This is a genomic window from Methylobacterium sp. 285MFTsu5.1, assembly GCF_000383455.1.
GTDB lineage: Bacteria > Pseudomonadota > Alphaproteobacteria > Rhizobiales > Beijerinckiaceae > Methylobacterium.
This window is the reverse complement of sequence record NZ_KB911276.1, coordinates 1-57,096: the sequence shown is the minus strand read 5'-3', so window position 1 is coordinate 57,096 and position 57,096 is coordinate 1. Positions and strand designations below refer to the sequence as shown.

The 57,096-nt window shown below is 71.7% G+C and carries 53 protein-coding genes (1 of these 53 only partly in view); 23 read left to right on the top strand and 30 right to left on the bottom strand.

What is annotated here, in order from left to right:
• Positions 1-479, top strand: partial view of a TonB-dependent siderophore receptor gene (locus H288_RS0113015; RefSeq protein WP_245274499.1) — the final stretch only. The gene continues 1,702 nt to the left of window position 1, outside the view; only the last 479 of its 2,181 coding nucleotides appear in the window; the start codon falls outside the window, past its left edge; it ends in the stop codon at positions 477-479.
• A 10-nt stretch (positions 480-489) separates the two neighbouring features.
• On the opposite strand, the gene H288_RS0113010 is transcribed toward H288_RS0113015, so the two are convergent.
• The 3 genes from H288_RS0113010 to H288_RS0113000 form a co-directional block, all read right to left on the bottom strand.
• On the bottom strand, positions 490-1,287 hold the full coding sequence (locus H288_RS0113010) for a TIM barrel protein (protein ID WP_020093016.1): 798 nt from the start codon (positions 1,285-1,287) through the stop codon (positions 490-492).
• Positions 1,288-1,290: 3 nt separating this feature from the next.
• Complete coding sequence (locus tag H288_RS0113005; protein ID WP_020093015.1) at positions 1,291-1,962, bottom strand: aspartate/glutamate racemase family protein; 672 nt, start codon at positions 1,960-1,962, stop codon at positions 1,291-1,293.
• Between the two features lie 85 nt (positions 1,963-2,047).
• Entirely contained in the window at positions 2,048-3,097 is a 1,050-nt protein-coding gene (locus tag H288_RS0113000) for a LacI family DNA-binding transcriptional regulator (protein ID WP_020093014.1), read from the bottom strand.
• Positions 3,098-3,281: 184 nt separating this feature from the next.
• Here H288_RS0113000 and H288_RS0112995 point away from each other — a divergent pair, with 184 nt between their 5' ends.
• The 7 genes from H288_RS0112995 to H288_RS0112965 all read left to right on the top strand — a co-directional run bounded on the left by H288_RS0112995 (position 3,282) and on the right by H288_RS0112965 (position 12,209).
• On the top strand, positions 3,282-4,589 hold the full coding sequence (locus tag H288_RS0112995; RefSeq protein ID WP_020093013.1) for an alpha-hydroxy acid oxidase: 1,308 nt from the start codon (positions 3,282-3,284) through the stop codon (positions 4,587-4,589).
• A gap of 177 nt (positions 4,590-4,766) precedes the next feature.
• Positions 4,767-5,822, top strand: a complete 1,056-nt coding sequence (locus H288_RS0112990) for a lactonase family protein (RefSeq protein WP_234081191.1) — start codon at positions 4,767-4,769, stop codon at positions 5,820-5,822.
• Between the two features lie 161 nt (positions 5,823-5,983).
• The gene (locus H288_RS0112985) at positions 5,984-7,279 is read left to right on the top strand and encodes an MFS transporter (RefSeq protein WP_020093011.1); all 1,296 of its coding nucleotides are present in this window, start codon (positions 5,984-5,986) and stop codon (positions 7,277-7,279) included.
• Positions 7,280-7,324: 45 nt separating this feature from the next.
• Positions 7,325-8,155, top strand: a complete 831-nt coding sequence (locus H288_RS0112980; RefSeq protein ID WP_020093010.1) for an NAD(P)-dependent oxidoreductase — start codon at positions 7,325-7,327, stop codon at positions 8,153-8,155.
• A 64-nt stretch (positions 8,156-8,219) separates the two neighbouring features.
• Positions 8,220-8,921, top strand: coding sequence for a substrate-binding domain-containing protein (locus H288_RS0112975; RefSeq protein WP_020093009.1), 702 nt, complete (start codon positions 8,220-8,222; stop codon positions 8,919-8,921).
• A gap of 154 nt (positions 8,922-9,075) precedes the next feature.
• Positions 9,076-10,707: an AarF/UbiB family protein gene (locus tag H288_RS0112970; RefSeq protein ID WP_020093008.1), complete on the top strand. Its 1,632-nt coding sequence runs from the start codon at positions 9,076-9,078 to the stop codon at positions 10,705-10,707.
• A gap of 260 nt (positions 10,708-10,967) precedes the next feature.
• Positions 10,968-12,209 (top strand): HWE histidine kinase domain-containing protein, encoded by a 1,242-nt coding sequence (locus H288_RS0112965; RefSeq protein ID WP_020093007.1) that lies wholly within the window; start codon positions 10,968-10,970, stop codon positions 12,207-12,209.
• Positions 12,210-12,230: 21 nt separating this feature from the next.
• Here the strand turns inward: H288_RS0112965 and H288_RS0112960 are convergent, their stop codons facing one another.
• Positions 12,231-12,572, bottom strand: coding sequence for an Hpt domain-containing protein (locus tag H288_RS0112960; RefSeq protein ID WP_020093006.1), 342 nt, complete (start codon positions 12,570-12,572; stop codon positions 12,231-12,233).
• Between the two features lie 467 nt (positions 12,573-13,039).
• Between H288_RS0112960 and H288_RS0112955 the strand changes: the two genes are divergently transcribed.
• From H288_RS0112955 to H288_RS0112920, 8 genes are all read left to right on the top strand, one after another.
• Positions 13,040-14,827, top strand: a complete 1,788-nt coding sequence (locus tag H288_RS0112955) for an ABC transporter ATP-binding protein (RefSeq protein WP_020093005.1) — start codon at positions 13,040-13,042, stop codon at positions 14,825-14,827.
• The gene (locus tag H288_RS0112950) at positions 14,824-15,147 is read left to right on the top strand and encodes a low molecular weight phosphotyrosine protein phosphatase (RefSeq protein WP_020093004.1); all 324 of its coding nucleotides are present in this window, start codon (positions 14,824-14,826) and stop codon (positions 15,145-15,147) included. Before H288_RS0112955 ends, H288_RS0112950 begins: the two co-directional genes overlap by 4 nt.
• A gap of 178 nt (positions 15,148-15,325) precedes the next feature.
• Complete coding sequence (locus H288_RS0112945) at positions 15,326-16,105, top strand: YfdX family protein (RefSeq protein WP_020093003.1); 780 nt, start codon at positions 15,326-15,328, stop codon at positions 16,103-16,105.
• Between the two features lie 72 nt (positions 16,106-16,177).
• Positions 16,178-16,531: a hypothetical protein gene (locus tag H288_RS0112940; RefSeq protein ID WP_020093002.1), complete on the top strand. Its 354-nt coding sequence runs from the start codon at positions 16,178-16,180 to the stop codon at positions 16,529-16,531.
• 104 nt (positions 16,532-16,635) lie between these two features.
• Complete coding sequence (locus H288_RS0112935; RefSeq protein WP_020093001.1) at positions 16,636-16,839, top strand: hypothetical protein; 204 nt, start codon at positions 16,636-16,638, stop codon at positions 16,837-16,839.
• 228 nt (positions 16,840-17,067) lie between these two features.
• A complete protein-coding gene (locus H288_RS0112930) occupies positions 17,068-18,531 on the top strand; it encodes a HAMP domain-containing sensor histidine kinase (protein WP_020093000.1) in 1,464 nt (487 codons plus the stop codon).
• A complete protein-coding gene (locus tag H288_RS0112925) occupies positions 18,516-19,916 on the top strand; it encodes a sigma-54 dependent transcriptional regulator (protein ID WP_020092999.1) in 1,401 nt (466 codons plus the stop codon). Before H288_RS0112930 ends, H288_RS0112925 begins: the two co-directional genes overlap by 16 nt.
• A 148-nt stretch (positions 19,917-20,064) precedes the next feature.
• Positions 20,065-21,384, top strand: a complete 1,320-nt coding sequence (locus H288_RS0112920; protein WP_020092998.1) for an MFS transporter — start codon at positions 20,065-20,067, stop codon at positions 21,382-21,384.
• 28 nt (positions 21,385-21,412) lie between these two features.
• On the opposite strand, the gene H288_RS0112915 is transcribed toward H288_RS0112920, so the two are convergent.
• On the bottom strand, positions 21,413-21,655 hold the full coding sequence (locus H288_RS0112915; RefSeq protein ID WP_020092997.1) for a hypothetical protein: 243 nt from the start codon (positions 21,653-21,655) through the stop codon (positions 21,413-21,415).
• Between the two features lie 170 nt (positions 21,656-21,825).
• Between H288_RS0112915 and H288_RS0112910 the strand changes: the two genes are divergently transcribed.
• The 3 genes from H288_RS0112910 to eda all read left to right on the top strand — a co-directional run bounded on the left by H288_RS0112910 (position 21,826) and on the right by eda (position 25,820).
• Positions 21,826-22,947 carry an asparaginase gene (locus H288_RS0112910; RefSeq protein ID WP_020092996.1) on the top strand — a complete coding sequence of 374 codons (1,122 nt, stop codon included), beginning with the start codon at positions 21,826-21,828 and terminating at the stop codon, positions 22,945-22,947.
• A gap of 397 nt (positions 22,948-23,344) precedes the next feature.
• On the top strand, positions 23,345-25,171 hold the full coding sequence (gene edd / locus H288_RS0112905) for a phosphogluconate dehydratase (RefSeq protein ID WP_020092995.1): 1,827 nt from the start codon (positions 23,345-23,347) through the stop codon (positions 25,169-25,171).
• A 31-nt stretch (positions 25,172-25,202) separates the two neighbouring features.
• Complete coding sequence (eda, locus tag H288_RS0112900) at positions 25,203-25,820, top strand: bifunctional 4-hydroxy-2-oxoglutarate aldolase/2-dehydro-3-deoxy-phosphogluconate aldolase (RefSeq protein ID WP_026604904.1); 618 nt, start codon at positions 25,203-25,205, stop codon at positions 25,818-25,820.
• 154 nt (positions 25,821-25,974) lie between these two features.
• Here eda and H288_RS0112895 read toward each other — a convergent pair whose 3' ends face one another.
• Both H288_RS0112895 and H288_RS0112890 read right to left on the bottom strand, forming a co-directional pair.
• Positions 25,975-28,086, bottom strand: a complete 2,112-nt coding sequence (locus H288_RS0112895) for an ABC transporter ATP-binding protein/permease (protein WP_026604903.1) — start codon at positions 28,084-28,086, stop codon at positions 25,975-25,977.
• Between the two features lie 148 nt (positions 28,087-28,234).
• On the bottom strand, positions 28,235-28,552 hold the full coding sequence (locus tag H288_RS0112890) for a hypothetical protein (protein WP_026604902.1): 318 nt from the start codon (positions 28,550-28,552) through the stop codon (positions 28,235-28,237).
• 291 nt (positions 28,553-28,843) lie between these two features.
• Between H288_RS0112890 and H288_RS0112885 the strand changes: the two genes are divergently transcribed.
• Together H288_RS0112885 and H288_RS0112880 are read left to right on the top strand one after the other, a co-directional pair.
• Positions 28,844-29,476, top strand: coding sequence for a 2OG-Fe(II) oxygenase (locus tag H288_RS0112885; protein ID WP_020092991.1), 633 nt, complete (start codon positions 28,844-28,846; stop codon positions 29,474-29,476).
• Between the two features lie 22 nt (positions 29,477-29,498).
• Positions 29,499-30,176: a hypothetical protein gene (locus H288_RS0112880; protein ID WP_026604901.1), complete on the top strand. Its 678-nt coding sequence runs from the start codon at positions 29,499-29,501 to the stop codon at positions 30,174-30,176.
• 9 nt (positions 30,177-30,185) lie between these two features.
• On the opposite strand, the gene lpxB is transcribed toward H288_RS0112880, so the two are convergent.
• From lpxB to H288_RS0112835, 9 genes are all read right to left on the bottom strand, one after another.
• Positions 30,186-31,364, bottom strand: a complete 1,179-nt coding sequence (gene lpxB / locus H288_RS0112875; protein ID WP_026604900.1) for a lipid-A-disaccharide synthase — start codon at positions 31,362-31,364, stop codon at positions 30,186-30,188.
• Positions 31,361-32,224 (bottom strand): UDP-2,3-diacylglucosamine diphosphatase LpxI, encoded by an 864-nt coding sequence (lpxI, locus tag H288_RS0112870; protein ID WP_020092989.1) that lies wholly within the window; start codon positions 32,222-32,224, stop codon positions 31,361-31,363. Before lpxI ends, lpxB begins: the two co-directional genes overlap by 4 nt.
• Before the next feature lie 11 nt (positions 32,225-32,235).
• Complete coding sequence (gene lpxA, locus H288_RS0112865; RefSeq protein WP_020092988.1) at positions 32,236-33,054, bottom strand: acyl-ACP--UDP-N-acetylglucosamine O-acyltransferase; 819 nt, start codon at positions 33,052-33,054, stop codon at positions 32,236-32,238.
• Positions 33,051-33,527: a 3-hydroxyacyl-ACP dehydratase FabZ gene (fabZ, locus tag H288_RS0112860; protein WP_020092987.1), complete on the bottom strand. Its 477-nt coding sequence runs from the start codon at positions 33,525-33,527 to the stop codon at positions 33,051-33,053. The genes lpxA and fabZ overlap by 4 nt, the downstream gene beginning before the upstream one ends.
• A 109-nt stretch (positions 33,528-33,636) precedes the next feature.
• A complete protein-coding gene (gene lpxD, locus H288_RS0112855; protein ID WP_020092986.1) occupies positions 33,637-34,695 on the bottom strand; it encodes a UDP-3-O-(3-hydroxymyristoyl)glucosamine N-acyltransferase in 1,059 nt (352 codons plus the stop codon).
• A 50-nt stretch (positions 34,696-34,745) separates the two neighbouring features.
• Positions 34,746-37,316, bottom strand: coding sequence for an outer membrane protein assembly factor BamA (bamA, locus tag H288_RS0112850; RefSeq protein WP_026604899.1), 2,571 nt, complete (start codon positions 37,314-37,316; stop codon positions 34,746-34,748).
• Positions 37,317-37,738: 422 nt separating this feature from the next.
• A complete protein-coding gene (locus tag H288_RS0112845) occupies positions 37,739-38,893 on the bottom strand; it encodes an RIP metalloprotease (RefSeq protein ID WP_020092984.1) in 1,155 nt (384 codons plus the stop codon).
• Positions 38,894-39,073: 180 nt separating this feature from the next.
• Positions 39,074-40,660, bottom strand: coding sequence for a DHA2 family efflux MFS transporter permease subunit (locus H288_RS0112840; protein ID WP_020092983.1), 1,587 nt, complete (start codon positions 40,658-40,660; stop codon positions 39,074-39,076).
• 8 nt (positions 40,661-40,668) lie between these two features.
• Positions 40,669-41,931 (bottom strand): HlyD family secretion protein, encoded by a 1,263-nt coding sequence (locus H288_RS0112835; RefSeq protein ID WP_020092982.1) that lies wholly within the window; start codon positions 41,929-41,931, stop codon positions 40,669-40,671.
• Positions 41,932-42,068: 137 nt separating this feature from the next.
• Between H288_RS0112835 and H288_RS0112830 the strand changes: the two genes are divergently transcribed.
• Positions 42,069-42,707 carry a TetR/AcrR family transcriptional regulator gene (locus H288_RS0112830; RefSeq protein WP_026604898.1) on the top strand — a complete coding sequence of 213 codons (639 nt, stop codon included), beginning with the start codon at positions 42,069-42,071 and terminating at the stop codon, positions 42,705-42,707.
• Positions 42,708-42,820: 113 nt separating this feature from the next.
• On the opposite strand, the gene dxr is transcribed toward H288_RS0112830, so the two are convergent.
• The 6 genes from dxr to H288_RS0112795 form a co-directional block, all read right to left on the bottom strand.
• The gene (dxr, locus tag H288_RS0112825) at positions 42,821-43,999 is read right to left on the bottom strand and encodes a 1-deoxy-D-xylulose-5-phosphate reductoisomerase (protein ID WP_020092980.1); all 1,179 of its coding nucleotides are present in this window, start codon (positions 43,997-43,999) and stop codon (positions 42,821-42,823) included.
• A 19-nt stretch (positions 44,000-44,018) separates the two neighbouring features.
• Complete coding sequence (locus H288_RS0112820) at positions 44,019-44,876, bottom strand: phosphatidate cytidylyltransferase (RefSeq protein WP_020092979.1); 858 nt, start codon at positions 44,874-44,876, stop codon at positions 44,019-44,021.
• 19 nt (positions 44,877-44,895) lie between these two features.
• Entirely contained in the window at positions 44,896-45,459 is a 564-nt protein-coding gene (frr, locus tag H288_RS0112815; protein WP_020092978.1) for a ribosome recycling factor, read from the bottom strand.
• A gap of 113 nt (positions 45,460-45,572) precedes the next feature.
• Positions 45,573-46,295: a UMP kinase gene (gene pyrH, locus H288_RS0112810; RefSeq protein ID WP_026604897.1), complete on the bottom strand. Its 723-nt coding sequence runs from the start codon at positions 46,293-46,295 to the stop codon at positions 45,573-45,575.
• Between the two features lie 502 nt (positions 46,296-46,797).
• On the bottom strand, positions 46,798-47,724 hold the full coding sequence (gene tsf / locus H288_RS0112800) for a translation elongation factor Ts (RefSeq protein WP_020092975.1): 927 nt from the start codon (positions 47,722-47,724) through the stop codon (positions 46,798-46,800).
• A 118-nt stretch (positions 47,725-47,842) separates the two neighbouring features.
• On the bottom strand, positions 47,843-48,910 hold the full coding sequence (locus H288_RS0112795; RefSeq protein WP_020092974.1) for a 30S ribosomal protein S2: 1,068 nt from the start codon (positions 48,908-48,910) through the stop codon (positions 47,843-47,845).
• 324 nt (positions 48,911-49,234) lie between these two features.
• Here H288_RS0112795 and H288_RS33965 point away from each other — a divergent pair, with 324 nt between their 5' ends.
• A complete protein-coding gene (locus H288_RS33965; protein ID WP_020092973.1) occupies positions 49,235-49,408 on the top strand; it encodes a hypothetical protein in 174 nt (57 codons plus the stop codon).
• A 17-nt stretch (positions 49,409-49,425) separates the two neighbouring features.
• Here H288_RS33965 and H288_RS0112785 read toward each other — a convergent pair whose 3' ends face one another.
• The 8 genes from H288_RS0112785 to dxs all read right to left on the bottom strand — a co-directional run.
• On the bottom strand, positions 49,426-50,166 hold the full coding sequence (locus tag H288_RS0112785; protein WP_020092972.1) for a 16S rRNA pseudouridine(516) synthase: 741 nt from the start codon (positions 50,164-50,166) through the stop codon (positions 49,426-49,428).
• 13 nt (positions 50,167-50,179) lie between these two features.
• On the bottom strand, positions 50,180-51,085 hold the full coding sequence (locus H288_RS0112780; protein WP_020092971.1) for a class I SAM-dependent methyltransferase: 906 nt from the start codon (positions 51,083-51,085) through the stop codon (positions 50,180-50,182).
• Positions 51,086-51,233: 148 nt separating this feature from the next.
• Complete coding sequence (era, locus tag H288_RS0112775) at positions 51,234-52,232, bottom strand: GTPase Era (RefSeq protein WP_020092970.1); 999 nt, start codon at positions 52,230-52,232, stop codon at positions 51,234-51,236.
• Positions 52,229-53,008, bottom strand: a complete 780-nt coding sequence (rnc, locus tag H288_RS0112770; protein ID WP_081636475.1) for a ribonuclease III — start codon at positions 53,006-53,008, stop codon at positions 52,229-52,231. Before rnc ends, era begins: the two co-directional genes overlap by 4 nt.
• The gene (gene lepB / locus H288_RS0112765) at positions 53,005-53,790 is read right to left on the bottom strand and encodes a signal peptidase I (RefSeq protein ID WP_020092968.1); all 786 of its coding nucleotides are present in this window, start codon (positions 53,788-53,790) and stop codon (positions 53,005-53,007) included. The genes rnc and lepB overlap by 4 nt, the downstream gene beginning before the upstream one ends.
• Before the next feature lie 188 nt (positions 53,791-53,978).
• The gene (acpS, locus tag H288_RS0112760) at positions 53,979-54,389 is read right to left on the bottom strand and encodes a holo-ACP synthase (RefSeq protein WP_020092967.1); all 411 of its coding nucleotides are present in this window, start codon (positions 54,387-54,389) and stop codon (positions 53,979-53,981) included.
• Positions 54,386-55,135 (bottom strand): pyridoxine 5'-phosphate synthase, encoded by a 750-nt coding sequence (locus H288_RS0112755; RefSeq protein ID WP_026604896.1) that lies wholly within the window; start codon positions 55,133-55,135, stop codon positions 54,386-54,388. The genes acpS and H288_RS0112755 overlap by 4 nt, the downstream gene beginning before the upstream one ends.
• A gap of 158 nt (positions 55,136-55,293) precedes the next feature.
• Positions 55,294-57,096: 1-deoxy-D-xylulose-5-phosphate synthase (gene dxs, locus H288_RS32335; RefSeq protein ID WP_020092965.1), on the bottom strand; the 1,803-nt coding region annotated here is incomplete at its 5' end.

Genomic DNA, 57,096 nt, shown 5'->3' with positions numbered 1-57,096 from the left:
TCGACCCGAACTTCAGCGTGGCCACCGGCACGGTGCGCAGCCGCGGCTTCGACCTGACCGCCGCCGGCTACCTGGCCCCGGGCTGGCGCGTGATCGGGACCTACACGCGCGTCGACGCGGCCGTCGCCCGCGACAACACCCTGCCGGTCGGCACGCGCATCGCCAACGTGCCCGCCAACAGCCTCGCGTTCCAGACCGTCTACGAGTTCCAGAGCGGCGACCTGAAGGGGCTCGGCCTGGGCGGCGGCCTCGACTTCGTCGGCCGGCGCGCCGCGGGGACGGCGCTCGCGACCTTCAACCTGCCGCAATACACGCTGGTCAACCTGATCTCGTACTACCAGATCGCGCCGGGCGTGCGGATCTACCTCAACGTCGACAACGTGTTCGACGCGACGTTCTACGACCGCGCGTTCCAGAACCGCTACGCGACGCCGGGGCAGCCCCGCACGATCATCGGCGGCGTCGCCGCCCGGTTCTGAGGCCCCGGCGCTACGCCGCTGCCGCCCGCATCCAGCCGAGCCCTGCCTCGGTGCCGGCCGCGGGATGGTACTCGCAGCCGACGAAGCCGGAATAGCCGACCTCCTCCAGGGCGGCGAAGATCGGGTCGAAGGCGATCGTGCCGGTCCCCGGCTCGTGCCGCCCGGGATCGTCGGCGATCTGGACATGGGCGATGAGCGGCGCGTGCGCGCGGATCAGCGCCGCCGGGTCATGGCCGAGGCACACGCAGTGATAGGCGTCGAACAGCAGCTTGACGTTGTCGCGGCCGATCGCCCGGATCGCCTCGACCGCCAGCAGCGGGTCGTCGATCGCGTAGTCGGTGATCGAACCGGGACCGATCGGCTCGACGATCACCGTCATGCCGCGCGCGCCGGCGGCGTCGGCTGCGAAGGCGAGGTTGTCGAGATAGGTGTCCCAGAGCCGCGCCCGCTCGACTCCCGCGGGCCGGACGCCCGCCATCGGGTGGACCATCCGGCAGCCGAGCTGCGCGACGTAGTCCAGGGTCGGCTCGATCGTGGAGCGGAAGTAATCGATCCGGTCGGGCAGCGCCGCGAAGCCCTTCTCGCCCTTGGCGGCGTCCCCCGCCGGGAAGCCGGTCTGGACCAGCGGCACGCCCGCCCGCTCCAGCCAGCCCGCGACCTCCCGGGCCGGCGTCGCGAACAGGTTGGGATGCTCGACCGCGCGGAACCCGGCACGGGCCGCGGCCGCGAAGCGCTCGGCCAGCGGCAGCTCCGTGAACAGGAAGCCGCAATGGCCGCTGAGACGATCCTTGTAGGCACCGAGCTTCATGGGTCAGGCGCTCCCGCCGGTCTCGATCATCGCCCGCATCCGGTCCACCGCCGCGTGGGGCGCGGTCAGAACCGGGACGTCGACGGCCTTCCGCACGGCCTCGGCCGCGCGCGAGGTGGAGAAATGCGCGAGCATGATCGCGTCGCAGTCGCGCAGGTCCGGCGCCCGCTCGGCGATCAGCCGGTTGTGGGTCTCGGCGTCGCCGGCGCGCAGCCGCGCCATCGCGTCGTCCACCAGGACCGTCCGCAGACTCGCCGGGCGCCCGGACTCGGCGACGAACTCCTCGAACTCGTCCGTCATCGTGCCGACCGAGGGCCCGAAGGTCGCCAGCATGCCGATGCGCGCGCCCTGCGCGATCGCCGCGCGGAACATCGCCTCGTTGGGCTTGAGCACCGGGACCGGTACGGTCTCGATCAGCCGGTCGATGGCCGGACCGAAGGCCGAGCAGGTGATCAGGATGCCGTCGGCGCCCATGTCGTGGCCGTAGCGGCCGAACCGCACGAAGCGCTCGATCATCGTCTCCGAGATCGCGCCCGGCTCCCTCGCCCGATCGAGGGACAGGCCGTCGTCGAGCAGGTTGACGGTCTCGGCCTCCGGCCAGCGCTCGGCGAAGGCGGCCTGGATCGGCGCCATGGCGACCGGCGTCGCGTGCAGGAGGACGATGCGGGGAGCCATGCTGTGTTCCGGAGAGTCTACGGAGCCGGACGGGGCCGGTCCGCATGTTGTAAGCGATTTCAACTGGGTGGCAAGATAGCGCAGGTCAGGCGTCGGCACGCCGCGGCGGAGCCGTGCTGGCGCGCAGGATCAGCTCGGCGTCGATCTCGGTGAGACGGACCATCGGCCGCCCCTGGATCCGGGCGATCAGGTGGTCGCCGGCGGCGTGGCCGATCTCGGCGGAGTGGATGCGGATCGTCGTCAGCGCCGGGTCGAGGAAGGGCGCGAAGTCGGAATCGTTGTGGCCGATCACCGACAGGTCGCCGGGAATGGAGAGCCCCCTTGCCCGCGCCTCGATCATCGCCCCGAAGGCGATCTGGTCGGTGCCGCAGATGATCGCGGTCGGGGGCGGGCCGCCGGCCAGCATCTGGCGGAACCCGTCGCGGCCGCCGCCGATCCCGTAGGAGATCTCGATGTCGTGCTCCGGGGCGAGCCGCAGGCCGCGGGCCGCGAGCGCCGCCGCGATGCCCGTCACCCGGGCGCCGCCGCGGTCGTTGTCCTTGCGCAGGCCCGAGATCACCCCGATCCGGCGATGGCCGAGATCCATCAGGTAGTTGGCCGCCCGGGCCGCCGAGGCAGCGTTGTCGAAGCCCACGCAGGGGCGCTCGCGGGACAGACTGAAGGTCTGCACCATCGGGATGCCGGCGCGGGCGATCCGGGCGTGGAGGTCCGGGTGGTGGATGTCGCCGACCAGCATCAGTCCGTCGACGCCGCGCTCCAGCAGGAAGGTCGCCTCGCGGAGCTCGTCCTCCAGGTCGTAGCCGGCATTGGCCGCCACCAGGGTGTAGCCCGCCTGCCGCAGCCGGTCCTGGAAGCTCGACAGGACGCGCACGAAGGCCTCGTTCTCGATGTTCGGCACGACGGCGCCGACGGCCATGAAGCGGCGCGTCGAGAGCGCCCGGGCCGCCCCGTTGGCGACGAAGCCGAGATCCTGCGCGGCCCGCATCACCGCCGCGCGCTTGTCGGCCCGGACGCCGGCGGAGCCGTTCAGCACCCGGGACACCGTCGCAGTCGAGACGCCGGCGCGGCGGGCGACGTCCCGGGCAACCGGGCTGCGCGTCGGCGGCTCGAGGATCTCCTCCGGCAGGTCCAGCACTGAGATCGATCCTCCTCCCGAACGGCCCCGCGGGGCAGCGCGTCGGCCCCGGATACGCGACGCGGCGATGCCCGGCCAGCAGAAGCGGGCCGAACCGGCAGTATATTGACACCCCACCCGACCGCTGGCTATCTGAAAGCGCTTTCAAGAGGCTGCTCGATCGGGCGGCCCACAGGAGGATCCGATGGCGACGCTCGACCGGCCGGCCTCCGGACTGGGAGCCCCAGAGCGCGCCGCGCCGACCGTCGGCGGCGCGGACGCCGCGGCGCCGGGCATCGCGGCCCCGCAGGCCATCATCACCAGCCTGAAGCGCAGCGACGCGGTCACGCCCTACCGGTTCCGCGACCTGCTGGCCCTCGACGATTTCGAGCGGCACGCCCGCAAGCTCCTGCCGCCGATGATCTTCCAGTACGTGGCCGGCGGGGTCGAGACCGGCTCGGCCCTGGCGCAGAGCCGCGGCGCCTACGCCGACTACGCCCTGGTCCCCCGCCTGATGCGGGACACCTCGGCGCGGGACACCGCCACCACGCTGTTCGGCCAGACCTACGCGGCGCCGTTCGGGATCGGGCCGCTGGGCGGGGCCGCCTTCATCGCCTACCGGGGCGACCTCGTGCTCGCCGAGGCGGCCCGGCGGATGAACCTGCCGATGTGCCTGAGCGCGTCCTCGCTGATCAGGCTGGAGGACGTCCACGCCCAGAACCCGCAGGCCTGGTTTCAGGGCTACCTGCCGGGCGACCAGAACCGGATCGACCGCCTCCTCGACCGGGTCGAAGCCACCGGCTACCGGACCTTCGTGGTGACCGCCGACACGCCGACCCTCGGCAACCGCGAGCACAACATTCGCAGCGGCTTCTCCATGCCGATCAAGGTCACGCCGAAGGTGGCGTGGCAGAGCGCCACCCACCCGCGCTGGCTGCTCGGAACCGTCGCCCGGACCTTCCTCAAGCACGGGGCCCCGCACTTCGAGAACACCGAGGCCGAGCGCGGGCCGCCGATGATGTCCCAGGGCGCGGTGCGCAACACCATCGCCCGCGACCAGCTCTCGTGGAAGAACCTGGAGGCGATCCGCAAGCGGTGGTCCGGCAACCTGCTGGTGAAGGGCCTGCTGGCGCCCGAGGACGTCGACATCGCGCGGGAGTGCGGCGCCGACGGCGTGATCCTGTCGACCCACGGCGGCCGCCAGCTCGACTACGCCGTCGCCCCCCTCGACGTGCTGCCGGAGATCGCCGCCCGGAAGGGCGGGCTGAAGATCATCGTCGACAGCGGCATCCGCCGGGGCACCGACGTGATGAAGGCGCTGGCGCTGGGCGCCGACTTCGTCCTGCTCGGCCGGCCCTTCATGTTCGCCGCGGCGCTCGGGGGCGCCGCGGGGGTCGAGCACGCGATGCGGATCCTCAAGGAGGAACTCAACCGCGACATGGCGCTGATCGGGGTGAATCGCCTGTCCGAACTCAATCCCGACTTCCTGCGCCGCACCCCGCGGCGGGCCTGAGCCGATGGCGGGAGGATCGACCGTGATCGGCTTCCCGGACACGCGCGGCGCGCCGGCGAGCGGCAGCGGGACAGCCGCCCGGGGCGCCGGGGCCGCCGCGCCCGGGCGCCCGGCATCCCTGCACCGTCGATCCCGCCGGCTGTCCCCGCAGCCCCGTCCCCGATCCGGATGCTCCGCATGACCGACCCCGCCCCCCGCGGCCTCGCCTTCGTGGGCTGCTTCACCACCGAGCGGCGCCGGGCGCGCGGCCGGGGCATCGACATCTACCGGACCGGTCGCGACCTCGGCGACTGGACGCATCTCGGCCGGGTCGAGAACCTGACGAACCCGTCCTTCCTGGTGACCGACCCGGCGCGCGCGATCCTCTACACGGTCCAGGGCGACGGCGAGGCAGCGAGCGCCTTCGCGCTGGAGCCCGACGGCACCCTGCGTGGCCTCGGCAGCGCCGCCACCGGCGGCACCAACAGCGTGCACCAGGCCCTCGACCCCGGGGGTCGGTTCCTGATCGTGGCCAACTACGCCAGCGGATCGGTCGCCCTCATGCCGGTGCGCGCCGATGGCGGCCTGGAGCCCGCGTGCCAAGTGCTGCCGCTCCCGGGCGAGCCGGGCCCGCACCGAACCGAGCAGGCCTGCGCCCACCCGCACCACGTGGTCCTGTCACCCGACGGTCGCCACGTCATCGTCCCCGACAAGGGCCTCGACCGCGTCTTCGTCCTGAAGCTCGCGGGTGAGCGGCTCGCCATCGTCTCGGAAACCGCCATGCGTCCCGGCGCCGGCCCGCGCCACATCGCGTTCCACCCGCATGAGCCGCTCGCCTTCCTGGTCAACGAGCTCGACTCGAGCGTCGCCACCTGCCGGTGGGACGCGGACGCCGGAGCGCTGACGCCCCTGCACCTCGTCTCGACCCTGCCGCCGGACTTCTTCGGCGCGAGCACCGCCGCGGCCATCGCGGTCACGCCCGACGGACGATTCGTCTACGCGTCGAACCGCGGACAGGACGGGATCGCGCGGTTCCGGGCGGACCCGGCCGGGCGCCTCGAACCCGCGGGCTGGACGTCCTCCGGCGGCCGCGACCCGCGCTTCATGGTCCTGGCACCGGACGGAGGCCACCTGCTCGTCGCCAACGAGCAGGGCGACTGCCTCGTCGCCTTCGCCATCGATCCCGAGAGCGGAGACCTCACTCGGACCGGTTCGCGCCCGAGCCTCAGTCCCTGCACGATCGCGTTCCTGTAGGAGGCGCCGACGCGTTCAGGCCCGCGCCGCGCGCGGGCCCGACCATGCCCCTCGAAGGGGCAAGAGAGGCGGAACCGGCGGCGGTCGAGCCGTGACCTCTGACCGCCGGGCCGCACCAAGCAAACAAGAAAAGAAAATCATAAATATTCTGGAGGATGCCCATGTTCGCCAAGCGTTACAGGTTCCTGATCGCGTTCCTGCTGTTCATCGCCGGTATCATCAACTACATGGACCGAGCCGCGCTCGGCGTCGCCGCGCCCTTCGTCAAGCAGGACCTGAACCTGTCGCCCTCGGAGCTGGGGGTGATCTTCAGCACGTTCTTCTTCGGCTACGCGCTGTTCGCCTTCGTGGGCGGGCAGCTCGCCGACCGCTACGGGCCGCGCAGCGTCTACAGCTGGGCGGCGGCCTCCTGGTCGGTCCTGTGCATGCTCACAGGGGCGGTGACCGGCTTCGCCCAGATGTTCATCGTCCGCGCCCTGTTCGGCTTCGCCGAGGGGCCGATGAACTCCACCACGAACCGCACCATCACCACGTGGTTCCCCCGCGAGGAGACCGCTCGGACCATCGGCTTCACCTTCTCGGGCCAGACGGTGGGCAGCGCCATCGCGGCGCCGGTCGTCGGCCTGCTGGCGATCCAGTACGGCTGGCGCGTGGCGTTCGTGGCCATCGGCGCCGTCGGCCTGCTGTGGGTCGTGGCGTGGCGGATGCTGATGACCGACCGGCCGCAGGACAACCCGCGGGTCCATCCGGAGGAGATCGCCCTCGTGGAGCGCAGCCGGGCGGTCACGCACCTCGCGCCCTCCGACCATGCCCGCTCGCTGAAGGAGTACCTGTTCCTGCCGAGCACCCTGTCGCTCGGGCTCGGCATGTTCGCGGTGAATTACACCCTCTACATCTTCCTCTCGTGGCTCCCGAGCTATCTCACCGACGCGCTGCACATGCCGGTGAAGGAGATGGCGCTCGTGGCGTCGATCCCCTGGGCCTGCGGCTTCGTCGGCTATGTCGGCGGGGGCGTGGTGGCGGACTTCGTCTACACGCGCATGGGCGACAAGCTCGCCGCGCGGAAGATCACCACGATCGTGCCGCTCGCCATCGCGGGGGTGGCCCTGATCATGGTCAACGCCGCGACCAGCACCGCCATGGCGGTCTCGCTGATCGCGCTCGCCGTGCTGATGCTGACCAGCTCGGTGCAATCCTGCTGGGCGACGATCCACGAGCTGGTGCCCGAGGCCCGGGTCGGCGGCGTCAGCGGCTTCATCCACCTCCTGAGCAACATCTCGGGCATCATCGGGCCGACTGCCACGGGACTGGCCGTGCAGTATCTCGGGGGCTACGCCAGCGCCTTCGTGATCGCCGCCCTGATCGCGGCGGCCGGCGTCGTCGCGATGGCGATCTTCGTGCGGCGGCCGCGCAACCCGGCGGAAGCCGGCCCCCTCACCGCGGCCAAGGCCGTCTGACCGAGGCTGTCCGATCAAGTCCGCCGGAATCTGGAGCAGCGTCCCATGAGCCCCGAGACCGTCCCGCCCAAACCCGTCCTCCTGACCGGAGCCTCCGGCGCCCTCGGGCGCGTCCTGACCCGCGCGCTCGGCGCGCAGGGCTGGACGCTCCGGCTCACGGACCGCGTCCCCTTCCCCGACCCGTTGCCGGAGGGGGCGCGGTTCCAGGTCGCCGACCTGGAGGACGGGCCGGCGATCCTCCGGCTGGCGGAGGGCTGCGGCACGATCCTCCATTTCGGGGGGATCTCGGTGGAGCACCCGTTCGAGACCGTGATCGGCCCGAACATTCGCGGCCTCTACCACGCCTACGAGGCGGCCCGGCGCGAGGGCGCCCGGATGATCTTCGCCTCGTCGAACCACGCGATCGGCTTCCACCCGCGGTCCGAGGTGCTGGACGACGATTGCGGCCTCGCGCCCGACGGCTATTACGGCCTGTCCAAGGCCTACGGCGAGCTGATGGGCGGCCTCTACCGCGACAAGCACGGGGTCGAGAGCGTCTTCCTGCGGATCGGCTCGTGCTTCCCGGAGCCGACCGACGCGCGGATGCTGGCCACGTGGCTGTCCTACGCCGACCTGACCCGGCTGATCACCCGCGCCACCCTGGCCCCGGACCTCGGCCCGACGGGCTCGGTGGTGATCTGGGGCGCCTCGAACAACAGCCGCATGACCTGGTGGCGGAAGGACGGGCGCGCCGTCATCGGCTGGACGCCGCAGGACAGCGCCGATTCCCACGCGGCGGCGCTGGAGGGGAAGACCAGCGGCAACCCGGTGGTGGAGCGCTACCAGGGCGGCGGCTTCACGGCGATCGACTATTCCCGCGCCGCGCCGCCGCGGTGACGGACCGCTTCTTCGGCGCGCGGCCGCCCGACCGCTCCTCCCGAGACGAGAGACTGGACACACGATGCCGAACGAGCGACCCGAGACACGCCTCAAATGCGCCCTGGTGGTGCGCGGCGCCTTCGACGCCCACGTCGTCCCGGCCTTCGAGGCCGCGGGGGGCCGGACGGCGATCCACTGGGCGCCGACCACGGTCATCATGAAGACCCTCGCCGAGGGCGAGACCGCCGACGCGGTGCTCGTCCTGTCGGATGCCATGGATCGGCTCGTCGCCGAGGACCGCGTCGAGCCCGAGAGCCGGGTCGACGTGGTGCGCTCGCGCTACGGCATCGCCGTCAAGGCCGGGGCTCCGCATCCGGACATCGCGACCGTCGAGGCGCTGAAGCGCACCCTGGTGGAGGCGCGGTCGGTGGCCTACTCGCGGACCGGCGCCAGCGGGATCTACTTCGCCGGCCTGCTGCCGCGGCTCGGCCTTGCCGACGCGGTGAACGCCCGGGCGACGATCATCCCGCAGGGCTTCACGGCCGAGAAGCTGGTCTCCGGGGAGGCCGACATCGCCGTCCAGCAGATCAGCGAGCTGATGGTCGTGCCCGGCATCGAGGTGGTCGGCCCCCTCCCCGACCCGGTGCAGGAGATGACGACCTTCGCGGCGGCGATCCTGCGCGGCGCGACGGACCGGGACGGCGCGGCCCGATTCCTCGCCGGGCTGACGACGCCGCAGGCGGCCGAGGCCTATCGGACCAGCGGGCTGGAGCCGGCCTACTGACGGCGGCCGACGCCCCCGACCGCGCGCATTCCGGCCCCGCTCTGCGCCGCTTAAGTTGAAGCGGCGGGGTGGGACCGGGGTTCGCGACCGCAAAAAAGTCCTTATGCTCGTGCTGTCCGGACGCCCAATCCCGTCCGACCGGATCGCTCCATTCATGCTGAAGACAGCCTTCGTTGCCGCCCGCGACCGCCAGCGGCTGTCGGAGATCGCGACGATCCTCATCGGCTTCGGCGTCACCCGCGTCGTGGACCGGCTCGGCCTGCGCTACCTGCCGCTCCTGCCGCGCCGGCAGCCCCGGGTCGACGTCACGCGCCTGTCCGAGCCGGAGCGGCTGCGCCGGGCGATCGAGGCGCTCGGGCCGACCTTCATCAAGTTCGGGCAGGTGCTGGCGAGCCGGCCGGACCTCCTGTCGCCGGCCTGGACCGAGGAGCTGCAGAAGCTCCACAGCCAGGTCGTGCCGGTGACGTGGGAGCAGATCGGCCCGCAGCTCGAGCTCGATCTCGGCGCCTCGCCCATGGAGGTGTTCGCCGAGTTCGACACCAACCCGATCGCCTCGGCGTCGATCGCACAGGTCTACCGGGCGCGACTGCACTCGGGCGAGGACGTCATCGTCAAGGTGCTGCGGCCGAATCTGCGCAAGATCATCGAGGCGGATCTGCGCCTCATGGCGCACGGTGCCCGCATCGTCGAGAACGAGTGGCCCGACATGGCCCGCTACCAGCCGCGGGAGCAGATGCGCCACCTCGCGGAGGGTCTCAACGGCGAGCTCGACCTGCTCAACGAGGCGCGCAACTGCGAGCTGCTGGCCCAGATCTTCGAGGACCGCGACGACATCGTCTTCCCGAAGATCCACTGGGAGTACTGCTCCGAGCGGGTGCTGGTGCAGGACTTCATCCACGGCATCCCGCCCAACGACGAGGCGGCCCTCCGCGCGGCGGGTATCGACAAGAAGCTGCTCGCCCAGAAGGGAACCGACGCGTTCCTGCAGATGGCGCTGATCGAGGGCGTGTTCCACGCCGACCCGCATCCCGGCAACATGCTGGCCCTGCCCGGCAACAAGATCGGCTTCATCGATTTCGGGATCATCGGGCGGCTGTCGCAGCGGCGGCGCTCGCAGCTGCTCGTGCTGATTGGCGCCATGCTCAAGCAGGACGCCGACGGCCTCATGGCCGTGCTCCTCGACTGGACCGGCACCAGCAACCCGGACCTCACCCGCCTCCAGGTCTCGGCCCAGTCCTTCGTGGAGAGCCACTCGTCGATCCCGCTGAACCTCGGGCTGGTGCTGACCGACTTCATGAACATGGCCCGCGAGAACGACCTCGCGATGCCGACCGACCTGGCCATCCTGTTCAAGGGGCTGGTCACCGCCGACGGCGTCATGCGCCACCTCGACCCGAATTTCGACCTGTTCGCCGCCGCGGGCCCCACGGTCCGGGCGAGCATGCAGACGCAGTTCTCGCTCTCCGCCCTCAAGCAGAAGGCCGAGGCCCTGGGCGTCGGCCTCTACGGCGCCGCCTCGGAGCTGCCGACCCTGATCCACCTGATGCTGGTGCGGCTGAAGCAGGGCCGCGTCACTGTCGAGATCGAGGTGAAGGGCCTCGACAAGGTCACCCGCGGCATCGAGCGCGCGGCCGCGCGGGTCGCCGTGGCCCTGGTGGTGGCGGCCTTCGCCACGCAGCTCGCACCCCGCCTCATCGATCTCGGCACGCCCGTCTTCGTCTCGATCGGATTGATAATTTTTATCCTCGGGATCGGCTGGCTCGTGCTGCTGATGCGAAACAAGTAACCGTCTTCGCATCCGCACAGGGCTCCAACATAAGTTTTCACCCGCAGGCGAATACCGAGCTGATTTGATAATCCTGCGCGCCATGCTAGCGTGAGACATCCAACGATTCGCTCGGCTGCGGGCGGGGAACCGGCACCAGAAGCGGTCTGAACCGCCGGTGCGGCCCTGCCATCGACATCCGTTGCCGCGCCGCGCGGTCGGGGAGCTCCGACGGCGCGCCGCGCACGGGCGCCCCGTCGGGATGACGAGGGGGGCGGGCGATGGAAGTGGACATCGTACGGCCGCGGATCGACGGGGCGGAGCGCCGCGTCGAGACGCTCGAGGCGGAGAACATCCGCCTGCGCAGCCTGCTCAGCCAGGCGACCGCCCAGGCCGACTGGGAGCGGCAGCGGAGCCGGCGGCTCGGCCGAATCATCGAGACGGCGAGCCGCGTCGAGGCCGGTCGCATGGCGGCCGAGCGGGTCGAGGCGCCCCGCGGGCCGTCGCCCCGCGAACCGGCCGGACTCGGGCTCGAGGCGAGGCCGCGCCCCTCCGGCCGCGCGCGCGCGATCGGCCTGCCGCAGGCCCCGAACGATTACCTGGAACTGCTGGACCGCGACGGGCGCCTGATCACCGCCAGCGAGGACGGTCCGGCCCTGTCCGCCGCCGGGGACGAGGCGGACGCCATCGGCCGGCCCTGGATCGACGCCTGGACGCGCCCCGAGGACCGGGAGGCGGTGGCCGAGGCGCTCGATCGGGCCCGGATCGGCCGCCCGAGCCGGTTCCAGGCCCAGTCGGAATCCGGCGGCGCGCTCCGCTGGTGGGACGTGGCCGTCACGCCGATCGGCGCGGCGCCGGACCGGCCCGAGCGGATCCTGGCGGTGTCGCGCGACATCACCGACCAGAAGCTGTCCGAGGCGCGCCAGACGCTGTTGATGCAGGAACTCGCCCACCGGATGAAGAACACCATGGCCATGGTTCAGGCCGTCGCGACGCAGACCATGCGCAACGCGCCGTCGCTGGAGGCAGCCGGCGAGGCCCTGGCCGCGCGGCTCCTGGCGCTCGCGAAGGCGCACGACGTGCTGCTCCAGGGCTCCTTCACCCGGGCCTCCCTGAGTGGCCTGGTCGAGGGCGCCGTGTCGCTCCACGGGGACGGCGTCGCGGGCCGGTTCCGCATCGCCGGTCCCGAGCTGACGCTCGGACCGCGCCACGGCATGACCCTGGCGCTGATGCTGCACGAGCTCGGAACCAACGCGGCCAAGTACGGCGCGCTGTCGGTGGCCGCCGGCTGGGTCTGCATCACGTGGAACGTGGCCGAGGCAGAGGGCGGCCAGACCCTCCGGTTCCGCTGGGAGGAGAGCGGCGGACCGCCGGTCACGCCACCGACCCGCACGGGGTTCGGCACACGGCTCATCGCCCGCAGCCTCGCCCACAGCTTCGGCGGGACCGCCCGCATGAGCTACCCGCGCGAGGGGGCGGTGCTGACCTTCGAGGCGCCCCTCGACGCGGTGATGGTCGCCTGATCCCGACGCGGCCGCGCGGCCCTAGGCGCTCAGCCGGGTCTCCGCCTGCAGGTCCCGCAGGGCCGCGACGGTCCGGTCGCGCAGGGTCCTCAGGTCGACCAGCGAACGGGTCAGATCGTCGCCCGACAGGGCCGATTCCTCGAGGCCGCGGCAGGCCCGGGACAGCTCGGCGCAGCCCAGCATGCCGGACATCGAGACCAGTGTGTGCGCCTCGCGGCCGTAATCGTCGTTCGCGCGATCCGGTCCCTCGAAGGCGGTGGTCAGGCTGACGACGAACCGATCGAGGATGCGGACGAGCTTTTCCGTGCCGATCACGGCCGTCAGTTCCTCGAGCGCGTCCCGGTTCACCAGGGAGTGCGACACCGTCGGTCTCCAAGTACGGATCCGCGACAGCGATCCGAGAGAGGCGCGCAACCGAGGCGCCGCCCAACGGCCCAGTTTGCAGCGAAGTGTTTACACCGCGTTGCGTCAGCTTTTCAACGAAGCGTGACCGTTCCCCAGGCTCCGCAGGGTTGACCCGGGTGCATGGATCGGCCGTCGCGACTGGCCGAAGCTTCGCGATGGTCGTTGCGAATCAGTTCGGGCTCTCCTAGCCTCGTGCTCCTGTCGCGCTCGTACCAGGGAGGGAGCTGCATGATCGCTGTGTTTGCCACCCTCCGAGCAGGATTCGTCGGCGCCCCCGCGCGGGTCGGCTAGCCGCTTCCCGCTCTCGCCCGGCCCTGCCGCCCGGCGCCTCTGAACCCGATCCTGCCTGATCTCGCCGGCGCGCATCGTTCGCGATGGGACGCGGCGTCACCCGGAGCCGACGCTCGCCCGCGTCGGGCACTCGCATGTCTCTGTCGTCTCCCCGGAAGGCGGACGCGGTCCGTCGCGTCCTGGCCTTCGTCGTCCGCAGCTGGCGCAGGCGCTGGCCCCTCGTCGCCGGTCTCACCGGCGCGATCACGCTCGCCACCCTGGCGGAGGTGCTGCTGCCGCTCTTCGCGGGCCGCTTGGTCGACGCGCTCTCCGGGAGCGACCGACGCGCGGCGCTGGACGCGGCCTGGCCGGCCTTCCTGGCGATGACCGGGCTCGGCCTCGCCACCGCGCTGCTGCGGCACGTCGCCTGGAGCCTCGTGGTGCCGCTCTCCCTGCGCACCATGAGCGACATCGTCGGCAACGGCTTCGCCCGGGTCCAGCGCTTCTCGACGGAGTGGCACGCCAACACCTTCTCGGGCTCGACCGTCCGGAAGATCTCCCGCGGCATGTGGGCGATCGACGGGCTCAACGACACGCTGCTGCTGTCGCTCCTGCCCGCGCTCGTCGTCCTCGTGGGCACGGCCCTGGTCCTCGGCCTGCACTGGCCGGCCCTCGGCGCGACGGTCGCGATCGGCGCGGGCGCCTATGTCGGCGCGACCGCGCTGCTCGCGACCCGCGTCATCGCGCCCGCGGCCGCGCTCTCGAACGCCCTCGACACCCGCCTCGGCGGCGCGCTGAGCGACGCGATCGGCAACAACGCCGTCGTCAAGGCCTTCGGCGCGGAGGCGCGGGAGGAGGCGCGGCTCGGCCGGCTGCTGGCGAAGTGGCAGCGGCGGACCCGGCGCACGTGGATGATCGTCACCTGGGGCGGCACCGGCCAGCTCGGGCTGCTGCTCGTCCTGCGCACCGCCATCGTCGCCATCGCCCTGTGGCTGTGGTGGCGGGAGCGGGCGAGCCCGGGCGACGTCGCCTACGTCCTGACCGCGACCTTCGTGGTGCACGGCTACCTCCGCGACATCGGCGGCCACATCAACCACCTGCAGCGGGCCATCAACGAGATGGAGGAGCTGGTCGCCCTGGAGGCCGAACCCGTCGGCGTCGCCGACCGGCCCGGCGCGGTCCCGCTCGCGGTCACGGGCGGGGCGATCCGGTTCGAGACCGTGCGCTTCCACTACGGCGACCACACGCGGCCCCTCTACGACGGGCTGACCGTGACGATTCCGGCCGGCCAGCGCGTCGGGCTGGTCGGGCGCTCGGGCTCCGGCAAGACGACCTTCGTCAAGCTGATCCAGCGGCTCTACGACGTGTCGGGCGGGCGCGTGACGATCGACGGGCAGGACGTGGCGTCGGCGAGCCAGGCGAGCCTGCGCGCGCAGGTCGCCATCGTGCCCCAGGAGCCGGTGCTGTTCCACCGCTCCCTGGCCGAGAACATCGCCTACGCCCGGCCCGGCGCCTCGGCGCAGGAGATCGAGCGGGCGGCGCGCCTCGCCAACGCGCACGACTTCATCGCGCGGCTGCCGAAGGGCTACGCGACGCTGGTGGGCGAGCGCGGGGTCAAGCTGTCGGGCGGCGAGCGCCAGCGGGTGGCGCTCGCCCGCGCCTTCCTGGCGGACGCGCCGATCCTGATCCTCGACGAGGCGACCTCGAGCCTGGATTCCGAGTCGGAAGCTCTGGTGCAGGAGGCCATGGCGCGGCTGATGCGCGGGCGAACCGCCATCGTCATCGCCCACCGCCTGTCCACGGTGCGGGCCCTCGACCGGATCCTCGTCTTCGACCGCGGTCGCATCGTCGAGGACGGGCCTCACGCCGCCCTGCTGCGCCGCCCGAACGGGGCGTACCGCGCCCTGTTCGAGCGGCAAGCCGACCTCGCGGAGAGCGCGTGAGGATCCTGTTCGTCTGCGGCCGGGCGCGTGCCCGCAGCCCGACCGCGGAACAGATCTTCGCGCGGCTGCCCGGCATCGAGACCGCCAGCGCGGGGGTGTCACCCGACGCCGACGAGCCGGTGGACGCCGATCATCTCGCCTGGGCGGAGATCGTCGTCGTCATGGAGCGCGCGCACCGGCGCAAGCTGATGCGCCGCTTCGGGGCCGCCCTGCGCGGGACCCGCCTCGTCTGCCTCGACATCCCCGACGTGCACGACTTCATGGCGCCGGCGCTGGTGGCGCTGCTCGACGCGCGCGCCGGCCGCTTCCTGCCGCGCTGAGACCCGCCGCGCCGACACCCGCCACGCCCGGCGGCGCATTGCCGTTCTTTAATCTTCCGGTCATGCGACCAAATGGCGGCCGATCTATTATCTGAACACGGAATGAATGAGGCCAATGCAGATGAAGGCCTTATCTCCGGCACTAGAGGGAGATATTACTATGTCCTATCGCAAATCTATGGCTGCGGCTCTCGTGCTCACCACAATCCTCGGTGGAACCGCCTACGCGGCGGAGCAGGCCGCCCAGACCAACGGCACGCAGATCAGCGCGAGCCAGGCGGCGGTCGACAAGGATGTCGGCAAGCTCTCGAAGGACGGCGCACAGGGCTTCAGGGATCTTCAGCTCACCCGCCTCGCGATCTTCGAGGCCAATCCCGGCCAGGCCAAGGACATGATCGCCAAGGCGCAGGCCGCCTTCGCCAAGGCCAAGACCGACGACGCGGTCTTCACCAAGGCCGAGGCCGACCTCAAGTCGCCGGCCGACATGGCCGCCCACAAGGCGACTGCGCCGAGCGCCAAGGCCGACACTAAGGCCGATACCAAGACGGCCTCCAAGGAGCAGGTGGCCTGGGTCCCGGTCGACGCGCAGCTGACCCTCGGCGACGACTTCGTGGCCACGCCCGCCAAGGCCTCCGCGGTGACCGAGGCGAACAAGAACCTCGCTCAGGGCGACCAGAAGGGGGCCCTGGAGAAGCTCAAGCTCGCCCATGTCGACGTCAACTTCACCATGGCGGTCCTGCCCCTGAACAAGACCATCACCGACGTCGATCAGGCCGCGACGCTGATCAATCAGGGCAAGTATTACGAGGCCAACGCCGCCCTGAAGTCGGCCCAGGACAACATGCGCTTCGACGTGATCGACGCGATCGCGGTGCCCCAGAAGGCGGCCGCCGCGACGGCCGACAAGGGCGCGCCGCAGGCCACCGGCACGACGGCGGGTGCCAAGACCAGCAAGTGACCGAACGCCGACGACGGCCGCGCCTGACGGATCTCGGGCGCGGCCCGGTCGGCGCACAGGAGGGAGGGTCGCGTGCGGCGATTCTGGATCTCGACCATCCTGGGACTCGAACTGCTCCTCGGCGGGACCCTGGCGGCCTCCGCCCGGACGGCGGGGGTTCCGGACTTCAACATCCGGGCGATCTGCGCGCCGGAGCACCGGGCGGGATCGACCGCCGTCGACCGGGCGAGCTACCGCGGCTGCCTGTCCGACGAGGCCGCCGCCCGGCGCACCCTGATCAAGCGCTGGGCGACGTTCGACGTGGCGGAGCGCCGGACCTGCGCGACGGAGAGCCAGATCGGCGGAGCGCCGTCCTACGTGGCGATGCTGACCTGCGTGCAGCTCGGAAGCGACGCCCTGCCGATCAACCCGTCGGGCCAGCCCTGAGACGAGACCATCCGCGCGACGGATCGCACGCCCGTGATCCGCGCATGAGGAACCGGCGGCATCGCCAAGACGTCCTGCAATATCGATTGAGTGGAGGAGGCATCATGTTCAAGACTACGGCGCGCGCTGCTCTTTGCCTGGCCTGTCTCTGGTCGGTCACGCCGGCCCTGGCGGCCCCGAAGGAGATGCCTCAGGGCAAGCGTGACGAGATGTCGATGAAGGACACCAAGCACGAAGTGGTGATGCAACGGAAGGAGAATAAGGAAGCCAACAAGAACGTCGACAGCCTCATCACGAACCGCAAGTGAGCGCGCGCGCCGACGACTGATCGATCGTACGTCCGAGAGGGGTGCCGGACGCGGCGCCCCTCTCCCGGCGGTCCCGGGCCCGGCCCGGGGCCGTAAGCGCGCGTCGCCCCGTCACCGTGGGACCCGCGCAGTCTCCGCGTGGTCGGGGACCGGACAATGGCTTAGGAACGGGGTCCGGGCGCGCGACGCCGCCGCAGGAGCCACCGCCATGCCGGGTCGGACACCGCCGTGACGGCCTACAGCCTGCGCGCCCGGCTGCTCGCGCTCTGGGTCCTGCTGGTCGCCTCCGCGGCCGCCACCGCCTACCTGATGCTCGGCGTCTACGATCAGTCGACGGGCGTCCAGGTGGCGCAGGCCGATCTCGCGGTCGGGCGGGCCTGCCGCGAGATCATCGACCGGTACGCCGCTCTGGTCCGAGCCCGCGGCCCGAGGATCGCGGAGGCCGATCTCGTCGGCACCGTGTCGGCCGCGCTGACGCGCTTCCCGGGGATCGAGGGCGGGATCTGGAGCACCGCGCGCGGGTCGGTGGCTTACGCCTATCCGACCTACGAGGGATCCGGGCCGAAGACCGACTTTCCGGCGGCCGAGCGCGACGCCATCGCGGCGCTGAACGCGCAGGCTCTGCGGGTCGACCACGCGGCCTCGGAGCGGCGGCCGAGCCGGACCCAGGTTCTCATGCTCCAGGCCTGCCCGCTGCACGGGCCGGAGGCCGGCCTGACCGCGTGGTCGATGACGCGCGCGCACGTGAACGACGGCCCCACCTACACGCGCTTCCTCGCGGGCCTGGGCTTCCTCGCCGCCACGGTACTCGGATCGGCCGCGTTCCTGAGCTGGTTCCTGTACGGGTTCTCGGGGCGGATCGCCCGGCTCGAGGCCGCGCTCGCCGCGCCGCGTCCGGACGGCCAGGACCTGCCCCATCTCGACCGCACCGGCGAGCACGAGCTCGACCGGCTGGTCGACGCCCTCAACGCCGCCGGCGGGCGGCTGCGGGAGGCCCAGGCCCGGATCGTGGCGACCGAGCGCCTCGCCGCCGTCGGCCGTCTGGCGGCGAGCATCGCCCACGAGATCCGCAATCCCATCGCGGCGATGCGGCTGAAGGCCGAGAACGCCCTCGTCAGCGGTGATCCGCAGCGCGCCGCCGTCGCCCTCGAGACCGTTCTCGGCCAGATCGCCCGGGTCGACACGCTGCTGCGCGACCTCCTCAACCTGACGCAGGCGCGGCCGCTCAATCGGATGCCCACACCCGTGGCACCGCTCCTGGCCGAGTGCGCGGGCCTGCACGAGGACCTGGCGCGCGCGCGCGCGGTCCGGATCGCGGTCGAGGCCGACGGGCTGCCCGCCGCGGACCACCCGCATCTCGACCGGGCGCAGGTCGCCCGCGCCGTCGACAACCTGCTGCTGAACGCCCTGCAACACGCGCCGCCGGGCGGGCGGGTCCGCCTCGGCGCCGAGCGCGTGACGGTCGACGGCGCGCTGCGGCTGCGCCTCAGCGTCGCCGACACCGGCGGCGGGGTCGACCCGGCGATCCGCGCCAGCCTGTTCGAGCCCTTCGTCACCGGCCGGCCCGACGGGACCGGTCTGGGGCTCGCGATCGTGCGCGAGATCGCCGTAGCGCATCGGGGCGAGGCGAGGCTGGTCGAGGGCGCGCCGGAGACCACCTTTGTCCTGGATCTGCCATGGCAACCATCCTGATCGTCGACGACGACAGAGCCCTGCGCGACGGGCTCGCCGAGACGGTGACCGATCTCGGGCACACCGCGCTCCCGGTCGCCTCCGGGTCGGAGGCGCTGGCGCGGCTGGGCGAGGGTCCGGTGGCGGCGGTGCTCCTCGACCTGCGCATGCCCGGAGACCTCGACGGCATGGCCACGCTGGAACGGATCCGGGCCCTGCCGGAGCCGCCGCCCGTGACGGTCCTGACGGCCTTCGCGAGCCCGGCCAACACGATCGAGGCGATGCGCCTCGGGGCGCACGACCACCTGACCAAGCCGATCGGCCGGGCCGACCTCGCCGCCGTCCTCGACGCGATGCTGCGCGATGCCCGCTCCGATCCCGTCGGCGCTGCCCCGCCGCCGGACCACCCGGTCCTGATCGGGTCGAGCGCGGGCATGCGGAAGGTCCAGAAGACCATCGGTCTCGTCGCCGACAACGCGTCCACGATCCTGGTCCAGGGCGAGACCGGCACAGGCAAGGAGGAGGTCGCCCGGGCCCTGCACGCCTTCTCGCGGCGGCGCGCGCGGCCGTTCGTCCCGGTCAACTGCGCGGCGATCCCGGCCGAGGCTCTGGAGAGCGAGCTGTTCGGCCATGTCCGGGGCGCCTTCGCGGTCGCGACCGCCGACCGCGCGGGCGCCTTCCACGAGGCCCAGGGCGGCACCCTGTTCCTGGACGAGATCGGCGACATGCCGGCGGCGATGCAGGCGAAGATCCTGCGGGTGATCCAGGACGGCGTCGTGACCCCGCTGGGGGGCCGGCCTGCCCGGGTCGATGTCCGCCTCGTGGCGGCGACGCATCGCGACCTGCCGGCGCTCGTCGCCGCGGGCGGGTTCCGCGCCGACCTGTACTACCGTCTGAACGTCGTTCCGATCACCCTGCCGCCCCTGCGCGAGCGCCTGGCCGACATCGTGCCGCTCGCCGAGCACTTCCTGGTCCCTTCGGGCAAGCGCCTGAGCGGTGGGGCCGCCTCGCGCCTGCTCGCCTACGAGTGGCCCGGCAATGTCCGCGAGCTGCGCAACGTCGTGGAGCGCGCCGCCATGCTGGTGCGCGGCGGCGTGATCGCGGCCGAGGCCATCGATCTGCCGGCCGCGCGACTCGACCGCCGCGGCGAGGACGGCGCGGCCGACTGGCTCGCCGGCGACCTGCCCGGGGCCGTGGCTCGCCTGGAGCGGACCATGATCGCGGCCGCGCTCCGCGAGGCCGACGGCAACCGCGCCCGGGCCGCCCGCCGGCTCGGCATCCAGCGGCAGCTCCTCTACGCCAAGATCGAGCGCTACGGCCTCGGCGCGCCGGGCACCGATCTGTCGGAAGAGACGACAGACGCTGTCGGGAATTCCGACGCTTCGGCCGGCACCGACACGGCCTGAGGCCCGTGCGGGCCGGAGAACCGTTCACATCCCGCATGAGGCCCGCGCCGCGCGGGAACCGATGGCGCGCGCGGGCGTCGAGCCCCGCATGCGACGGTACGGCTTGGATCGGGGCCGCGCCGTCCGTCGGTCGGGGGATCGCGGCAGGATGAACAGCATCGAGACGGGCGCCCGCGGCGCCGGCGGCCGGACACCCTCGGCCAAGGCCCTGCGCGGCCTCGACGCGCTCAACTTCTTCCTCGCCGACGTGCGCGACGGCCTCGGCCCCTACCTCGCCATCTACCTGATCGCCGTGCGCGGCCCCGACCAGGGCTGGAACGAGGCCACGACCGGCCTCGTGATGACCATCGCGGGCATCCTCGGCCTCGTGGCGCAGACGCCCGCCGGCGCGCTGATCGACGCCACCAACCACAAGCGCGCGGTGGTGATCGGCGGCGCCATCGCGGTGACGGCCAGCTGCCTCGTCCTGCCGTTCATCACGAACTTCTACCTCGTCACCGCCACCCAATCGATCGCCCACGTCGCCGGGACGATCTTCCCGCCGGCGCTGGCCGCGATCACGCTCGGCCTCGTCGGGCCGAAGATGTTCGCCAAGCGGATCGGCCGGAACGAGGGCTTCAACCACGCCGGCAACGCGGTCTCCGCCGCCCTGGCGGGCGGGCTCGCCTACTTCTTCGGGCCGGTGGTCGTGTTCTGGCTGATGGGCATCCTGGCGGCGCTGTCGATCGGCGCCATGCTGATGGTGCCGGCCGACGCCATCGACAACGACCTCGCCCGCGGCATGACCGAGGCGGAGGAGCAGGCGCAGGAGAAGCCCTCCGGCCTCGCCACCCTGCTACAGAACCGGGCGCTGCTGATCTTCGCGGTGCTCTGCGCGATCTTCCACCTCGCCAACGCGGCGATGCTGACCTCGGTGGGCCAGCTCCTGACGCACATCTCGGGCAAGGACCACGCGACCTCGCTGATCGCGGTCTGCATCGTGGCGGCGCAGTGCGTGATGGTGCCGGTGGCGATCTTCGTGGGCGCGAAGGCCGACGTGATCGGCCGCAAGCCGATCTTCCTCACCGCCTTCGGCATCCTGGCGCTGCGCGGCGTCCTGTACACGCTGTCGGACAACCCGTTCTGGCTGGTGGGCGTCCAGCTCCTCGACGGCATCGGGGCCGGCGTCTACGGCGCGCTGTTCCCGATCGTCGTCGCCGACCTGACCCACGGCGGCGGCCGGTTCAACGCGGCCCAGGGCGCCGTGGCGACGGCCCAGGGGATCGGCGCCTCCCTGAGCGCGACGCTGGCCGGCGTGATCATCGTGTCGGCGGGTTACTCCACCGCCTTCCTGGCGCTGGCGGCCATCGCGGCGCTCGGCTTCGTCCTCTACTTCGCGCTGATGCCAGAGACCCGCGAGGCGGTGCGCGCGGGCAGCGAGCCCGAGAGCGGCGCCGGCATGCCGCCGGCCGTGCCGGCGAGCGCCTGAGCGCCGCGATCGGATCCGGAGGCCGGGCTCAGGACGCGGCGGCCAGCTCCGGCACGACTTCGCCCGGCACGACTTCGCCTGACCCGAGTTGGCCCGGCACGGTCGCCTCCGGCGGGGCCTTCCGCGAGACGTAGTAGATGTCGACGGCGCGCCAGAACGCGCCCTGCTCCTCCGTCGAGCGGCGCGCGAGGGAGGTCTCGAGGATCGACATCGCGGCCCGCGCGGGCTCGCTCCGCTCGAGTTCCTCGAGCAGGCCGGCGAGATGCAGCATGGGATCTATCTCCGAGCGGACAGCAACCCCCATCAACGCCCGAGCTTGCGTAACGATCCGTCGCGCCCTGCACGTCGGCGCCCTGCATGATCCTTGCCTCGGGCCGGGGCACGGCTACCATCCCCGCGTCGAGTCCGACTCGCTCTCCCGTCAACCATCGAGGATCTCCGATGTTCTCCTGCCGAAGCGGCGCGGCTCTTCCCCTGCGCGGAGCGGTCTTCGCCCTGGCCCTGGCCAGCGGATTCGGCGCGGCGCCCCTCGTCGCGCGCGAGATGCCCGAGGCCGGCACGGCCGCCGCGGCGAAGAAGCCGAACGTCGTGATCCTCGCCACCGGCGGGACGATCGCGGGCGCCGGCGCCGACGCCGCCAACAGCGCCACCTACACGGCCGCCAAGGTGCCGGTCGACAAGCTGATCGCCGCCGTGCCGCAGGTGAACACCATCGCCAACGTCCGCGGCGAGCAGGTCTTCCAGATCGCCTCCGAGAGCTTCACCGACGCCCAGCTGGTCCAGCTCGGCAAGCGCGTGTCCCAGCTCCTGAAGCAGGACGACGTCGACGGAATCGTCGTCACGCACGGGACCGACACGCTGGAGGAGACCGCGTTCTTCCTCGACCTCGTGGTGAAGAGCGACAAGCCGATCGTGGTGGTCGGCTCGATGCGGCCGGGCACGGCGATCTCGGCCGACGGCGCCCTCAACCTGCTCGACGCCGTCACGGTCGCCGCCAGCAAGGAGGCGATCGGCCAGGGCGTCACCGTGACGATGAACGACTACATCCAGTGCGGCCGCGACGTGAACAAGCGGACCAACATCGTGCCCAGCGCCTTCTACAGCCAGTGGGGGCCGCTCGGCATGGTGGTCGAGGGCAAGACCTACTTCTTCCGCTCGCTCACGAAGCGGCACAACATGAGCTCCGAGTTCGACATCGACCAGATCGACAGCCTGCCGCTGGTCGGCATCGTCTACGGCTCGGGTAACATGATCCCGGGCGTCTACGACGCCGAGCTCCAGGCCGGCGCCAAGGCGATCGTCAATGCCGGCACCGGCAACGGCTCAGTGCCCGGCTACCTCGTCGACAAGCTCAAGGACATCCGCTCCAAGGGCGCCATCGTGATCCGCTCGTCGCGGGTGCCGGACGGTTTCGTGCTGCGCAACGCTGAGCAGCCCGACGACAAGTACGACTGGGTGGTCGCCCACGACCTCAATCCCGCCAAGGCCAAGATCCTCGCCGCCGTGGCGCTCACCAAGACCAACGACACCAAGGAGCTGCAGCGCATTTTCTGGGAGTATTGAGGCCAGGGACGTGCTGGGTCTCTGAGGTTCGACCCCATCCTGCAGCATGCCTCGAACGAGCGCTTCGAGGCGTGGCGACGTCGGGCGTCCGGGCAAAGGCGGGCGGTCACCGTCTTTGCGGGCGCGGCGAAGCACTCCAGGGTCGCGCTGCCCTGGGTCACTTCGCTCCGCTCGTGATGACGATGCGGGCGGCATCGGTCGAACGCGACAGCGACCGCGGCCTCGGACTTGGGGTTTCCTGAGCCGGCGGGCAGACCTCATGTCAGCGTCGGCGCCCGCCCCGGGTTACATCCCGCGGCGCACTCCTTAGATACCGGCCACCGACGCGGGCGCGCGGCCGATCCCGACTCGCGGCCTCGGCCGCGCGCCCGTCGGCACCGAGCCTGGAGGAACGAGCATGACCGAGCTTCATCCCGAGGTCGCGGCGGTCACCGAGCGCGTCGTGGCGCGCTCCCGCGAGACCCGGCGCGCCTATCTCGACCTGATCGCCCGCGAGCGCGAGGCGGGGGTCCGGCGCGGGAAGCTCGCCTGCGGCAACCTCGCCCACGGCTTCGCGGCCTCCGGCGAGGACAAGGCGGCGATCCGCGACGAGCGGACGGTGATGAACATCGGCATCGTCACCGCCTACAACGACATGCTCTCGGCCCATCAGCCGTACGGGCGCTACCCGGAGCAGATCAAGCTGTTCGCCCGAGAGCGCGGCGCCACCGCGCAGGTCGCGGGCGGCACGCCGGCCATGTGCGACGGCGTCACGCAGGGGCAGAGCGGCATGGAGCTGTCGCTGTTCTCCCGGGACACGATCGCGCTCTCCACCGCGGTCGCGCTGAGCCACGGCATGTTCGACGGCGCGGCGCTGCTCGGCATCTGCGACAAGATCGTGCCGGGCCTGCTGATCGGGGCGCTCCGCTTCGGCCACCTGCCGACGATCCTGATCCCGGCCGGGCCCATGCCGTCGGGCCTCGCCAACAAGGAGAAGCAGCGGATCCGCCAGCTCTACGCCGAGGGCAAGGTCGGCCGGGCGGAGCTGCTCGAATCCGAGTCCGCCTCCTACCACGCGGCCGGGACCTGCACGTTCTACGGCACGGCCAACTCCAACCAGATGATGATGGACATGATGGGCCTGCACATGCCGGGCTCGTCCTTCATCAACCCCGGCACCAAGCTGCGCCAGGCCGTGACCCGGGCGGCGATCCACCGGCTCACCGAGATCGGCGGCGCCGGCAACGACTACCGGCCGCTGGGCCTCTGCGTCGACGAGAAGGCGATCGTCAACGCCGCGGTCGGCCTGCTCGCGACGGGCGGATCCACCAACCACGCGATCCACCTGCCGGCCATCGCGCGCGCGGCCGGCATCGTCATCGACTGGGAGGACATCGACCGCCTGTCCAGCGCCGTGCCGCTGATCGCCCGCGTCTACCCGAACGGCGCCGGCGACGTGAACCACTTCCACGCCGCGGGCGGCATGAGCTTCGTGATGGCGGCCCTGCTCGACGCGGGCCTCCTGCACGACGACATCCTGACCGTGTCGGGCCAGACGCTGCGCGACCACGCCCGCGACCCGAAGCTCGACGGCGAAGAGCTGGTCTTCGAGGACGCCGTGCCGGAGAGCCTGGACGACACGATGCTGCGCCGGCCCGGCAACCCGTTCCAGCCCGACGGCGGCATGCGGCTCGTGAAGGGCAATCTCGGCCGGGCGACGTTCAAGACCAGCGCCGTCGAGGAGCATCGCCGCACCATCGAGGCCCCGGCCCGGGTCTTCTCCGACCAGGACGAGGTGCTGAAGGCGTTCAAGGCCGGTGAGCTGGAGCGCGACGTCGTGGTCGTGGTCCGGTTCCAGGGCCCGAAGGCGAACGGCATGCCGGAGCTCCACAAGCTCACGCCGCCGCTCGGCGTGCTGCAGGACCGCGGCCACAAGGTCGCCCTGGTGACGGACGGGCGGATGTCGGGCGCGTCCGGCAAGGTGCCGGCCGCCATCCACCTGAGCCCCGAGGCGCTCGGCGGCGGCCCGATCGGGCGGATCCGCGACGGCGACATCGTCCGCCTCAGCGCGGCCGACGGGCTGCTGGAGGTGCTGGTCGACGAGGCAGAGCTTGCCACCCGCCCCGAGGCCGAGGCGCCGGAGCCCGCGCAGGGCACCGGGCGGGAGCTGTTCGCGTTCATGCGTCACGGGGCCGACACGGCGGAGCGGGGCGCCTCCGCGATGCTCGCCGCCGCCGGCCTCTGAAAGCGAGAGGGAGTTGCCGACCATGAACGATCTGACCAGCATCGACGCGCTGATGCGCTCCGTGCCCGTCATTCCGGTCCTGGTGATCGACGACGCGGCGCAGGCGCGGCCCATCGCCGAGGCCCTGGTGAAGGGCGGCCTGACCGCCCTGGAGGTCACCCTGCGGACCCCGGCCGCCCTCGACGTCATCCGGGAGATGACCCGGGTCGAGGGCGCGGTGGTGGGCGCCGGGACGGTGCTCAACCCGCGCGATCTCGAGAAGGCCCTGGCGGCGGGGGCCGAGTTCATCGTCTCGCCGGGCCTCACCGAGCCGCTGACCGACGCCGCCAAGGCCAACGGCGTGCCCTACCTGCCCGGCGTCGCGACGGCGGCCGACATCATGCGCGGCCTCGACCACGGGCTCGACCGGTTCAAGTTCTTCCCGGCGGAGGCCGCGGGCGGGATCAAGGCGCTGAAGGCGCACGCGGCGGTGTTCGGCGCGGTGCGGTTCTGCCCGACGGGCGGGATCACCGAGCTGAGCGCCCCGGACTGGCTGTCGATCCCGTCCGTGCTCTGCGTCGGCGGCAGCTGGGTGGTGAAGCCCGGCACGCCGGATCCGGCGGCGATCGAGCGGGCGGCCCGGGCCGCCGCGGGGTTGCGCAAGGCGTAAGCCTCACGACCGACGTCCTTGCGAGCGGAGCGAAGCAATCCAGGGTCGCGCCACATCTCCAGGATGTCGCGCGACCCTGGGTCACTTCGCTGCGCTCGTGATGACGGAGAGGGCGCGGCCCCGCCCGCAGAGAGGTGGGAGCTGTTGCAGCCCCTCACTCCGCCGGCAGCGGCTGCCTCTGCACCCGCGGGACGAAGACACCGCTTTCCGGCTCGAGCGCGATGCGCCGGTCGTGGAAGGCGTCCAGCGTCGAGCGGTGGCCGATCGACACGATCGTCGTGCCGGGGAGCTGCTCGCGCAGCATCCGGTAGAGGGCGGCCTCGGAGGGCTCGTCGAGGGAGGCCGTCGCCTCGTCGAGGAACAGCCATTCGGGCTTGGCCAGCAGCGCGCGGGCGATGGCGAGCCGCTGCTGCTCGCCACCCGACAGCCGCCGCTCCCAGGTGTCGCTCTCGTCGAGATGGTCGACGAGGTGGGGGAGCTGCGCGGCCGTCAGGGCGTCCCGGATCGCCGCGTCCGAGAACTGGTCGGTGGTGTTCGGGTAGACAACGGCGCCGCGCAGGGTCCCCTGCGGAATGTAGGGCCGCTGCGGCAGCAGCAGGGCCGACTGCCCGGCGGGCACGTCGACCCGGCCCTTGCCGAACGGCCAGATCCCCGCGATCGCCCGGAACAGGGTCGACTTGCCGGAGCCGGAGGGACCCGTGACCAGGGTCGCGCCGCCGCGCGGCAGGGTTAGCGCGTCGGCGGTGACGATCGGCTTCCCGTTCGGCAGGGCGAGGACGAGGCCGCGCGCGGTGACGTCGCCGGTGCTCTCGTTCCCCTGGACGAGGCCGTAGCCCGCCGCCTCCAGCGCCTCGGCCTTCGTCATGGCCCTTCGGAACGAGCCGAGACGGATGGTATTGGCCTTGTAGGCGGCCAGCGTCGTGTACGAGTCCACGAAGAACGACAGCGAGCTCTGCACCTGGCTGAACGCCTGGGACGTCTGCTGGAGCGCGCCCAGCGTGATCTTCTTGGCGAAGAAGGACGGGGCCGCCAGCACCATCGGGAAGATGACGCTCGCCTGCCGGTAGCTGAACGTGAAGGCGATCAGCTTGATGCGGCGGAAGATGATCCCGACGTAGTTGTCGATCACGCTGTGGAACAGGCTCGAGAGCCGCGAGGCTTCCGCCCGCTCGCCGCGCAGCAGGGCGATCTGCTCGGAGTAGATGCGGTTCCGGGCCAGCGCGAAGCGGAAATTCGCCTCGACCTGCTCCTGCCGGAAGTCCAGCCCGATGAGCGGCCGGCCGATCAGGTGGGTGAGCCACGTGCCGACCACCGCGTAGGCGATCACCAGCCAGACCAGGAAGCCCGGGATCACCGTGTCGGTGAACGGCACGACGAAGTCGCGCGACAGGGTCCAGAGGATCACGATGAACGACACGAGCTGCGCGGCCTGGCTGAGGAGCCGGATCGACAGCGTCGTGGTCTGCACGATGAAGCTGTTGACGTCGGCCTGGATGCGCTGGTCCGGGTTGTCCGCTTCCTCGTCGGTGAACGGGATCCGGTAATGCGTGCCGTTGCCGAGCCAGCGCTCGTACAGGCTGTGGGTCAGCCACGTGCGCCAGCGGATGAGCAGCGAGGAATCGACGAACAGGTCGAACATGCCGATGGCGATGTTCAGCGTGGCCAGCGGCACGAACACCCAGAGCAGCTGGTACCAGAACGCGTTCGCGTCGTATTCCTGGAGCGAGTTGTAGATGTCGCGGTAGAAGAAGTTGAACCGCAGCGTCAGCGCCACGTCGGCGAAGTTCACGAAGATCGACAGCGCCACGAGGTTGCGGCCGATCCGGCCCTCGGTGGTGCCGAACCAGCGGAACAGGCCGATCTCCTTGGTCGGCTTGTCGCGATTGGCGAAGTACGGGTCGGCGATGTTGGTGATCGCGCGGATCGGCTCGAGATGCGAGATGCCGAGCACGATGGCGGCGAAGACCACCGCGCCGGTGGCGGCGAAGGCCGGCGGGAGCAGCGCGGCGATCACCGGCGGCAGCAGTCCCATGGCGGCGATCGTCTTCGATCCGGCGAGCAGCAGGTAGCCGACGCCGTAGACCGAGACGAAGACCTTCAGGTAGGCCGAGATGCCGTTCGCGGCGATCAGGATGCCCGCCATGGCGAAGCCGGCGAGGGAGACGTAGAGCGGCGGGCTCGGGATTCCGGGAAACGCCAGCAGGATCAGCGCGGCCAGGGCCGTGAGCACGGCCTGGATGCCCAGTCCGGTCCTGAGTGCTGCCACCGTCGATCCCCCATCCGTGCGCGCCCGCCCGGGGCGCCGCCGGCGGCCTTGGCCCCGGCAGATGGCCAGATAGTGGCACTCGGCCCGCGCTGTCGCGTGAAACTTTGGTCACGTTCCGGCGGTGCGGCGATTTACGCGGGCACCGCGGCTACCAGTTCCACTCCTCGAAGCCGGGCTCGCGGCAATGGTAGCCGATCGGGCATTGCGGGTTGTCGCGCGTCGGGGCGAAGCGCAGCTCGGCGATCTCCGCGCCGCTGCACTGGCCGGGATTGCTGACGAACCGCTCCGGCGCCGCCCCGGCGGCGATGATCACGTCGCCCTCGTTCTTCACCAGGGCCATCGCCTCGGAGCAGGTCATGCGGGCCGTCATCGAGCCGCGCGGCGGCCGCGACTGCGCACGGGCCTCGACCCCGGCCGCGACGGCGGCGAGGTGGGCGAACAGCAGAGCGAGGGCCAACGGCCTCATCGGTTACGGGTTCCGGTACACACCCGGGAAGAAAGCCCGCGGGTCTGGCGCCATCCTGCACAAGCGGGCCGCCCGAGACTGTCACCGGAATGCGCCACCGGGCCGCTTTCGCCGTCGGACCGCCGCAATCGGCGGATTAGGAGATTCCGGGATCGCCGGAAGCAGCAGTAGATTTGTGGTCGTGGACGCCTGCGCGGGCGGCCCCGGCACGACGGCTGGACCGGCCCCCCGGCACGCGTCTCCGGCGCCCCGCGTGCCGGCCGACCGGCGCCGGAGCCAAGGGACCCAGCGATGTCCGCTCTCTCGATCCTCGACATCTCCGCCGTGCGCGCCGCGCCCGTCTCCCGCGAGCCCTACGCCTACACGCTCGGCAGCAACGTCCTGAATCCCGACGCGATCGACGACATCCGGCGCGACTTCCCGGACATCGCCAAGCCCGGCTACCTCACGGTCGACGAGATCACCCTGAAGGGCCGGTTCAAGGCGCTGATCGACGAGCTGGAGAGCGACGCCTTCTCGAAGATCCTCGGCGAGAAGTTCGGCATCGACCTCGTCTCCTGCCCGCGCCTGACGACCATCATGCGCCGCAGCCAGCTGAAATACGGCTCGATCCACACCGACGGCCCGTCGAAGGTGCTCACCCTGCTCGTCTACATGAACGACGCCTGGGACGCCCCGGCGGCCGGCCGCCTGCGGGTGCTCTACGACGGCCGCAACTACGAGCCCTTCGCGGTGGAGGTCCCGCCGACCATGGGCACGATGTTCGCGTTCCTGCGGGCGGACAATTCCTGGCACGGCCACGAGCCCTTCGAGGGCGAGCGGCGCGTGGTCCAGGTGGCGTGGCTCAGGGACGCGTCGGAGCTGGAGCGCAAGCGCAAGCGCAACCGCACGGCGCAGTTCCTGAAGGGCATCTTCGGCCGCTGAGCGGACGAGAGGGGGGCAGACCATGGGGGCGGTCGTTCTGGCGGATCCGGGCGACGGGGCGCGTTCCGGCTCCTGGCGTCGCTTCGCCTTGCCGACCCTCCTCGTCCTCGGCTGGGTGGGCCTCTTCGCCTACAGCGCCGCCTACCTCACCGAGGACCTGCCGTTCCGCCCGTCCCCGCCGGAAGCGAGCCCGTCCGCGGCGAGGTCCGCCGCGCCGCGCCCCGCGCGCCGCGTCGTGATGCTCGACGAGCCCGACCCGCTCACCGCCCCGGCCGAGCCGCCCGGCCAGACCGCCATGGCGGCCTCGCCGGCGCCGGCGGCCCCGCAGAGTGCCGCGGCGCCGCCCGCGACCACGGCGAATGCCCGCCCCGCCCCGGGCGCCGCTCCGGCCGCCGCCGTGCCCGCCGCCGAGTATGTCGGTGTCTGGGGCCCGACGCCCGAGGCCTGCGGAGCGCGCTCGCGCCGCCGCGGCTACATCCCGGCCACGATCACGCAGGACCGCGCCCGCGCGGGCCGCACGCTGTGCCTGTTCCACGACGTGCGGCGAAGCGGCGGCGCCTGGGTCACGGCCGCCGAGTGCAGCGATCGCGGCCGCCACTGGTCGTCGCAGGTCCGCCTGCAGGTGGATGGCGAGCACCTGACCTGGTCGAGCAGCCGCGGGACCTCGACCTATATCCGCTGCGGCCGCCGCGCCGGCTGAGCGGCGCCGTCACGCCGCCGGATCCGCTCCCTGCCCCTCGGCCGCGCGCAGGACGATCCGCGCCGCGGCCCGGCTCGGCGTGTCCGCCGCGGCGAGCCGCATCCGCCCGTCGATGCGGCCGAGGGCGGCGAGCTGGACGTCGCGCTCGGCACCGCCGGCCAGGAGCGGCCGCAGGGCGCCGGCGAGGCGCTCCGGGGTGCAGTCGGCCTGGACGAATTCCGGCATCGCGTTCTCGGCGAGGATCAGGTTCGGCAGCACGATGCTCGGGACCTGGATCAGCCGGCGGGCGATGAACTCCTCCGCCCGCGAGACCTTGTAGGCGACGACCATCGGGACGCCCGCGAGCGCCAGCTCCAGCGTGACCGTGCCGGAGGCGGCGAGCGCCGCCCGGGCCTCCCGGAAGGCCGCGTATTTCGGCGCCTCGCCGGTGACGATGCGGACCGGCACCGGCCACCCGGCCGACAGCCGCTCGATCAGGGCCCTGTGCCGGGTCACGGCGGGCAGCACCGCCTCGACCGCCAGGCCCTCGGCGACGCGGGCCAGCGCCGCACCGAAGACCGGCATCAGCCGCTCGATCTCGGACCGGCGGGAGCCCGGCAGGACCACGAGGCTGTAGGGAACGGCCTCGCGCCGCCCCCGCTCGGCCGCGCCGGGCCGCAGTTCCGGGAGGCGCTCGATCAGCGGATGCCCGACATAGGTGCAGGGGGGACCGCCGAGCCGCAGATGCGCGTCGGGCTCGAAGGGGAGCAGGGCCAGCACGTGGTCGATGAACGGCCGCATGCCCTTCGCCCGCCACGGCCGCCACGCCCACACGCTCGGGGACACGTAGTCGATGATCGGGATGCCGGGGGCCGCCCTGCGCACGCGCCGCGCCACCGCGTGGGTGAAGCCCGGGCTGTCGATGATCACCAGCACGTCGGGCCGCGCGCGGATCGTCGCCTCGACGGTCTCGCGGATGCGGCGGAGCAGGGTCCGCGCGCGGGCGAGGACCGGCAGGTAGCCCATCACCGCCACGTCATCGAGGGGGAACAGGGACGCGAACCCCGCCTCCGCCATGGCCTCGCCGCCGACGCCGCCGAAGACGGTGTCGGGCGCGGCCTCGCGCAGGGCGCGCATCAGCTTGGCGCCGAGCTGGTCGCCGGAATCCTCGCCGGCCACGAGCCAGATCGTGCGGGGCCGGCCGGTCACGGCGCGCCCCCGTACCCGACCACGAACAGGCCGAGGCGGTCGGCCTCCGCGGCCGTCGCCGCCCGGTCGATGACCAGGGTCCCGCCGGCCTCCAGGGCGAGCCCGGCGCAGCCCGCCCGGGCCGCGTTGCGCACGGTGCGGGCGCCGACGGCCGGGAGATCGATGCGGCGGTCCTGGCCGACCTTCGGGGCCTTCACCAGCACGGTCGCGGGCATCGCCCGGCCGAACCCGAAGGGGCGCCGCCCCAGGGCCCGGGCCCGGGCCAGCATGCGGTCCGTGCCCTCCGGCCCCTCCACGGCGAGGATCCGGTCGCCGGCCAGGACGACCGCCTGCCCCAGATCGTAGGGCGAGAGGGCGTCGAGGACGCCGCGCCCGGTGCGGATCGAGGCGGCCGCCTCCGCGTCCGGGGCCCGGCGCCCGAGCGGGCCGTCCGGGCAGAGCAGGTCCGGCGCGGCCTCGTGGACGCCGACGACCCGGTGGCCCGCCTCCTCGACCAGCGTGACCGCCGCCCGCAGCAGGCGGTCGTCCCCGCCGCCGGCGATCGCCAGCAGGGCCTCGCGGTTGCGCAGGGCGGCGCCCGCGTTGAGGATCGCGGCCGGGCTCGGGCGGGAGACGCCGCCCGCCGGCACCACGGTCGCCGGCCCCCAGAGCCGCAGCAGCTTCAGGGTGGCCGCGAGATCGAGGAGGTCGACCGTGGCGTCGGCGCCGGCGCGCAGGGCCGGGCCGGTGAAGCCGCGCAGCGCGATCACCCGGAAGGGCCGGCGCGCCCGGCGGAGCGACTCGGCGACGAGCTCCGGCAGGCGCCCCGCCCCCGCGATCAGGACCAGGGCCCCCTCGGGGGCGGGATCGGCCTCGGTCACGGCCCGGCCGCTCAGGCGGCGCTGATCGGGGTCGGGACCTCGCGCGGCGTGCAGATCGAGCGCTTGCCGCCGAGGCGGATGAAGTCGAGGATCTCGGCGACCGCCGCGTGGGACTCGAAGGTCGCGGCCACGTCCTCCACCCGCTCCATCAGCGTGCCCTCGGGGGCGAAGAGCAGGCGGTAGGCGCGCCGCAGCGCGTGGATGTCCTCGCGGGCGAAGCCGCGGCGCTGCAGCCCGATGATGTTGAGCCCCGACAGGTAGGCCCGGTTGCCGAGCACCATGCCGTAGGGGATGCAGTCGTTCTCCAGGCCCGACAGGCCGCCCACGAAGGCGTGCGCGCCGACCCGCGCGAACTGGATCACGGCGGCGCCGCCGCCCAGGATCGCGTAGTCGCCGACGCTGCAATGGCCCGCCAGCATGACGTTGTTGGAGAAGATCACGTGGGCGCCGACCCGGCAATCGTGGCCGACATGCGAGTTGGCCAGGAAGGTGCAGTGGTCGCCGACCACGGTCTCCAGGCCGCCGCCGCTGGTGCCCGGGTTCATGGTGACGCCCTCGCGGATCAGGCAGTCGGCGCCGATCGTCAGGGTCGAGGCCTCGCCCCGGTATTTCAGGTCCTGCGGCTGGTGGCCGATGGACGCGAAGGGGAAGATCCGGGTGCGGGGGCCGATCGCGGTGCGGCCCGCCAGGACCACGTGGCTGATGAGTTCGCAGTCCGCGCCGAGCACGACCTCGGGCCCGACATGGCAGAAGGGGCCGATCCGCGCCCCGTCGCTGATGCGGGCGCCGGTCTCGATCACCGCGCTCGGGTGGATGACGGGGGCGGTCACTCCGTCACCAGCATGGCACTGATCTCGGCCTCCGCGACCAGCGTGCCGTCGACCCGGGCCTCGCCGCGGAACCACCACATGGTCCGGCGCTGGTTCAGCTTCGTCATATGGAAGCGCACTTGGTCGCCGGGGGTGACGGGCTTGCGGAACTTGCACTTGTCGATGGTCATGAAGAACACCTGCTTGGTGTTCCGCCCGTCCGCCCGGATGTGGCGGCAGCAGATCGCCCCCGCCGTCTGCGCCATACCCTCGATCAGGAGCACGCCCGGGAAGACCGGCATGTCGGGGAAGTGGCCCATGAACTGCGGCTCGTTGGCCGTGACGTTCTTGATGCCGACGCAGGATTCGTCCCGGTCGATCTCGACGATGCGGTCGACCATCAGGAACGGGTAGCGGTGCGGCAGCAGCTCCAGCAGCGTCTGGATATCGGCTATGCCCAGCTCGCTGCCGGTCTCGCGCGCCGCCTCACTCATCGAAATCCGCACCTCGACTTGCCGCCATCGGCGGCCCGCAATCCGGCCGCCACCGGGGCGCCGACCGCCCTATTCGGAAGAAATCGCCGGAAGCGCAAGGCCTTCCCGGTCAGGCGTCGTCTCCGGCGGGCTCCTTGCCCGAGCGTTCCGCGAGCCGCGCGAGCGTCGTCAGCTCGCGGAACCAAGCCCGCACCGGCTTGGCGGGCGTCCCGCCCCAGCGGCTGCCCGGCGGCACGTCGCGGTTGACGTTGGACGAGCCGGCGATCTGCGCGCCGCGACCGATGCGCAGGTGGCCGACGACGCCGACCTGCCCGCCGAGGACGACGTAATCCTCCAGCGTGGTCGAGCCCGAGATGCCGACCCCCGACACGATGACGCAGTGGCGCCCGATCACGACGTTGTGGGCGATCTGCACGAGGTTGTCGATCTTGGTGCCCTCCCCGATCACCGTGTCGCGCGAGGCGCCCCGGTCGACCGTGGTGTTGGCACCGATCTCGACGTCGTCCTGCACGATGACCCGCCCGACTTGCGGCACCTTGAGGTGGGTGGCGCCCATGGCGAAGCCGAACCCGTCCTGTCCGAGCCGGGCCCCCGGATGCAGGATCACCCGGTTGCCGAGGAGGGCGTGGCTGAGGGTCGTGCCCGCGCCGATCGCGCAGTCGCGCCCGATCCGGACCCCCGGCCCGATGACGGCGTTCGGCCCGATCACCGTGCCGGCGCCGATCTCGGCTCCCGGCCCGATCACCGCGCCGGGATCGACCGTGACCCCGTCCTCGAGCCGGGCCTCGGGATGGACGTGGGCGCCGGAGGCGACGCCGCGGACCGCGAACTGGGAACCGGGACGCAACGCGTCCGGGTGCAGGCGGCCGAGCAGGGCCGCGTAGGCGCGGTAGGGATCGCGGCTGACGAGGGCGACGGTTCCGGCGGGGCAGCGCGCCGCGAAGCGGGGCGAGATGAGGCACACGCCCGCACGCGTCGCCGCGAGGGCGTCGCCGTAGCGGGCATTGTCCATGTAGGCGAGGTGGTCTGGACCGGCACTCTCCAGGGAGGCCGCGCCGCTGAACCGGCGATCCGGATCCGCTCCCTCGGGGAGGCCGAGGCCGGCGGCGGCCGCGATCTCGGCCAGGGTGAGGCCGGTGGCGGCGGTGAAGAAGACGGGATCTGTCATGTCCGACAACGCGCCGGCCGGGAGAATCCGGCCGGCGCGCGTGTTTTTTATCAGAAGCGCGAGCCGCCGGAGAAGCGGAAGGCCTGGACCTGATCCGCGCCGATATGGCCGAACTTGCCGAGGATCGGGACGAACACCTTCTGACCCTCGTCCTTGGACAGAGCGTAGGCGTAGTCGAACCGGATCGGGCCGAGCGGCGAGTTCCACAGGATGGACGCGCCGATCGAGGAGCGGATCGCCGCCGTGTCGCGGACGTTCACGCATTCCGGCTCCACGCCGATCGTGAAGGCGTTGAAGTTGCACTTCCCGGTCGTCGGCGAAATGCCGTTGATGAAGGCGTCGCCGTTCACGTTGAAGTTCCGCTGGCCGTGATAGCCGAACAGCGTGCCGGCATCGGCGAAGAGCGCGCCTTTCAGGCCCAGATCCCGCGGAACGAGGGGCAGCGGGAACTGCACTTCGAGGGTGCCGCCGACGTAGGTCGAGCCGCCGATGGCGTTCGAGCGGGCGTCGGCGATGCCGACGTCGCGCGGACCGATGCCGTTCGGCGCGAAGCCGCGGACCAGCGACGGGCCGAGGAAGAACTGGTCGGTCACCCGCAGCGGGTCGTTGTTGAGCGACGAGATGTGGCCGCCCTGGAAGCGGATGAAGCCGACCACGTCCTCGAAGATCTCCTTGTAGTACCGCGCGTCGGCGGTCACGCGGAAGAACTTGGAGTCGCCGCCCAGGCCCGCGACGTCGGGCTTCAGCTCGGCGTAGAGACCGTTGCGGGGCGCGCCGATCACGTCGAGGGTCGAGTAGGCGAGCGTCAGGCCGGCCAGCGAGGTCAGCGTGTTGCCCTGCGAGCCCTTGATGGCGATCGAGGCCTCGCCGTCATACGCGCAGTTCGGGTAGATCGACTGGCCGCCGATGTTGCGGCCGGTGTTCGGGTCGATCGTGCCCGCCGCGTAGGTGGCGGTGTAGCCGGGGATCGGGATCGAGCAGTCGTTGTACGGCCGCTTGAGGGTGTTCGGCACCTTCAGCTCGGTGTTGTACAGCGAGTAGCGCAGCGTGATGCCGAACTCCTCGGTGATCGGCAGGCCGAGGCGCAGCTGACCGCCGTACACCGTGGTCTCGTAGCGCGAGTACCGGGTCAGGTCGGAGTACTTGTAGAAGGCATCGAAGCCCGCCGCGAGGCGGTAGCCGAGGAAGTACGGCTCGGTGAACGAGAAGTCGACGCCGCGCGAATACTGGCCGCCCGTACCGGCGAGCCGGACGTACTGGCCACGACCGAGGAAGTTCGACTCGGAGACCGAGACCTCGCCGATGATGCCGTCCTGGGTGGAGTAGCCGCCCGCCACCGAGAACGAGCCCGTGGGCTGATCCTCGACATCGATGTTGATGACCACCCGGTCCGGGGCCGAGCCCGGCTCGTTCGAGAAGCGGACCTTCTTGAAGAAGCCTAGGCCGTTCAGGCGCCGCTCGGCGCGGTCGGTCAGCACGCGGTTGTAGGCATCGCCCTCCGCGATATCGAGCTCGCGGCGGATGACGTAGTCGCGGGTGCGGGTGTTGCCGCGGATGTTGATGCGCTCGACGTAGACGTGCGGGCCGTCCTCGACCACGAAGCCCAGGGAGACTTGGTGGCTCGCCGGGTCGCGCTGGCCGGTCGGGCGGACCTGCGCGAACGGGTAGCCGGCGCGGTTGACCTGGCGGGTGACGTTGTTGAGCGTCTTCTCGACGTCGTCGGCGTTGTAGACGTCGCCCACGGAGGTGGCGATGTCGCTGTCGAGCTTCGCGGTGTCGAGGCCCGGCAGGCGGGAATCCACCTGGACGGCGCCGACCCGATACTGCTCGCCCTCGCTCACCGTGATGGTGATGACGTAGCCGGACTTGTCGCCCTCGACGTAGCGCGCGTCGGCGCTGACCACCTGGAAGTCGGCGTAGCCGTTCTTCAGGTAGTAGCGGCGGACTTGGTCGAGGTCGTTGGTGATGCGGTCGGGATCGTAGACGTCGGAGGTCTTGATGAACGACAGGAAGTTCATCTCCGAGGAGCTCATCAGCCCCTTCAGCGTCCGCTCCGAGTAGGCGTTGTTGCCGACGAAGTTGATCGAGAGGATACCGGTCTTGTCGCCCTCGTCGATCTGGTAGATCACGTCGACGCGGCCGTTGGGCAGGTCGACGGTCCGGTAGGTCACCTTGGCGGTGCCGCGGCCGAAGCGCTTGTAGACGTCGCGGATGCGCGCGAGGTCGGCGTTGATGATCGCCTCGCTGTAGGGCCCGCGCGACTTGGCCTCGACCACCCCTTCCAGGGTGGCCTTCTCGATCTTCTTGTTGCCCTCGAAGACCACGCGGTTGATCAGGTTGTTCTCGCGGACGGTCACCACCGTGCGGCCACCCGACTGGGCGACCTTCACGTCGGAGAACATCCCGCTCGCGAGCAGGTTGCGGCGGGCCTCCTCGGCGGAGCCGGACGCCGTCCCGGTCACGTAGGACCGGATCGTGTCGGCATCGACGCGCTGGTTGCCCTGGACGACGATCTGCTGCGCCTGGGCAGCCCCGCTCAGGACGACACCCAGACCGGCAGTGACTAGGACGATGGTTTTCCGCACCGACTTACGTCGGGGCTTCCCCGTCAACGACATCATGCAATCGCCCGTTTCTGTTCTGGTCGCGGGGGTTAGCCCGTCACGGGCGACCGTTGATCGGCCGTCCCGTCACCTGGTCCAAGCGTGGCTTCGGTCCAAGCGTAGCTCTTAGCGGGATTCCCCTGCCAAGCAAACGCGCGGGAGGCCATCGTCAGGGGATTTTGGGGGGTCGTGGCCTTCGCGCCACTTAACGGTGCGGTCAGCTTACGGGCAAACCGCGGATCATGGTGAACCCGCCGTAAACGCCTGAGCGACCGGCCCTTTTTCGCGCCGCTCACGGTCGCGTGAACGTCCCGTTAACCCCGTTTCGACGCTTCGGCGGGGCGTCATCCGGGCGGTGTCCGGGCGAGATCGCGGCGGGATTGGGGCAGTGTTTCCGGTGGAGATCCGGCGGCGATCCTCGGATCCCCGCCGGCCCCGGATCAGGTGTTCCGCCAGGAGGCGCCGAGGTTGAGGATGTCGTTCCAGGCGGCGAACAGCATCAGCATCAGCACGAGGGCGAGGCCGATGCGGAAGCCGATCTCCTGGGCCCGCTCGCTCAGCGGGCGGCCGCGCACCACCTCGAAGGCGTAGAACAGCAGGTGGCCGCCATCGAGCAGTGGCACCGGGAACAGGTTGAGCAAGCCGATCGAGACGGAGAGCAGGGCGATCAGCCCGACCAGGCCGCCGACGCCGCCGGTCTTGGCGACCTCGCCGGAGACGCGGGCGATGCCGATCGGACCCGAGAGCTGGTCGGCGGATTCCCGCCCGGTCACGAGCTTGCCGAGATACGAGAAGGTGCGCTCGACGACGAAGTAGGTCTCCTTCACGCCGAGATTGAGCGAGTCGAGCGCCCCGTACTGCACCAGTCGCGCCTCGGAGCCCGCGGGCGAGCGGATGCCGAGCCGGCCGATCCGGTGGCGGCCGAACGGCGTCTTCTCCTCGAAGGTGGCCGGCGTCGCCTGGATGGTGATGGGCTGGTCGTTGCGCTCCACCGTGAAGGTCAGCGGCGTCCCGGCGCTGCCGGTCACCGTGCGGTACATGGCGTTGAAGTCGCCGATCTTCTCGCCGTCGATCGCGGTGATCACGTCGCCGGGCTGGAAGCCGGCCTGGGCGGCGACGCTGTTCGGCTCCACCGACGAGACCCGGGCGGGCAGCTCGTAGCGGCCGCCGAGCCAGATGGCGCCCGCGAAGAGCAGGATCGCCAGGATGAAGTTGGCCACCGGGCCCGCGGCGACGATCGCGGCGCGCTTGGACACGGGCTGGGTCGGGAAGCTGATCGCCCGCTCGTGCGGGCTCATCCGGGCGACCGCTTCGGGATCGGGCATGCTGGCGCCGTTCACGTCGCCGTGGAACTTCACGTAGCCGCCGAGCGGGATCGCGCAGACCTTCCAGCGGGTGCCGCGCCGGTCGTTGAACCCGAACAGCTCGGGACCGAAGCCGAGCGAGAAGGCGTGCACGCCGACCCCGCACCAGCGCCCGACCAGGAAGTGGCCCATCTCGTGTACGAACACCACGACGGTGAGCACGAACAGGAACGGGATCACGGCGCCGAAGAAACCGCCGGCGGTTCCGCCCATCGCGTTGAGGAAGTCCATAAGCCGTATCCTGGCCGTCTCGGCGCCGGCTTCTCGGGCCGGCCATCCGCCCTGTCTAGCAGATCGGCGGTGCCGACCGCCAACGCAATCCTGCGGCCCGGCCGCGGAAGGTCGCACGCGCCGTCCGATTCCGCACCGGCCGATCGCGCGGGGTCGGTCCCGCCCGTCGGGGACCGCCCGTCAGTGGCCGCCGCCCCCGCCCGCGCCGGCATTCGGCCGCCGGATCATGGGGACCGCGCAGGCCATCGCGAGGAACAGGACGGTGAGGGACAGGAACACGTCCTCGAAGGCCATGACGAGCCCCTGGATCCGCACCGTGTTGGTCATCGCCTTCAGCGCCATGTCGGAGGCGGCGCTGCCGTAGGCGTCGAAGCCGCGCTGCATCGCGTCGAGCCGCTCCAGCGCGGCCGTGTTCGCCCAGGTGAAGCGCTCGTGCAGCCGGGCGAGGTGCAGGTCCCAGCGGTCGTTGAGGATCGTGTTGATCAGCGCGAGCCCGACCGCGCCGCCGAGGTTGCGGGTCAGGTTGAACAGCCCCGACGCGTTCTTCATCCGCGCCGGCGGCAGCGTGCCCAGCGCGATGTTGTTGATCGGGATCATGCACAGCATCAGCGAGCAGCCGCGCAGGATCTGCGGCACGAGCAGCTCGTAGAAGTCCCAGTCCTTGGTGAGCCCGGTGACGATCCACGTGCCGCAGGCGAAGCCGACGAAGCCGATCCCCATCATGATCCGGGGATCGACCTTGCCCGAGAGCCGGCCGGCGATCGGCGCGGTGGCGAACATGCACAGGCCGGAGACGAACATCGTCTCGCCGATCATCAGCGCCGAGTAGCCGCGCACCCGGGCGAGGTAGACCGGGTAGATGTAGGTCAGCCCGTAGAGGCCGATGCCCAGCACGAAGCTCGCCACGCAGCCGCTGGCGAAGTTCCGGTCCGAGAAGGCCCTGAGATCGACGATCGGCTGCTTCGCCGTGAACACCCGCCAGAAGAACAGCAGCGCCGACGTCCCGCAGACGACCGCGCAGGCGAAGACCGCCTCGTCCTGCAGCCAGTCGTGGTTGGGCCCCTCCTCCAGCACGTATTCGAGGCAGCCGAGGAAGCCGGCCATGAAGGCGAGTCCGGCCCAGTCGAACGACCGGATCAGGCCGTAATTGGGCTCGTCGAAATCGACTAGGATCCAGGTCGAGACCGTCACGAAGATGCCCGGCACGACGTTGATCAGGAACAGCCAGTGCCAGGACATCAGGTCGGTCAGGTAGCCGCCCACCGTCGGCCCGATCGTCGGCGCCAGCGTCGCCACGAGGCCGATCATCGGCGAGACGATGGTCCGCTTCGAGGGCGGGAAGATCGTGAAGGCCGCGGCGAAGACGGTCGGGATCATGCCGCCGCCGATGAAGCCCTGGAGCGCCCGCCAGACGATCATCTCGCCAATCGACGAGGAGGTGGCGCACATCAGGCTCATCAGGGTGAAGCCGCCCGCCGAGATGGCGAACATCCAGCGCGTCGAGAGCACCCGCGACAGGGTGCCGGAGAGCGGGATCGAGATGACCTCGGCGATCAGGTAGCTGGTCTGGACCCAGGGGATCTCGTCGCCGGAGGCCGAGAGGCCGGCCTGGATCTCGTTCAGGGAGGCCGAGACGATCTGGATGTCCAGGATCGCCATGAACATGCCGAAGACCATGCAGACGAACGCCACCATGCGGCGGCGGTCGAGGGGCGGCTCGGCGGCGCGGATCGGCGCGCCGGGCGCGAGGGCGGCACTGGCGGCCATCGCCGGTCTCAGCGGCTGGCGGTGCTGACCGGCCGCGGCGCGGAGGCGCGGTCGAGGACGGAGCGGTCCGCGCCGGTGCGGGTATCGACCCGGACCACCGCCGACAGGCCCGGCCGCAGCAGGCCCTCGCGGGCGACCTCCTCGGGCACGCGCACCCGCACGGGCAGGCGCTGGACGATCTTGGTGAAGTTGCCGGTGGCGTTGTCGGGCGGCAGCAGGCTGAACACCGAGCCGGAGGCCGGCGAGAACGATTCCACCACGGCGTGGATCTCGCGGTCCGGATAGGCGTCGACCGTCACGGTCACCGGCTGGCCGGGACGCATGCGCTCGACCTGGGTCTCCTTGAAGTTCGCGTCGATCCGGACGCTCTGGAGCGGGACCAGGGCGGCGATCCGCGTGCCGGGCCCGACATAGGCGCCGGCCTCGACGGCCTTGTTGCCGACCACCCCGTCGAAGGGCGCGCGGATCGCCGTGAAGTCGAGGTCGCGCCGGGCCCGGTCGACGGCGGTGCGGAGCTCCGCCGCGAGGCTCTCCGCCTCGCGCTTCTGCGCCTGGAGCACGTCCACGTTGGCGCGGGCCGCGAGGAGGCCGGCCTCCATGGCCTTCACGGAGGCCTCGGTGCGGTCGCGGTCGGCGCGGGTCTGGTCGATGCGCGACTTGGCGACGTAATCCGCCTGCATCTGCGTCGACCGGGCGAAGTCGGCCTGGGCGCGGACGGCGTCGGCGCGGGTCGCGTCGAGCTGCGCGGCGGCCTGGGCGACCTGGGCCTGCGCCGCCTCGGCCTGCCGGCCGATCCGCGCGATCGTGCTCTCCTGGGTGGCGAGCTTGTCCTGCGCCGCCTGCAGCGCGAGGCGGTAGTCGCCGTCGTCGAGCTTGGCGATGACGTCGCCCTTCTTCACCGCGAGGCCGTTCACGACCGGGACCGACTGGAGATAGCCCGGGATCTTGGCCGCCAGGACCGAGATGTCGGCCTGGACGTAGGCGTCGTCGGTCGAGACGAAGAACCGCCCGACGGTCCACCACTGCCATCCCTGATACGCGCCGCCGCCCAGGGAGGCCGTCAGCAGTCCGAGCAGGACGAGCCGCTTCACGGAGCGCTTGCGGGCGGGCGGCGCCTCGACCGGCACGGGTGTCGGCAGGGACGCCGCGGCGGGGGCCGGCGCGGCCGGCGCCGTGCGCTCGGCGCGCGCCTCGTCCCCGGCCTCGATTCGGGCCTCAATAGCGGCATCGAGACCGGAATTCGGCCGATCGGCGTCCTCGCGGAGGGACATATCAGCGCCTCGACATCAATGACCGAACCGTTCGGTCAATAACGAGGCACGGCTTGACGCGCCCCCGAAGAAGCCGCAGGTTATTTTGACCGAACGGTTCGGTCAAGCGTGACGGTGTCACGGTGCGGAGCGGGATCATGGCTCAGGGTGCGGCGTTGGAGCGGGGTCAGGCCCAGCACGAGGGCGACAAGCGGCAGCAGATCCTCGAGGGCGCGCGGACGGTGTTCCTGGCGGCGGGGTTCGACGGCGCCAGCATGGGCGAAATCGCGCGGGCGGCCGGGGTCTCGAAGGGCACGCTCTACGTCTACTTCGAGAACAAGGAAGACCTGTTCGAGGCGCTGACCATCCAGGAGAAGGCCAGCCTCGCCGAGGCCCTGTTCACCCTGGACGCGGACGATCCCGACGTGCCGGGCGTCCTGACCCGGCTCGGAAGCAGCTTCCTGACCGAGATGTGCCGGCCGGCGCACGTCTCGCTGGTCCGCATGGTCATCGGCGCGAGCGAGAAGTTTCCGCGCTTCGGGCAAGTCTACTACCAGGCCGGTCCGGCCTGCGGCGTCGAGCGCCTCTCGCGCTACCTCGACGCGCAGGTCCAGGCGGGACGCCTGACGATCGCCGACACCGAGCTCGCGGCCCGGCACTTCCTGCATCTCTGCCAGGCGGGTCTGCTGACCCGCCTGCTGTTCGCGGCGGGCGGCATCGCCGGCGAGGCCGAGATGCGCCATCAGGTCGACGAGGCGGTGCGGGTGTTCCTGGCCGGGTACGGCCCCGCGCGCTGAGGCGCGGCTCAGGCGGGAAACGTCTCTGCGAGCGCAGCGAAGCAACCCAGCGGCGCCACGCTCGCAGAATGTTGCGCCGCCCTGGGTTGCTTCGCTACGCTCGCAATGACGGCTCAGCCGGCGGCGCGCAGCTCCGGCAGGGCCTCGGCGCTCCAGATCCGCACGTGGGCGTCGATGGCGAGCGCCTCGTCGACGTCGGCGGGTGCGGCCCGGTACTGGCCGGCGAAGTGGGTGCAGGCGCGCTCGACCAGATCGCTGATCCCGTAGAAGCCGATCCGGCCGGCGATGAAGGCCGCCACCGCGATCTCGTTGGCGGCGTTCATCACGGTGGGCGCCGCGCCTCCGGCGGCCAGGGCCGCGCGGGCGATCCGCAGGCACGGGAAACGCGCCTCGTCCGCGGCCTCGAAGGTCAGCGAGCCGAGCTTCACGAGGTCGAGGGGCCGGCCGCGCTCGATCGTCAGCCGGTCGCCGAGGCCGAGGCAGTGCGAGATCGGCACGCGCATGTCGGGCAGCGCCAGCTCGGCGGTCACCGCCCCGTCGAGCCAGTAGACCAGGCCGTGGATCACCGATTGCGGGTGCACGACCACGTCGAGGCGCTCGGGCTCGATGCCGAACAGGTGGTGCGCCTCGATCAGCTCGAGCCCCTTGTTCATCAGGCTGGCCGAATCGATGTTGATCTTCATGCCCATCGACCAGGTCGGATGGGCGGCGGCCTCGGCCGCGGAGGCGGCGGCGATCCGCTCGCGGGTCCAAGTCCGGAACGGGCCGCCCGAGGCCGTGATCATCATGGTGCGGACGTCGGCGAGCGGCCGGCCGGCCAGCGCCTGGCTCAGCGCGTCGTGCTCGGAATCCATCGGCAGGATCGTGGCGCCGTAGCGGGCGGCGTCGCGCATGAAGGCGTCGCCGGCGCAGACCAGGCTCTCCTTGTTGGCGAGCGCGACCTTGCGGCCGAGCCGGAGGGCGGCGTGGGTCGATTTCAGCCCGGCCGCCCCGCTCACGGCGGCGACGACGATGTCGGCGTCGCGGGCGGCGGCCTCCATGACGGCCGCCTCCCCCGCCCCGCTCGGGATGCCGGAGCCCGACAGGGCCTCGGCGAGCGCCGGGCCGGCGGCCTCGTCGGCGAGCGCCGCGAAGGAGGCGTTGAGCTCGCGGGCGACCTTGGCCAGGGCGACGGGATCCTTGCCGCCGACCAGGGCGCCGACGCGGAACCGGTCGGCGTGCTGCGCCAGGAGGTCGGCGGTGGAGCGGCCGATCGAGCCGGTGGCGCCGAAGACGGTGACGACCTGGGTCACGGGTTCAACTCCCTCATCGTCACGTGATCAGACCGCCGCCGCGCAGGGCGAGATAGACGGCCGCCAGCACGGCGACCGCGAAGAATCCGTCGAGCCGGTCCATGACGCCGCCATGGCCGGGGATGATCTTGCCCGAATCCTTGACGCCGTAATGGCGCTTCAGTCCGGATTCGATCAGGTCGCCGGCCTGACTCAGCACCGAGGCGAGCGCGCTCACGCCCGCCACGACCGGGAGAGAGGCGGCGCTGGGCAGGGTCATCCCGGCGAGGTCGGCGACCACCGGGACCAGCGTCCCGGCGGCGACCGCGCCGACGAGGCCGCCGAGTGCGCCCGACCACGTCTTGTTGGGCGAGACCCGGGGCATCAGCTTGGGGCCGCCGATCTTCCGGCCGGCGAAGTAGGCCGCGATGTCGGTGGACCAGACCACCGCGAACATCCAGGCCGGCCCGACCAGGCCGATGGCGGGGTCGTCGCGCAGGGCCACCGGCACCGCCGCGATCGCCGCCGCGCCGAGCACGCCGAGGAAGGCGCGGAGCCGGCCCCGTCCGGTCCGCGCCACCGTGGCGCAGGCCGCGGCGCCGAGCAGCAGGACCGCGAGGCAGGCCGGCGTCGGGGCGCCGCCGCGCTGGCAGAGCAGCAGGGCGCCGAGCGTCGCCGCGCCCAGCGCGATCAGCACCTCGCGGGGCTCGGTGCGGCTCATCACCATCCACTCGGCGAAGCCGACGATGCCGGCGGCGAGCCAGATCCCCGCGAAGGGCCAGCCGCCATAGACCAGAGCGGCCAGCACGCCGGCGCCGAGCACGAGGCCCGAGGCAACGCGCAGCCACAGCTCGCGCCGTCCCGAGGGACGCGCGGCCGGTGCGGCGGCGGAGGTCACGCGCGTCCTGCCCTTCGCCTCAGACCTGCATGATCTCCTTCTCCTTGGACGCCAGCACGCCGTCGATCTCGGCGATGTACTGGTCGGTCGCCTTCTGCACGTCGGTGGCCTGACGCTTCTCGTCATCCTCCGAGATGGCGCTGTCCTTCAGGAGCTTCTTGAGATGGTCGAGGCCGTCCCGGCGCACGTGGCGCACGGCGACGCGGGCCTCCTCGGTGTACTTGTGGGCGACCTTGACCATCTCCTTGCGGCGCTGCTCGTTCATCTCGGGGATGCGGAGCCGGATGGTCTGCCCCTCGGTCTGCGGGTTGAGGCCGAGGTCGGATTCGCGGATCGCCTTCTCGACGGCCGTGACCATGCTGCGGTCCCAGACCGAGATCGACAGGAGCCGCGGCTCCGGCACGCTGACGGTGGCGACCTGGGCCATCGGCATCATCGAGCCGTAGGCGTCGACCTGGATCGGGTCGAGGAGCGACGGCGTGGCGCGCCCGGTGCGCAGCGAGCCGAGATCCTTCGAGAGCGAGGACACAGCGCCCTGCATGCGGCGCTTGATGTCGTTGAGATCGAATTCCGGTGTGGCCATGAGGGTCGTCCCGAGACGTCTGACGTGGTCTTGAGCCCGGCGCGGGCAGTCGCGGCCTCAATGGACGAATTTTTTCAGGGCCGCAAACGGTCGCGGCCCGGTCGTGCCGCGCGTCAGGGCGCCACGAGGGTCGAGGGCGCGTCGCCCGACAGGATCGCGGCGATCGAGCTCGGCGGGTGGAGCGAGCCGACCACGATCGACAGGCGGCTCTCCCGGGCCAGCGCGAAGGCGGCGGTGTCCATCACCTTCAGGTCGCGGGCGATCGCCTCGTCGTGGGTGATGCGGTCGTAGCGCGTGGCGCTCGGATCCTTCTTCGGATCCGCCGAGTAGACGCCGTCCACCTGCGTCGCCTTGAGGACCGCGTCGCAGCGCAGCTCGGCGGCGCGCAGCACCGCGGCGGTGTCGGTGGTGAAGAACGGGTTGCCGGTGCCGCCGGCGAGGACGACGACCTGGCCCTTGTCCAGGTGGTGCAGGGCCGGCTGGCGGGCATAGGTCTCGCAGATGGTCGGCATCGAAACCGCCGACATGGTCCGCGCCTGCACGCCCGCGGCGTTGAGCGCCGTCTCGATCGCCAGCGAGTTCATCACCGTGGCCATCATGCCGAGCGAATCCCCGGTCGCCCGGTCGATCCAGCCGGCCGCGGAGATCCGCGCCCCGCGGATCATGTTGCCGCCGCCCACCACGATGGCGATCTCGGCGCCCGACTCGATCGTGCGGGCGATGTCCTCGGCGAGCGCCGCCAGCGTCGGCGGATGCAACCAGTAGCCGTCGGGAGCGGCGAGCGCCTCCCCCGACAGCTTCACGAGGATACGGCGAAACGGCGTCGTCTCCGGCATCTGGGCCCCCGGCTCCATCCCGCATCGCGTGAGCGGGGAGGCTTCTACGTCAACCGCCCGAGCGCCGTCGAGGGGCCCGGCCCGGATCCGGCGGGGATCGTGGGTACAAGGCCTGCGCCGCGCGAACGGCGCGCGGCCGTGGAGGATGTCTGCGCCGCCTTCGCGGTCCGGGTCCGGAACGGCGGGATCCCGGTCGATGCGGTGCCGGCGTGACGGCGATCCGCCGCGCCGGCGCCCGTTCTCAACTGCCAGCCAGGACGCCGACGGCGCCGAAGACGGTCATGGCGAGGCCGGAGGCGAACACGCCGATCATGAGGTAGGAGAAGGGCTTCAGAGGCATGCCCGGACCTTAGCGCGGCGCCGCACGGCGGGGTGTGCGGCGCAACACGACCCCGCGCGGATCGATCGGGCGCCTCCGGAAACGCGAAGCCCCGCCCGGCGCGTGCCGGACGGGGCTGATCTCACGATGACGGCCCGGCAAACCGGGCGTTCGCGGTCGGTGTCAGGCGCGGCCGGCCTGCTGGGCGACCTCGGTGGCGAAGTCCGGACCCTCTTCCTTCTCGATGCCGTCGCCCAGCGCGTAGCGGACGAAGCCCGTCAGGGTCACGGGGCCGCCGACCTTGGAGCCGGCCTCCTTGAGGACCTGGCTCACGGTCTTGGAGCCGTCGTGCACGAAGGGCTGCTCCAGGAGGGTGACCTCCTTGTAGTAGCTCTTCAGGCCGCTCTCGACGATCTTGGCCATCACGTGGTCCGGCTTGCCGGCGTTCTTCTCGCGCAGGATGTTCGACTCGCGCTCCACCGTGGCGGCGTCGACGCCCGAGGCGTCCAGCGCCACCGGGTTGGTCGCCGCGATGTGCATGGCGATCTGGCGACCCAGCGCCGAGAGCGCGTCGACGTCGCCCTCGGACTCGAGCGCCACGAGCACGCCGATCTTGCCGAGGCCCTCGGAGATCTGGTTGTGCACGTAGGAGGCGATGACGCCCTTCTTGACCTCGAGCTTGGTGACCCGGCGCAGGTTCATGTTCTCGCCGATCGTGGCGATCAGGGCCTGCAGCTTCTCCGAGACGGTCTCGGTGGCGCCCGGGAAATGGGCGGCCTGGAGGCCCTCGAGCGTGCCGTCGGTGTTGAGCGCGATCTTGGCGGCCGCGCGGGCGAAGGCCTGGAAGGCGTCGTTGCGGGCGACGAAGTCGGTCTCGGAGTTCACCTCGACCACGGCGGCGTGGCGGCCGGCGGACTCGACGGCGACGAGGCCCTCGGCGGCGACGCGGCCGGCCTTCTTGGCGGCCTTGGCGAGACCCTTCTTGCGCAGCCAGTCGACGGCGGCCTCGATGTCGCCCTGCGTCTCGTTGAGCGCGCCCTTGCAGTCCATCATGCCGGCGCCGGTCTTCTCCCGGAGCTCCTTCACCATCGCGGCGGTGATGTTGGCCATGGCGGTCCCTTTCGTGTGGTCTGGATGCGAGAGGCCCGGCGCGCGGGTGAGCGGCCGGGCCCGGTATGCCTGGATCCGCGACGGCCCGATGACGGTGCCGCCGCGAAGCCCCGTTGGATCAGGCCGCGGCGGCGGCCTCGACGAAGCCGCGGGCCTGCGAGACCCACGAATCGCGGTCGATGCGGCCGTTGAGCTTCAGGTCGGCATCGACCTTGGCGACGTCCTCGGGGGTCATCGCGGCGAGCTGCCAGTAGTGGTAGATGCCGGCGTCGTTGAGCTTCTGCACGATCTGCGGGCCGGCGCCGTTGAGCTTGGTCAGGTCGTCCGGCGCGCCGCGCGGGGCAGCGAGCAGCTCGAAGTGCTCGGTCGACTCGGCGAGCATCGCCACGTCGGCCGGGTCGAGGGCGTCGGACTCGACCGTGACGGCCGCGTCGTCGTTCGCCGGCAGCTCCTCGGCCATCGGCTCCTCGGAAGCGCCGATATCCATGCCCGACGAGCCCTGGGCGCGCGAGATGCCGTCGATGGCGGCCTTGGCGATCAGGTCGCAGTACAGCGCGATCGCGCGGCCGGCGTCGTCGTTGGCCGGGACGATGTAGCTGATGCCGTCCGGGTTGCAGTTGGTGTCGACGATGGCGGCGACCGGGATGCCGAGGCGGTTCGCCTCCTTGATCGCCAGCTGCTCCTTGTTGGTGTCGATCACGAACAGCAGGTCCGGCACGCCGCCCATGTCCTTGATGCCGCCGAGCGCCTTCTCGAGCTTCTCCTTCTCACGGGAGAGCATCAGGCGCTCCTTCTTGGTCAGGCCCGGGCCGCCGGTCTCCAGCGTCTCGGTGACCTTGCGCAGGCGCGAGATCGAGCCCGAGATGGTCTTCCAGTTGGTGAGCATGCCGCCCAGCCAGCGGGAGTTGACGTAGTACTGGGCCGAGCGCTTGGCCGCCTCGGCGATCGTGTCGGCCGCCTGGCGCTTGGTGCCGACGAACAGCACACGGCCGCCCTTGGCGACGGTGTCGCTCACCGCCTGGAGCGCCTGGTGCAGCGCCGGCACGGTCTGGGCGAGGTCGATGATGTGGATGTTGTTGCGGGTGCCGAAGATGTACGGCTGCATCTTCGGGTTCCAGCGGTGGGACTGGTGACCGAAATGGGCGCCCGCCTCGAGGAGCTGACGCATAGAGAAATCGACGGCCATGGCTCTTGTGCTCTCCGGTTATATCCGCCGCGGAGGGATGCGGTCGGCCGAGAGTTCGGACGACCACCGGAAACGCCTCATTCAGGCATGAGGCCGGCTCCGCGTGTGGGATGGGCGGGCGCTTAGCAGAGGGCGGGTCCGAAGGCAAGAAGCGCCGGGGCGGCGCGGGCCAGCCCTCAATCACAGCCTGCGTTCAGACCGCTTGCAACACGCGGGCTCGCCTCGCGAGAGTTCGGACCATGGCGGCGGTCGCCTTCGACACCCTGAAATTCGCCCGGGTCCTCCGGGAGAAGGCCAAGCTCTCCCCGGAACAGGCGGAGGGCCATGGCCGATGCCATGGCGGAAGCGTTGCAGGGCGATCTCGTCACGAAGGCGGATCTGCGCGCCGAGCTGGCGGATACGCGGTCCGAAATCGTGCGCTGGGTGGCGGGCCTGATCGGCCTCCAGACACTCGCTGTGATCGGCGCGGTCGTCGCCCTCGCCCGGGCGCCGCACTGACAGGCCCGCAGCCCGGATCACCCGCCCGCGAACACCGCCGCCACGTCGTCGGCCGTCATCACCCGGTACGCCCCCGCCGGCAGGTCCGCCGGCAGAGCGAGACCGCCGACCCGGTCCCGGTGCAGCGCCGCGACGTGGTTGCCGACGGCGGCGAACATCCGGCGGACCTGGTGGTAGCGGCCCTCCGTCAGCGTCACCGCGCAGCGCGTGGCATCCTCGACGTCGAGCCGCACCGGCAGGAGCGGCCGCTCCTCGCCCTCCAGCACGAGCGTCCCTGCGGCGAACACCTCCGCCTCGCGGCCGGTCAGCGGCCGGTCGAGGGTCACGCGGTAGCGCTTCGCCACCTGGGCCTTCGGGCTGATGATCCGGTGCAGGAGCGCCCCGTCGTCGGTCAGCAGCAGCAGGCCCGAGGTCTCCTTGTCGAGGCGCCCGACCGTGGAGAGGGGCGGGTCGCGGCGGCGCCAGCGCTCGGGGAGCAGCCCGTAGACCAGCGGGCCCGCCTCCTTGTGCGAGCAGGTGACGCCCAGCGGCTTGTGCAGCATCAGGCACAGGCCGGGGAGCGGGTCCAGGGCCTCGCCGTCGATCGTGAGGCGCTCCGGCAGGTCCGGCGCGAGGGCGATCCGGTCGCCGGCCTCCGCGAGCTCCGCGCCGTCGAGGCGGATCGCGCCGGCGCGGGCGAGCGCCTGGATCTCGCGGCGCGAGCCGTAGCCGAGATTGGCGAGGAGCTTGTCCAGGCGGACGGATCTCGCCGCGCTCATGGAAGCGGCGCGCTCACCGGCGGGCCTCGTAGACCCGGTAGCCGTTCGCCTGGACGGCCACCGCGACGTGCCGGAACGCCTCGCGCAGGCTCGCCTCGTAGGGCAGGTGCGCGTTGGCCACGAGCCACAGCGCCCCCCCGGGGCGCAGGGCCTCGGCGGCCCGCGCGATGAACGCCCGGCCGAGGGCCTGATCCTCGCTCCCGCCCTCGTGGAACGGCGGGTTCGTGACGACGAAATCGAGGTGATCCGGCACGGCGCCGGACGCCCGGATATCCGCCCAGAGGATCGTCGCCCGCGGGTCGGCGACGTTGCGGCGCGCCATCTCGACGGCGCGCCGGTCGATCTCCAGCAGGGTCAGGGCGGTCACGGCCTCGGAGCCCAGGACGGCCCGCGAGAGGACCCCGAGCCCGCAGCCGAAATCGGCGCCGCGGCCCTTGAGGGCCGGGAGGTTCGCGAGCAGCAGCGCCGTGCCCGGATCGAGCCGGTCCCACGAGAAGATGCCGGGCTGCGTGCACAGAGCGAGGTTGTCGACGTGGCGCGGGCCGCCCTCGTCGATCGCCTCGGCGAGGCCGGCCGGCGCCGTTGGCCGCTCCGCCGTGCAGATCCGGTGGTGCCGGCGCGGCTGGTCCGCGGCCGCGCAGCCGAAGGTCGTCAGCTCCTTGGCGAGGCGTGTGCCGCCGCGATCCTTGGGCGCCAGGGCGACCATGCGGCCGCCCGGCCCGAGGGCGCGCAGCACCTGGGCCAGCACGTAGCGCCGCTCGACCGTTCCGGGCGGCGCCAGCACGGTGGCCGAGTCGAGGCTGTTCTCGGACAGATCCTCGAGCCGCGCAGCGCCGGGGATCAATGGGGAGAGCTGGACGGCGTCGCCCGGGACCTCGGCGAGGTCCACCGGCGGCAGGCCGTAGACGGCGTGGCGCATAGACGATTCGGGATTTGGAGTGCCGAAACCGGAACGCGAATCCGCGGCGGAGCGGGGTAAACCCGCGCCCGACTCGATTCATCCGGGGGAACACCGCGTTTATACCGGAACCGGCCGCGAAGCCCAGCCTCCCGCGCGGCCCGGCGCGTCAGCCCCGCGGAAATTCCAGGCCCATCTCGCGGTAGCGGGCCGGGTCGTCGGCCCAGTTCTCCCGCACCTTCACGTGCAGGAACAGGTGGACCTTGGCGTCGGCCGCCTCGGCGATCTCGATCCGGGCCGCCTGCCCGATCGACCGGATGGTCTGGCCGCCCTTGCCGAGCACGATCGAGCGCTGGCTCTCCCGCTCGACGAAGATCGTCTGCTCGATCCGCACCGAGCCGTCGGGCCGGATCTGCCACTGGTCGGTCTCCACCGTGGAGCGGTAGGGCAGCTCCTCGTGCAGCCGGTCGTAGATCTTCTCCCGGGTGATCTCGGCGGCGAGCATGCGCAGGGGCGCGTCCGAGACCTGATCCTCCGGATACAGCCACGGGCCCGCCGGCATGCGGGCGGCCAGCGCCCGGCGCAGGTCGGCGACGCCGTCGCCGTTGAGCGCCGAGATCATGAAGGTCTCGGCGAAGGGCGCGGCGGCGTTGAGCTTGGCGGCGAGATCGAGCAGCCGTTCGCGCGGGATCAGATCGATCTTGTTGAGGATCAGCAGTTTCTCGCGCTTCACCTCGCCGAGCCGGCCGAGCACCGCCTCGACTTCCGCGTCGACACCCTTGCGCGCGTCGACCAGCAGGCAGACGGCGTCGGCGTCGGCGGCGCCGCTCCAGGCCGAGTGGACCATCGCGCGGTCGAGGCGGCGCTTGGGCGCGAAGATGCCGGGGGTGTCGACCAGCACGACCTGGGCCGAGCCCTCGATGAGGATGCCCCGCACCAGGGCCCGGGTCGTCTGCACCTTGCGGGAGACGATCGAGACCTTGGTGCCGACGAGGTTGTTGAGCAGGGTCGACTTGCCGGCATTCGGCACGCCGATCAGCGCGACGAAGCCGGCCCGGGCGTCGGCGGGCGTGCCGGGAAGGGTGGACGGGTCGCGCGCGGGGTCCCGGGCCGGCGCGATGCCGGGCCCGTCCTGCGCGTCGTGATCGTCCTGCTCGTGCGCGCTCATGCTGTCTCCGTCGGTTCCGCGTCCGCGGAGGCCCCGATTCCCTCCCGCTCCATCAGCGCCCGCGCGGCGGCCTGCTCGGCGATCCGCTTCGACGTGCCGTCGCCGAGACCGGGCTCCAGGCCCTCGACCTGCACGGCGATGCGGAACCGGGGCGCGTGGTCGGGACCGGTGCGCTCCACCACCTCATAGGTGGGGATCGGCAGGCTGCGGCCCATGGCCCATTCCTGCAGGGCGGATTTGGCGTCGCGGCCCCGCGCCGCCGCGGTCGGCTCGCCGGGATGGAAATGCGCCTCGACCACCGCCCGGGCGGCGTCGAACCCGGCATCGAGGTAGATCGCACCCAGGATCGCCTCGCAGACGTCGGCCAGGATCGTCTGGTTGCGCCGGCCGCCGCCCATGACCTCGCCCTGGCCGAGGATCAGGTGCGGGCCGACCTCCCAGGAGGCGGCCACGGCCGCGCAGGTCTCGCGCCGGACCAGGGCGGCAAGGCGCCGGGAGAGGTCGCCCTCGTCAGCCTCCGGGAAGGCGCCGTAGAGGCGGTCGGCGACCGCGAGCCCGAGCACGCGGTCGCCGAGGAATTCCAGGCGCTGGTAGCTGCCGCCCCGGCCGCTCGCCTTGCTGGTGTGGGTCAGCGCGCGGGTGAGCAGGTCCTGATCGCCGAAGCTGTGGCCGATCCGCTCTTCGAGCGCGGTCAGCGGCGGGCGCGGCTTGTGGGCCCGCCGGGATCGGGCGTTGGCCCGGGGCTGCGCGGCGTCGTCCAAGTCCGGGCCGGTCAATGGATCGTCGTGAACAGGCGCGACCAGCGCACGTGGGCCGGCCAGTTCCAGACCTGCCAGGCCGGCGTACCCTCGTCGATCGAGAAGAAGATCATCTCGGCGCGCCCGACCAGGTTGGCGAAGGGCACGTAGCCGACATTGGCGAGATCGCGCGAATCGGTGGAGTTGTCGCGGTTGTCGCCCATCATGAAAAAGTGACCGGGCGGGACCGTGTACAGCTCGGTCTTGTCCCAGAAGCCGTTGTCGCCGTCGCGCTCGATCACCCGGTGGACCACGCCGTTGGGCAGGGTCTCCAGGTACTGGGGCACCTTGGTCGGCTGGCCGTAGGGATCGGTGGTCTCGTAGTCGGCGATCCGCTCGCGCTTGACCGCCTTGCCGTTGATGTTGAGCACGCCGTCGATCATCTGGATCTTGTCGCCCGGCAGGCCGATCACGCGCTTGATGTAGTCGGTCGAATTGTCCTTGGGCAGCTTGAACACCGCGATGTCGCCGCGCTTCGGGTCCGCGCCCCAGATCCGGCCGTCGGCCTGGATCGGGATATACTCCGAGAGCGGCAGCGAGTACTTGGAATAGCCGTAAGAATATTTTGACACGAACAGGTAGTCGCCGATCAGCAGGGTCGGCACCAGCGAGCCGGACGGGATGTTGAACGGCTGGAACAGCAGGGTCCGCACCACGAGGGCGATCAGCAGCGCCTGGATGCCGACCTTCAGCGTCTCGCGGATGCTGGCCCAGGTGCCGGTGTCGGCAGGTTTCCTGAGCGGCTTGCCGTCGTAATCCACGCGCGCGTTCCGTCTTCGATTGAGGTGCGACGCCCGCGATCCGCGGGGCGCGGCCCCGCCGCGCGCGGCCTGATGTGCGGTTGTCCCGAGGAATGCGCCGCAATCGTGTCCGCCGTGTCCGGCGGTCTAGACCATGCGCGAGCCCCCCGCAACGCGCGACCGGCGCTGGCTAATCCGCGACGGCGGCCTCAACCGGCGACAGGGACCGGCAAGGCCTCGATGATCACGAAGGCTTGCGCCATCGGCGGATCGTCCGTGAGGCTCACGTGGAGCCGCGCCGCGTGCCCCGCCGGCAGGAGTTCCGCGAGCCGCTCGGCCGCGCCGCCCGCGAGCCGCAGGGTCGGCTGCCCGGAGGGCAGGTTCACCACCTCCATGTCGCGCCAGAACACGCCGGCGCTGAGGCCGGTGCCGAGCGCCTTGGCGCAGGCCTCCTTGGCGGCGAAGCGGCGGGCGTAGCCCTCGGCGCGGGCGGCCCGGCGGTCGCAGCGGGCCCGCTCCCCGTCGGTGAAGACCCGGTGGGTGAAGCGCTCGCCGTGCCGCTCCAGGGTCCGGGCGATCCGGCGGATGTCGCAGAGATCCGAGCCGATCCCGACGATCATGGGTGCCGCGCCCGGTCCATGGCGGCCCGCATGTCGCGCACCGCCCGGTCGAGCCCCACGAAGATCGCGTCGGCGATCAGGGAATGGCCGATATTCAGCTCCCGGATCTGCGGCAGCGCCGCCACCGGCCCGACGCTGCCGAGGGTAAGCCCGTGGCCCGCGTGGATCTCGAGGCCGAGGCCGGCCCCGTGCTCCGCCGCGCGCCGGATGCGGGCGAGCTCGCGCGCGGTCCGGGCGTCGTCGTCCTCCAGCGCCGCCTCGCAGTAGCTGCCGGTGTGCAGCTCGACGACGGGCGCCCCGAGGGCGCGGGCGGCGTCCATGACGGCGGGCTCGGGCTCGACGAACAGCGAGACGCGGATGCCGGCCTCCGCGAGGGCGCGGATGCGCGGCGCGAGATGCGCGCGGCCGCCGACGATGTCGAGGCCGCCCTCGGTGGTGCGCTCCTCGCGCTTCTCCGGGACGAGGCAGGCGGCGTGCGGGCGGGTCTCGAGCGCGATCGCCACCATCTCGTCGGTGGCGGCCATCTCGAAGTTGAGCGGCACGGACAGGCCGCGCTTGAGCGCCGCGATGTCGGTGTCGCGGATGTGGCGCCGGTCCTCGCGGAGATGCGCGGTGATCCCGTCGGCGCCCGCCTCGACGGCGAGCAGGGCCGCCCGCACCGGGTCCGGATAGTCGCCGCCGCGGGCGTTGCGGACGGTCGCGACGTGATCGATGTTGACGCCCAGGCGCAGTTTCTCGGAGGTCATCCGCTCGTTCGTCCCCGTGTCGGCGCGGCGCGACAGGCTCACCGGGGGGTCGGAAGGCGCCGCGCGCCCTCACCCCGTGCCGGCGATATGCGGAGGATCGCGCGCGCCGGCAAGACGGTCGGGGTTCGGGGGCGGGCTCCGGCGGCCGACCCGCCCGGTCAGGCGAGCCGCAGGCGCGACCGGCTGTCCTTCCGCTCGGGCAGTGTGTCGAGGGCGGTCCTGACGATGGTCGTGGCGTCGAGGCCCGCCTCGGCGTACATCTTCTCCGGGCTGTCGTGGTCCTGGTAGGCGTCCGGCAGCGTCATCGTCCGCACCCGCACCCCGCCCGCGTCCAGAGCGCCCCGCTCCGCCAGCAGGTGCAGCACCATCGCGCCGAACCCGCCCCGCGAGCCCTCCTCGATCGTGATCAGAACCTCGTGGTCGCGCGCGAGCTCCAGGATCAGCGCCTCGTCCAGCGGCTTGGCGAACCGCGCGTCCGCCACCGTCACCGCCACGCCCTGCTCGGCCAGCGTGTCGGCCGCCTTCAAGGCCTCCGACAGGCGCGTGCCGAGCGACAGCAGCGCCACCCGCGCCTCCGCGTCGCGCCGCACCACCCGGCCCTTGCCGATCGCCAGCGCCTCGCCCCGCTCCGGAAGCTCGACGCCCACACCCTCGCCGCGCGGGTAGCGCAGCGCGATCGGGCCCGTGTCGTGCGCGTGGGCGGTCGCCACCATGTGCACCAGCTCGGCCTCGTCGGAGGCCGCCATCACGGTCATGTTCGGCAGGCAGCACAGGTAGGCCAGGTCGAACGCGCCCGCGTGCGTCGCCCCGTCGGCGCCGACCAGCCCCGCCCGGTCCAGGCAGAACCGCACGGGCAGGTTCTGCAGCGCCACGTCGTGCACCACCTGGTCGTAGGCCCGCTGCAGGAACGTCGAGTAGATCGCCACGAACGGCCGGTAGCCCTCGGTCGCCAGACCGCCCGCGAACGTCACCGCGTGCTGCTCGGCGATGCCGACGTCGAAGGTCTTGTCCGGGTGCGCCTTGCCGAACAGGTCGATGCCGGTGCCCCCCGGCATCGCGGCGGTGATCGCCACGACCTTGTCGTCGGCGTCGGCCGCCTTGATCAGGCTCTCGCCGAACACCCGCGTGTAGGCCGGCGCGTTCGGCTTGGCCTTGGCCTGCACGCCTGAGACCACGTCGAACTTGACCACGCCGTGGTAGCGGTCGGCCGAGGCCTCGGCCGGGGCGTAGCCCTTGCCCTTCTGGGTGACGACGTGGAGCAGGATCGGGCCGTGCTCGGCGTCGCGGACGTTCTTGAGCACCGGCAGCAGGTGGTCGAGGTTGTGCCCGTCGACCGGGCCGACGTAGTGGAAGCCCATCTCCTCGAACATGGTGCCGCCGCCGACCACGAGCGAGCGGGCGTATTCCTCGGCCGCGGCGGCGCGCTGGTAGAGCGCCTTGGGCAGGAGCTTGCCGAGCTGCTTGGCGGTCTCGCGCAGGGACTGGTAGGCGCCGCCCGAGGCGAGGCGGGCGAGGTAGGCCGACATGGCGCCGACGGGGGGCGCGATCGACATGTCGTTGTCGTTGAGGATGACGATCAGGCGCGAGTGCAGGGCGCCGGCGTTGTTGAGGGCCTCGTAGGCCATGCCGGCCGACATCGAGCCGTCGCCGATGACCGCGATGGCGTTGCGGCGCTTGAGCGGGCGGTTCTTCGACTTGGCGGCGGCGTTGTCGAGGTCGCGGGCGACCGCCATGCCCAGCGCGGCCGAGATCGAGGTCGAGGAGTGGGCGGCGCCGAAGGGGTCGTAGACGCTCTCGCTCCGCTTGGTGAAGCCCGACAGGCCGCCGCCCTGGCGCAGCGTCCGGATGCGGTCGCGGCGCTCGGTGAGGATCTTGTGGGGGTAGCACTGGTGTCCGACGTCCCAGACGATGCGGTCGTCGGGGGTGTCGAACACGTGGTGCAGCGCCACGGTCAGCTCGAC

Coding starts and splice junctions, on each gene's coding strand:
- H288_RS0112945 (WP_020093003.1), top strand. CDS start 15,326: ATGGCTGCGGCTCTCGTGCTCACCACAATCCTCGGTGGAACCGCCTAC.
- H288_RS33965 (WP_020092973.1), top strand. CDS start 49,235: ATGGCCGATGCCATGGCGGAAGCGTTGCAGGGCGATCTCGTCACGAAG.
- H288_RS0112995 (WP_020093013.1), top strand. CDS start 3,282: ATGGCGACGCTCGACCGGCCGGCCTCCGGACTGGGAGCCCCAGAGCGC.
- era (WP_020092970.1), bottom strand. CDS start 52,232: ATGAGCGCGCACGAGCAGGACGATCACGACGCGCAGGACGGGCCCGGC.
- H288_RS0112835 (WP_020092982.1), bottom strand. CDS start 41,931: ATGTCCCTCCGCGAGGACGCCGATCGGCCGAATTCCGGTCTCGATGCC.
- edd (WP_020092995.1), top strand. CDS start 23,345: ATGACCGAGCTTCATCCCGAGGTCGCGGCGGTCACCGAGCGCGTCGTG.
- pyrH (WP_026604897.1), bottom strand. CDS start 46,295: ATGCCGGAGACGACGCCGTTTCGCCGTATCCTCGTGAAGCTGTCGGGG.
- H288_RS0112955 (WP_020093005.1), top strand. CDS start 13,040: ATGTCTCTGTCGTCTCCCCGGAAGGCGGACGCGGTCCGTCGCGTCCTG.
- H288_RS0112795 (WP_020092974.1), bottom strand. CDS start 48,910: ATGGCCGTCGATTTCTCTATGCGTCAGCTCCTCGAGGCGGGCGCCCAT.
- H288_RS0112975 (WP_020093009.1), top strand. CDS start 8,220: ATGCCGAACGAGCGACCCGAGACACGCCTCAAATGCGCCCTGGTGGTG.
- bamA (WP_026604899.1), bottom strand. CDS start 37,316: ATGATGTCGTTGACGGGGAAGCCCCGACGTAAGTCGGTGCGGAAAACC.
- H288_RS0112885 (WP_020092991.1), top strand. CDS start 28,844: ATGTCCGCTCTCTCGATCCTCGACATCTCCGCCGTGCGCGCCGCGCCC.
- H288_RS0112890 (WP_026604902.1), bottom strand. CDS start 28,552: ATGAGGCCGTTGGCCCTCGCTCTGCTGTTCGCCCACCTCGCCGCCGTC.
- tsf (WP_020092975.1), bottom strand. CDS start 47,724: ATGGCCAACATCACCGCCGCGATGGTGAAGGAGCTCCGGGAGAAGACC.
- lpxD (WP_020092986.1), bottom strand. CDS start 34,695: ATGACAGATCCCGTCTTCTTCACCGCCGCCACCGGCCTCACCCTGGCC.
- H288_RS0113010 (WP_020093016.1), bottom strand. CDS start 1,287: ATGAAGCTCGGTGCCTACAAGGATCGTCTCAGCGGCCATTGCGGCTTC.
- H288_RS0112920 (WP_020092998.1), top strand. CDS start 20,065: ATGAACAGCATCGAGACGGGCGCCCGCGGCGCCGGCGGCCGGACACCC.
- H288_RS0113005 (WP_020093015.1), bottom strand. CDS start 1,962: ATGGCTCCCCGCATCGTCCTCCTGCACGCGACGCCGGTCGCCATGGCG.
- H288_RS0112785 (WP_020092972.1), bottom strand. CDS start 50,166: ATGAGCGCGGCGAGATCCGTCCGCCTGGACAAGCTCCTCGCCAATCTC.
- H288_RS0112990 (WP_234081191.1), top strand. CDS start 4,767: ATGACCGACCCCGCCCCCCGCGGCCTCGCCTTCGTGGGCTGCTTCACC.
- H288_RS0112985 (WP_020093011.1), top strand. CDS start 5,984: ATGTTCGCCAAGCGTTACAGGTTCCTGATCGCGTTCCTGCTGTTCATC.
- H288_RS0112845 (WP_020092984.1), bottom strand. CDS start 38,893: ATGGACTTCCTCAACGCGATGGGCGGAACCGCCGGCGGTTTCTTCGGC.
- fabZ (WP_020092987.1), bottom strand. CDS start 33,527: ATGAGTGAGGCGGCGCGCGAGACCGGCAGCGAGCTGGGCATAGCCGAT.
- H288_RS0112980 (WP_020093010.1), top strand. CDS start 7,325: ATGAGCCCCGAGACCGTCCCGCCCAAACCCGTCCTCCTGACCGGAGCC.
- H288_RS0112755 (WP_026604896.1), bottom strand. CDS start 55,135: ATGACCTCCGAGAAACTGCGCCTGGGCGTCAACATCGATCACGTCGCG.
- H288_RS0112965 (WP_020093007.1), top strand. CDS start 10,968: ATGGAAGTGGACATCGTACGGCCGCGGATCGACGGGGCGGAGCGCCGC.
- acpS (WP_020092967.1), bottom strand. CDS start 54,389: ATGATCGTCGGGATCGGCTCGGATCTCTGCGACATCCGCCGGATCGCC.
- H288_RS0112925 (WP_020092999.1), top strand. CDS start 18,516: ATGGCAACCATCCTGATCGTCGACGACGACAGAGCCCTGCGCGACGGG.
- H288_RS0112840 (WP_020092983.1), bottom strand. CDS start 40,660: ATGGCCGCCAGTGCCGCCCTCGCGCCCGGCGCGCCGATCCGCGCCGCC.
- frr (WP_020092978.1), bottom strand. CDS start 45,459: ATGGCCACACCGGAATTCGATCTCAACGACATCAAGCGCCGCATGCAG.
- H288_RS0112915 (WP_020092997.1), bottom strand. CDS start 21,655: ATGCTGCATCTCGCCGGCCTGCTCGAGGAACTCGAGCGGAGCGAGCCC.
- H288_RS0112970 (WP_020093008.1), top strand. CDS start 9,076: ATGCTGAAGACAGCCTTCGTTGCCGCCCGCGACCGCCAGCGGCTGTCG.
- H288_RS0112830 (WP_026604898.1), top strand. CDS start 42,069: ATGGCTCAGGGTGCGGCGTTGGAGCGGGGTCAGGCCCAGCACGAGGGC.
- H288_RS0112910 (WP_020092996.1), top strand. CDS start 21,826: ATGTTCTCCTGCCGAAGCGGCGCGGCTCTTCCCCTGCGCGGAGCGGTC.
- H288_RS0112780 (WP_020092971.1), bottom strand. CDS start 51,085: ATGCGCCACGCCGTCTACGGCCTGCCGCCGGTGGACCTCGCCGAGGTC.
- H288_RS0112880 (WP_026604901.1), top strand. CDS start 29,499: ATGGGGGCGGTCGTTCTGGCGGATCCGGGCGACGGGGCGCGTTCCGGC.
- H288_RS0112935 (WP_020093001.1), top strand. CDS start 16,636: ATGTTCAAGACTACGGCGCGCGCTGCTCTTTGCCTGGCCTGTCTCTGG.